We start from the raw sequence: 57,671 nt of genomic DNA on the forward strand, positions 1-57,671 counted from the left end.
CAAGAATCTGATGTAGGCGAGCAGCCGGAGATTGCAGTTACCGATGACAGTATCCAATTATTACTGGATGGCATGACCTGCGCGAGTTGCGTCAGTAAAGTACAAAAAGCTCTCAATAGCGTGCCTGGCGTTGAAAATGCTCGAGTAAACTTAGCTGAGCGCAGTGCGTTGGTCACGGGAACAGCAAAACCTGATGACCTCGTTGAAGCTGTCGTGAAAGCAGGTTATGGCGCTGAAATCATCCAAGATGAAGCCAAACGCCGTGAACGCCAACAAGAAGTTGCTCAAGCCAATATGCGCCGCTTCCGTTGGCAGTCCGCCCTTGCGCTCGCGCTCGGTATCCCCGTGATGATTTGGGGCATGCTGGGCGACAATATGATGTTAAGCGCAGATAACCATAATATCTGGCTAACCATTGGGGTGTTAACGCTACTGGTCATGATTTTTGCGGGTGGGCATTTTTATCGTAGCGCATGGCAAAGTCTCAAAAATGGCAGCGCCACCATGGATACGTTGGTCGCGTTAGGAACTGGTGCAGCTTGGCTTTACTCTATCGTCGTCAATATTTGGCCTGAGCTCTTCCCTGAACAAGCTCGTCACCTTTATTACGAAGCCAGCGCCATGATCATCGGTTTGATTAACCTCGGTCATGCCCTAGAGCAGCGCGCACGCCAACGCTCATCTAAAGCACTGGAACGCTTATTAGATTTGACGCCGCCGACCGCCCGTGTTGTCACTGATCAAGGGGAAGTCGATATGCCCCTTGCAGAAGTAAAACAAGGTATGATTTTACGCTTAACCACAGGCGACCGTGTCCCCGTCGATGGCGAAATCATTGAAGGTGAAGTGTGGCTGGATGAAGCAATGCTCACCGGTGAGCCGATCCCTCAGCAAAAAAGCCGCGGGGATGCCGTGCATGCTGGAACAGTCGTGCAAGATGGAACCGTGTTATTCCGTGCCGCGGCTGTCGGCAGCCAAACCACCTTAGCGCGTATTATCCATCTTGTTCGCCAAGCGCAAAGCAGTAAGCCACAAATAGGCCAATTAGCGGATCGAATTTCTGCCATATTTGTGCCAGTAGTGGTTGCTATTGCCGTTATTTCAGGGGCGATTTGGTATTTTGTGGGGCCTGCGCCGCAAATTACCTATGCGCTGGTCATTACCACCACGGTACTGATTATCGCCTGTCCGTGTGCGCTTGGTCTTGCCACTCCGATGTCGATTATTTCAGGGGTGGGTCGCGCTGCCGAGTTTGGGGTATTAGTCCGTGACGCAGATGCTTTACAACAAGCTAGCGAACTAGACACCATCGTTTTTGATAAGACGGGCACGCTGACCGAAGGCATGCCACAAGTCACCGATATTCACGTATTCAACGACTTTGACGAGTCACAAGCGTTGCAATTTGCCGCTTCTCTTGAAAGTGGCTCTAATCACCCATTGGCTCGTGCAATTGTTAATCGTGCCAAAGGCTTGGACATGATTGCCAATCAACAATTTAGAACCATAGCGGGATTAGGTGTAACCGCGGTTGTTGACGGTAAAACGGTGTTATTAGGTAATCAAAAACTGTTAGCTGAAAATCAGGTTGATACCCGTGAAATCGATGAAACACTCCACCAGCAAGCCTCCCTTGGGGTTACACCGGTATTACTGGCTGTTGATGGTAAAATTGCAGCGCTGTTGTCTATCCGTGATCCGTTACGTGAAGACAGTGTTAGCGCCCTTGCTCGTCTGCATAAACAAGGCTTCCGCTTAGTAATGTTAACTGGGGACAACCCTGTTACCGCCAAGGCTATCGCGAAAGAGGCGGGTATTGATGAAGTTATTGCAGGCGTGATGCCAGATGGTAAATCCGCAGCAATTGAAGCGTTACAATCCAAAGGGCATAAAGTGGCGATGGTCGGTGACGGCATTAATGATGCTCCTGCCTTGGCTCGCGCTGACGTCGGTATCGCGATGGGGGGTGGCAGTGATATTGCCATTGAAACTGCCTCTATTACGTTAATGCGCCAAAGCCTACATGGTGTCGCGGATGCGGTGTCCATCTCTAAGGGGACTCTGCGTAATATGAAACAAAACTTGTTTGGTGCCTTCGTGTATAACTCGTTAGGCATTCCGATTGCCGCAGGGATTTTATACCCTCTTACCGGAACATTACTGAATCCCGTTGTAGCAGGAGCCGCCATGGCGCTCTCGTCTATCACTGTCGTCAGCAATGCCAACCGTTTATTACGCTTTAAACCTGAGAAATAGCCAAACTAAGCCACCGTGATATCATCACGGTGGCTTTCCCTTCTATTTGACTTAACGCAACAAATCGCCCAAATACCTCAGTCACTTAACCATTCCTGTTCTATAATTAAGTGATTTTCATTATTTTCATTATTTTCACTGTTTGAGGGTTCCATGTTAAATATTAATCGCGAAAAACTCACCAACTTAGCCAGTGGTGATATGAAAAAGCAACGTAATATTCTGGCGGTTCTTGCCGTCTTATTGTTGCTAGGGGGTATCGCCTGTTTAGCTAATCCGGTTGCCTCTGGTATTGTCGTCAGTGCCATCGTGGGCGTGTTATTAATCTTAAGTGGCGTTGGTGCTATTGTGAGTATCCTAAGCACCACTATCTACACTGGCTGGTCCCGTCTTTTTGGATTTGTCATCGGGATTATTTACTGCATCGTCGGTTATGCGTTTATCAAAGAGCCTTTGCAAGGCTTGATCGCCATGGCGATGGTGATTGCCGCCTTATTTATTATCGGTGGGGTCATCCGTTTGTATGCAGGTATCCAGCAAATTAAATCTGCGGCTGGCTGGATGCAGATTATTATTGGGATACTGGACTTGTTTATTGCTTACTTATTAATTGGCAATGGTCCGATTACCTCAATTGCACTATTAACTGCATTAATCGGTATCGAATTAATTTTCAGTGCGTTTGGCTTATTCTCTCTATTAAGTTTATTAAAACGTAAAGATTAAACCCTGTAATTAACCTACTCGTAATGAAAAATAGCGCCTTCTCAATAGGCGCTATTTTTTAGATTCAAATCTATTATACGGTGATACTTCACGGCGATGATATTGTGCGGTGTGATTCGCAAATTCCCCCAAGATTGTTTACTCTGTTTCTTTCAGTCGCTGAATAAGGATAAATAAACAATGGGAAAACTACTCGAAAACTTAAAAAGTTGGCTACATCGGGGAGTGGCTCCGAATTATCCTTACCCTGCGGTTGATGTTCGCTTACCTAATAATATAAAGCTGCACATTGTTGGCAGTATCCATATGGGAACAGAAAATATGTTTCCCTTGTCAGCGCTCTTATTAGATAAAATCAATCGTGCTAATGGGCTGATTGTTGAAGCGGATATTACCCAAGCAAACTCACCATTCCCAACATCTACTGAGCTGCTTTCGCCTATTTCACAACGGCTAACTGAGACTGAATTCGCGCTCTTTTTGCAGTATTGCCAAGAAATTCGTCAATCCCCAACACAATTTGACCCTCTTCCTTCATGGCAAGTAGCACTGACAATGCAAGCCACCCAAGCACAAATGCTGGGTTTACGAGGTCATTACGGCATTGATTACCAATTGATTCATAACGCCCAATCTCAACATAAACCCATTATCGAGCTAGAAGGCGTAGATTCCCAAGTTCAATTGCTTCTCAATTTGCCAAACAATGGTTTGCCATTATTACAAGATACCCTGATTCATTGGCGGTCGAATGCGCGTTCACTGCAAACAATGATCAGCTGGTGGTTAGATTTTCAGCCTGAAAATTGCGTTACATTACCCAATACCTTCAGTGAAGGGGTCTATAATGTGCTGATGACCCAACGTAATCAAGAATGGGCGAGCAAACTGAAAACCTTGCCTGCGGGTAATTATGTAGTCGCTGTAGGCGCACTGCATTTGTTTGGGGAACAGAGCTTAATTGATTATTTACGAAACGATATTTGATAAATCCAGTCATTAAAAAAAAGGAATAATTATGACTCCGGCAGTAAAATTACTGGAAAAACAAAAAATTAAATTCACGCTACACCCTTATGATCACGATCCTAATGAGAGTAATTTTGGTGATGAAGCCGTCCAAAAATTAGGCTTAGATGCCAAGCAAGTCTTCAAAACCTTATTAGTCGCGCTTAATGGCGATCAAAAAACCTTAGCCGTGGCTGTCACTCCAGTCTCTGGGCAGCTCGATCTCAAATCTGTCGCCAAGGTATTTAAAGTCAAAAAAGTCGAAATGGCCGACCCGCAAATTGCCCAAAAAACTACGGGGTATTTGCTGGGTGGGATCAGCCCATTAGGTCAGAAAAAACGCCTTCCGACCGTCATTGATAGTCAAGCTAAAGAATTTGCGACGATGTTTATTTCTGGCGGTAAACGCGGTTTGGATTTAGAGCTCTCTCCGAACGATTTGGCAAGTGTACTAAATGCCAACTTTGCGGATATTAAAAAAGAATCGTGAACAATAAAAAGCCCCTATCGAGGGGCTTTTTCATACCGATGAACGATTATTTATTTTTATAAACAATCTCGCCTTTTGGCTCATAATCAGCGGCTTTCAATGGAGAATGTTTCTCAATATAGCCTTTGAGTACTTCCGCATCCACAAAGCCCGTATTGACGTAATTTGGATGGTTATCGATAGCAGGGTAACCATCGCCACCAATAGCGTTGAAGTTTAATGTCGCCATACGGTAAGTTTTGTTCTTATCGATAGGTTTGCCATCAATCTTCACGTCGCTGATTGTACCATCCGCATTCAGGGTCAGGCTCACATTATAGAATTGACCATAAGCCCCTGAATCGGTTTTCATGTTTGCCACGGCTTGTAAGTACGGTAGAACTTCTTCACCTTTAAAGTCCACATACACCAATTCATTGGCAAATGGCTGAACTTTAAGGACATCTTTATACGTGATATCACCACTTTCGATAGAATCACGTACACCGCCACCACTCATAATAGCGAAATCTGCACCAGCTCGTTCCTTTTGAGCGGCCAGTAATAAGTGCCCCATATTAGTTTGCTCAAAGCGCACTTTATTACGGTCACCCATCAGTTTGCCTTCGACAGAACCCACCTTCACGCCTAATTGCTGGTCACCTTTATCTTGATAAGGGGTTAGCAATTTAGTCATTTCAGGGTTATGCGCAATTTCCTGAGTGTAGTAGACGTAATCTGATGAGCCATCGTCTTTCTTCACTTTTTTCTTCAGGTTAATCGGGATCAACTGATAATGTTTTAACGTGAATTTACCGTTTTTGAATTCAAAGTCTGCACGACCAACATATTTGCCCCATTCGTGGGCTTGAACAATCCATGTCCCATTTTGGTTATCTGGCGCACATGGCGTTCCTGGCACGTAATCTTCTTGTTTGTAATTTTTGTTCTCTTGAGACATACAAACAGGATCTTGTGAGTGACCACCCACGATCATATCCAAATAACCCGCAGGTAAACTACGAGCCATTTCAACATCCCCTGGTGCGTTAGAACCGTGGTTGCCATCATCATAGTGTCCCATGTGAGTTGCCGCGATAATGATGTCAGGTTTCTCGGTCGCACGTAATTCCTCTACCACCTTTTTAGCTTCAGCGGCAGGAACACGAAACTCAACATCAGGGAAGTTCGCAGGATTACCAATTTTTGCGGTGTCATCGGTTGTTAAACCTAGCACTGCAATTTTCACACCTTGCTTATCAAATACTTGGTAAGGTTTAAACAGTCGTTTTCCTGTACTGGTTTGATAAATATTGGCAGATAAGAATGGGAAAGTTGCCCATTTTTCTTGCTGTTTTAAGACTTCCAGCGGATTATCAAATTCATGGTTACCCAGCGCCATCGCATCGTAACCCACTAAATTCATGCCTTTAAAGTCAGGCTCTGCATCTTGTAAATCAGACTCTGGCACACCGGTATTAATATCCCCACCAGAGAGCAGCAAGACACTACCACCTTGCTTGGCAACTTCATCACGAATTTCGTCTACCACGGTTTTTTGTGCTGCTAAGCCATACTCACCTTTTTCATTGTGCCAAAAATGGCCATGGTGATCGTTGGTATGCAAGATAGTGATGTTGTAGGTTTTATCTTTTTCCCACGCATTTGCCATCGCTGCGGGTAACAGCGCTAACGAGACAGTTAATGCGCATGCAGATGCCTTAAATGTCAGTTTCATACATTCTCCCTGCTGGTATAGAAATATCTACCTATTAAGTAGTTTGTTATGTGTTAATGAGGTTAGTCTTATAGCATAAAAATGCTTATAAGATCTGAGCGGCTATGCACAAACAGAAAGCTGTTACAAAGAAATGAGATCTTGATCGACTAATATTTTTCGCCAATTTGACAACACGACTCATATTGCCATTTAAATAATTTCTATATTAGTTATATTGGTTACAATTACGCAACAAACTAAAGTGACGATGATGAGCGAGCAAACAGCAGCGAGTGGCGGAAGTAAACCCGCCAATAAAACAGGAAAAACCGTCTTTAGCATTCTGACGGCAATCAGTGTCTCCCACTTACTCAATGACATGATTCAATCGCTGATATTGGCGATTTATCCCTTACTACAATCTGACTTTTCTCTGAGTTTCGCGCAGATTGGGATGATCACCCTCACCTACCAAGTCACGGCCTCACTTTTACAGCCTATTATTGGTTATTACACCGATAAACACCCTCAGCCCTATTCCTTACCGATTGGTATGAGCTTTACGCTGTCAGGGTTGCTACTCTTAGCAATGGCAGAAACCTTCCCAACCATTTTGATAGCCGCCGCGCTAGTTGGTACGGGCTCCTCTGTATTCCACCCTGAATCCTCACGGGTTGCCAGGATGGCATCAGGTGGTCGCCATGGATTAGCCCAATCCTTCTTCCAAGTGGGCGGTAATCTTGGTGCATCATTAGGTCCGCTACTTGCCGCTTTGATTATTGAACCTTACGGTAAAGGCAATATTGGTTGGTTCTCATTCGCTGCCTTGCTTGCCATCATCATTCTCTTGCAAGTCAGCAGTTGGTATAAACAACAGCACCGTGCCGCGAAGAAAAGACCGGTCAGTCAGGGAGACGTAAAAGTCCTTCCTCGCAAAATCGTAATTGGGTCTCTCAGTATTTTGCTGATTCTAATTTTCTCAAAATATTTCTATTTAGCGAGTATCAGCAGCTACTACACGTTCTATTTAATCGATAAGTTTGGTGTTTCTGTACAAAATGCGCAAATTCACTTGTTTGTGTTTTTATTTGCAGTTGCCGCAGGCACCATGATTGGTGGACCGATTGGCGATAAAATCGGGCGTAAGTATGTTATCTGGTTTTCTATCCTTGGCGTTGCCCCGTTTACATTGATTTTGCCTCACGCTTCCTTGTTCTGGACGGGAGTTTTAACCGTGATCATTGGACTGATTTTAGCGTCAGCGTTCTCCGCCATTTTAGTTTATGCCCAAGAACTTATCCCTGGTAAGACTGGCATGGTTTCAGGACTATTCTTTGGACTCGCCTTTGGTATGGGTGGTGTTGGGGCTGCTGTGCTGGGCCAGATAGCGGATATGACTAGCATTGAGCAAGTTTACCAATACTGTGCATTTTTGCCGTTATTAGGCATTTTCACCGTATTGTTACCAAATATAAACAACAAATAGATTTATTATCTTATTTTATCCATACTTATGTTTTTATAAGTATGGATATCCCCTCCCTTATTTACCAAAAGATATGCATAAGAATCACTAAAATAAAAATCTTGTAACGATTTAGCTCTATCAGCTCGATTTTTTTTTAGAAACCTGACACTTTTTTAAAGAAATTTGTGTTCAAAACCGTTAAAATAAAAAAACAGGCAATTTGTATTTCAAAATGGTGATTAACGTCATCAACATTTTGAAAGCCAAAGGCATGTACCCACCTTTTTATTCATAAACAAACCAGAGGAGACTTAATGGAGCATTCAACGCCCTTAATTACAACCATTGTTGGTGGTCTCGCCCTTGCATATTTATTAGGCATGCTCGCACAGCGCTTAAAAATTTCTCCACTTGTCGGTTATCTTGCGGCAGGTGTATTAGCGGGTCCTTTTACCCCCGGTTTTGTTGCAGACACCACCCTCGCCCCTGAACTCGCTGAGATCGGGGTCATTCTTTTGATGTTTGGTGTTGGTCTACATTTCTCACTAAAAGATTTATTAGCCGTAAAAGCTATCGCTATTCCCGGAGCCATCGCACAAATAGCCGTTGCTACGTTGTTAGGTCTTGGCTTGTCGATGTTATTCGGATGGAGCGTATTTACAGGTATTGTCTTCGGTCTCTGTCTTTCAACAGCAAGTACTGTTGTCTTACTACGCGCACTCGAAGAGAGACAACTCATTGAAAGCCAACGTGGGCAAATCGCCATTGGCTGGCTGATCGTTGAAGATTTAGCCATGGTTCTCGCCTTAGTACTTTTACCGGCAGCCGCAGGCATCATGGATAGCAATGAAGCCAGTTTTGGCGAATTAGCGATGAGCCTTGGATGGACGATAGGTAAAGTCGTTGCCTTTATTGTGATTATGATTGTTATCGGGCGAAAAGTTATCCCATGGATATTGTCTCGCACAGCATCCACCGGCTCCCGTGAACTGTTTACGCTGGCTGTTTTAGCACTTGCATTAGGTATCGCCTATGCTGCTGTCGCGATTTTTGACGCCTCCTTCGCGCTAGGTGCCTTCTTCGCAGGTATGGTGCTGAATGAATCAGAGCTTAGCCATCGTGCAGCTCAGGATACTTTACCACTACGAGATGCTTTTGCAGTCCTGTTCTTCGTCTCCGTCGGAATGCTATTCGATCCAGTGGTTCTCCTTGAGCAACCGTTAGGTATCCTCGCTGTTCTCGGTATCATTATCATCGGTAAATCGGCGGCGGCGCTGGTGCTCGTTCGTCTGTTTGGGCACTCACGGCGTACCGCATTAACGATTTCGGTCAGCTTAGCGCAAATTGGTGAGTTTGCCTTTATTCTGGCAGGCATGGGGCTCGCGCTCGGGGTCATGGATAAAGACGCGCAAAACCTAGTGTTAGCTGGTGCGATTGTCTCTATCATGTTAAACCCAGTGTTATTCAGCTTACTGGATAAATATCTGGAAAAAACCGAAACCATCGAAGAGCAACTTCTCGAGGAAACACTGGAAGAAGAAACGCAAATTCCAGTCGATATTTGTGGTCACGCAGTGATTGTAGGCTATGGTCGCGTTGGTGGAATGCTAGCAGATAAACTACGCCGCCGTGAAATTCCTCTGGTTGTGATTGAAGATACCCGCGCACGCTTTGAAGAACTCGCTGAAAATGGCTTCTGTGCAATCTTAGGCAATGGTGCAAGTAAAGACATTCTAAGCCTGGCGCGTATTGAATGTGCAAAATCCCTGTTACTGACCATTCCAAACGGTTATGAAGCCGGTGAAATTGTTGCGACAGCGAAAGAGCTGAACCCTGATCTTACCGTGGTAGTTCGTGCACACTATGATGATGAAGTGAGCTTTATCAAAGAGCGTGGAGCCGACCATATTATTATTGGTGAGCATGAGATTGCGAAATCCATCACCACATTAATGTGCAATGATGTGGCAGAGTTCGGATGTGCGATCCCAGAAGATAATGATGGCAATAATGGTGAAGGTAAAAATTTAGATGAATATCTAAAACCGAGCCACTAAGACCACATTCTATTAGCACTAAAAAAAGCCGTAACTCATCGTTACGGCTTTTTCATTATGAATTCACGACCTGCTCTGCAAATTCCTTGTCAGTCCATACGGGCAAGCCTTTATCTTTGAAGAATTGAATTTCTGCAGCAACACCACCGCTTTTTTCCCATCCCGCTAGCGTCAGAACAATCAAACCATCACAGCGCTTTAAAAACTCCATATCAATCTCTGACCATGCCACTTTTTGCCCTTGAGAAGCTAAGTACTGGTTGATTGGATGAGTCATGGTAATTTGGCTATAAGTTGCAATTCCTTTAAGCGCTAATTCCGCGGCATATTGGGTACAAGTTTGGAAACGCATTTCCACAACATTACTATCAGGATCAGAGTATGGGCACGCAATAAAATAGAGTTTCATTTTAATTCCTAGTGTCGTATGTAACGAATTTTAAGCAAAGTAATCCTATGAAAAATAAATGAATTATTTTCCATAGGGTATAAATTAAATGAGTAATACTTTGATTTTTATGGCTTACAGAATATCTGCAATGATAATTTTGGTTTTCGGGCGTTTTTTATTTTCAGCTAATTTAAACTCTTTGCTGGTTGTAATGAGGTAATCAATATTTTCCCACCCTGCCACAAAGTTAATCGCATGTTTATGGGCTTTTGTTCCATCCGCTAACACCATTAACTTATCGCTGTTTTCCCGCATTTTTTGCGCAATGGCTGCCTCATCAACGTGTTGATCCATTACACCATGCTGAGGATGAAAAGCCCCTGCACCGATAACTGCATAGTCTGCATAAAATTCAGTAATATTTTTTAATGCGATTGCGCCTAAACAGGCATTTTGCGCCGCATTAAATTGCCCACCAATCAAAATTGTTTCGATAGAAGGGTTTTCCTGCAAGGTACTCGCTAACAATGGTGAGTTGGTGATCACGGTAATGTTATCTATCGATTTAATTCGTTGGCTAAACTCAAATGTTGTGGTCCCAAAATCAATAAACAGCGTGTCTCCAGGCTTAATTAACTCTGCGGCTTTTGCTGCTATCGCTTTCTTTTCATCGACAGCAGCTTGAGCTCGTTCGGTAAAATTACGCTCAAATTTTGACTGAATGTTGACAGCCCCACCGTGAACTTTCTTTAATAATTTTTGAGTTTCGAGTTTACTCAGATCACGACGGATAGTTTCTTGCGCGACATTAAAATGCGTTGCAAGCTCCTGCACATACACCTGACCTTGAGTTGATAACATCTCAATAATGGTTTGGTGTCGTACTTTTGAGGAGCGTCCCTCACACATAGTTTAATCCTTCTGACCATTTAACATTTCCAGCACTATACAACAGTGACAGTAATTTCAGTAGCACTCGCTTGGATTTTTGTTAAATCGATATTTTTCAGCAAAATACGACGCGTCGGTAAGCAACGATGGCGTTTTTCGTACAACAATGTGTTTCCTGCCATCACTCGGATTGTACCGGTTATCGCCGTGTTGACTTTGATGTTGAAATCCACTTTTTCAGTCATACATTCGGACATATCGATACATGCAGGCACGGTAAAACGAATCGGCTCAGCAAATTGGATTGGTAATCTTTTTCCTTGAGATACACCCATGTGGTGATGATTCGCTAATAAATCATCCGCAATATATCCGCCCGTAATCACGCCTTCTTGGTAACATTGATCCCCCATATCTGCCGGATGTAGCATGTTACCTGCCGCATAATAACTAGCATCAGAGCAGCGGCTACGCTGGTCTGTCACCGGTTTCCCCGTACTGGCATCAAAATTCAAATGGCTCTTACGAATTAACGTATTTTCCCCCACAAACCCGCCAGTAAAAATCACGGAGTCACAAACAATTTTGCGAATTTCTCCTGCAGTTTCTACCATCACATACTCCACTCGATCTAAACCGCCAATTTCGGTGATTTTACTCTTCAGATACACTGGAGTGCCCATGGCTTTGGCAAACAGTGAAGCGGGTTTAAACGCCAGAATTCGTTCGCCACTCTCAATCATCGCTTTGGCTTTTACGCCTGCATTTTTTAATGTCCATAACGCGGAAAAGCTGACTAACTCACTACCAACAATCACGGGATTCAAACACGGTTTTTGCCCTTTCAAATAGACAAATTGCTGTAATGCGCCAGCAGTCAAAATACCTTGGGGACGCAAACCAGAAACCAATCGAGGATGGCGTGGTGTTTCGCGAACGCCCGTCGCAATTAAAATACGCTTAGCACGCATTTCGACAGCGCCATCCGGTGTTGTCACCGTCAAGACACCATTCGGTTGTAATTGCGTAACCGTACTACGTGTCAGTATGGGGGTATCGCCCAAATTTTTGACAATCCGCTCAGCAAACTGGTTGCCTTTCATTGAGCGCTTAAACGCGAGCAAGCCAAATGTCGGATGCTGGCAATGACGAGGAACGCCCCCCGCATGGGCTTCTCGCTCTAAAATCGCGATATTATGAATACCGCGGCGGCGTAACGTTTGTGCCGCCGCCATACCTGCGGGACCGGAGCCAATGATAATCACATCGTAATTTACACTCATTTCACTGCCTCCACCGCTAATGTATTGTCAAAGCGACCATTAATAATTTCAGCAACCTGACTACTACAATAAAAACCATTACAACGCCCCATCATGACTCGAGTTCGGCGACGAAGAGCCCCTAAACATTCAGGCGGAATATCAGAATCAAACGTCGCTTCAATTTCACGTTGAGTGACCAATTCACAATGGCACACAATCCCGCCATTATTTTTGCATTGATAATCGCGTTCTTCATATTCAGAAAGCATTGGCATTTTAGGCCAAATCAAGTCTGTTGGCGGAGATAGCTCAAATAACGCTTCAAAATTCTCTTGATACAGTTTCCCTAAATGATTAGCAACGCCCAGTGCTGCGGTTAAACCTGTTGAGCGAATTCCACCCGCGCAAATCCACTGTTTTTCGGGATAATCATTAATACGATAATATTTTTCTTCTGTTGCAGGGCGTAAGCCTGCATAGGTCGCTGTCACACTGTAGTTATGTAACGATGGCAACATACGGGAGCCTTGGTCAATTAAATCTTGTAGAACGTCCTGCTTCACCTCAGCCTTCCAACGGTCTTGTTGTTCTTCTGCCGTTGGACCTAACAATAAGTTACCGAAAATCGTTTTCGACAATAAAACACCTTTAGTGATCGCTGTCGGTACAGGCAGAATAATCGCATTGATATCCGCTGCCGCCGCTTTGTCATACACCAAAAATTGACCTTTACGCGGTTTAATTTCAAACGGGGAAGGATGGCAAATAGATTCCACAATATCCCCGTTAATACCAGCACAGTTAATCACTAATCGGGCCGAAAACTCACCTTTTGATGTGGATAATGTCCAAATTCCCGCATTTAACTCACCGGAAGTCACTTCACAGTGAAATTGATATTCTGCGCCATGCTTCACGGCTTGGGTTAAATACGCCAGTGGTGTGCTCCATGGGTCAATAACGGACTCCCCTGGAACTTCAACCGCGGCGAGTGCGCCTTGCGCCAAATGTGGCTCTCGACGATAAAGTTCTTCTTTATCTATCATTCCCACATCCATGACATTATTGGTATGTGCTTGGTCTACAATGCTCGGCAGCTTATTGAGCTGCTCTTCGTTCCAAGCCACAACCAACGCACCTGTTTTGAGTAACGGTAAATTCATTTTTTCTCTAATATCAATGAACTCCCGATACCCATCTTGCATACATTCCAATTCTAATGTCCCTGGTGTGGCATCAAAACCAGTATGTAACAACGCGCTATTTGCTTTACTTGCCCCTGATAAAATATCGCCGCCACGCTCTAATAGCAGCGTTTTAGCTCCCATCAATGTGAATTTTCGGGTCACTGCACAGCCAATGACACCACCGCCAATCACAATGACATCCCACATTTTTTTATTATTAGCATTCATGGCTGAAATCCTTAACATAAAACTTGAACACATAAAACCACATAATTCCCACAATCTCAACAAATAAAACAACACAAATCACAGCAATCTACCAAAAACTTCTCACATTGTTATCTTATTGTGACAGTTATCACATTCACGAAACTTACTGTGAGTTTTTTGTGGATTTTATTTCCGTTTGAACGATAGTAGGCAAAAAAACAAACCAATTTACAACATTTATAACACTGGGAAATTCAGAGATGCTCAATCAACGTTATGCCGCTATCGATCAGGGAACAACGGGAACCCGGGTCGTCGTCTTTGAAGAAGGCGGTCATTATCACTCCCCGATGAGTATTCCGCACAAACAGATCACCTTAAATAGTGGTTGGGTTGAGCATGATCCAGAAGAGATCTTGGTAAATATCATCAAATGTCTGAATAGCTGTGAAGTCGTTGATGCTATTGGTATTTGTCACCAAGGTGAAAGTATTGTTGCGTGGGATGCTCAAACGAAGCGCCCCCTCTATAACGCAATTGTTTGGCAAGATCTCCGTACTGAAAAAACTATCCAGCAACTTAAAAATGCGGGGTTAGAGCCCCTTGTACAATCCAAATCTGGCTTGCCATTAGATCCTTACTTTTCTGCCAGTAAGATGGGATGGATCATGGAGAATGTCGTTGGTGCTAAGTCTCTTGCAGATAAAAATCGCCTACGTATCGGCACCATGGACGCTTTTTTCCTTGATCGTTTATGCGACGTTTTCGTGACAGATTATAACTCCGCATCACGTACGTCTCTGCTCAATATTCATACTTTGGAGTGGGATCCCCAACTGTGTGAGATTTTTGGTGTCCCTATCCACTGTTTACCGCCACTACGCGATAACATCGGTGACTTTGGCGCCGTTAATCTCGATGGTCATCTCACCCCAGTGACCGCCATTATTGTCGATCAATTCGCCGGAACCTTTGGGCATGGCTGCCGCCAAAAAGGGGATGCAAAAATTACCTTTGGAACAGGTGCCTTTTTGCAGACATTGACGGGCAGCGATATTCCACAAACCCACCAAAGTGGATTACTACCAACCTTATGTTGGAAATTTCCAGGAGAAGACCCTGTTTTTGGTTTAGATGGCGGCGTCTATAACGCTGCATCCGCAATCAATTGGGCACGCAAAATCGGTCTATTTGAGGATTTTGATGAGCTGGCTGATTTTCGTGATGAACCCGCCATTAAGCGCGGTTTGGCGTTTGTTCCTGCACTTTCAGGGCTAGGTTGTCCTTATTGGGATCGCAGCGCTGCCGGTCTATGGGCTGGGCTGTCTTTAGATACCGACAAGAAAGACATGATGCAGTCTGTTTTAGAAGGAATTGCCGCGCGTTCTGCCGAAGTTATTTTCGCAATGGAGAAGATATCTCCATTAGGTCAGTCCATTTCAGTCGATGGAGGGTTATCGTCAAATCAGTACTTTAAGCAGTTTTTGGCTAATTTATTGCAAAAAAATATTGAAGCACCAGCAAATCGTGAAGTCACAGCTCTCGGGGCAGCCTTGCTTGCACGTAAAGGTTTGGGAATAAGTCATGAAATGGCGATACGACGTAATACCAGCGTCACACGCCCTGATGGTACCAACATGCAAGGCATAATGGAACAGTATCGCGACATTATTGCCCGTTCTCGCCAGCTAAGAAATTAATTTTCCAACAATAAAAAAGAAAGGAAACCCTACTATGGCCGAATTCGGAAACTACATTATCTACTTAATTATGTGCGGAGCCGTCATCGGTGCCGTCGCATCGATTGTCAGACCTGCCAGTGACCTTGGAAAAGAGTTTGTAAACGGCATTTTTTCTATTGGTCCCGTGTTTCTCGCTCAAGCAGGGATCATGGCTGCCGTCCCGCTACTTTCACAATTAATCTCATACATTTTAGGACCGGTATTCAGTTCCGTCGGCTCTGATGTTTCTATTGCGGCACTGTCAATTATCGCCGTGGATATGGGTGGATATCAGTTAGCCGATGCCTTAACCACGAATCGCGATATGTGGATCACTGCGATGTTGATCGGTTATACCTCTGGCGCAACAATTGTTTACCTGATCCCCGTCGGTTTAACTATGTTAAATCGCAAAGATCACAAATACTTAGCCTTAGGCGCAATGGCTGGATTGATCTCTATTCCATTTGGGGTATTGGCATCATTACTGCTGATCACGCTTAATAATATTCCGGTTCGCGATATTATCTCGACTAACTCCCCAGCAACCCATCAGCTAACCCTCGATTTTCTGACGATGTTGCAGTATTTAATGCCACTATTTGTCTTCTGTTTCTTACTTGCTGCGGGTTTAAAATATCGCCCAATGTTAATGGTTACAGGCTTTTTGATCTTCGGTAAGATCATGGATGCTTTCGTTAAACTCGTTTTAGCTTTCTCGATCGTCGAGCATTTTACCGGTGTGTTTAGTAAAGTATTCGGGGCATGGGGTTTCGATCCGTTGTTTGCAGACCAAAATGAGTTGTTCCGTGCCATCGAAATTGCGGGTTATATTGGGATTATGCTCGCAGGGACTTTCCCTATCTGTTACCTGTTCCAACGCTACTGCAAACCGTTAGTTAGTGCGCTTAGCCGTCGATTAAAACTGAGCGACACGGGTTCACTCGGATTTATTATGGTGATGGCAAATATTATTGCGACCTACCACTTATTCAAAGAGATGCGTGCTAGAGACAAGGTGTTGTGTGTGGCTTTCGGGGTATGCGCACAAGCGACTATTGGCGATCATTTAGCCTTTACCGCAAATTTCCAACCAACATTAGTGTTGCCAATCTTGTTAGGTAAATTAGTGGGTGGTTTCTTAGCGGTATTTATTGCGATTAAAATCTCTGTTCCACAAGCTATGCGCTATGAGCAAGAAGATGAGAAAGCGGTTGAGGCTGTTAAAGCTGAGCACCCTGCGGGGATCGCCAAAGAAGCTTAATAGCTCGCATCTTGATAAAAACAAAAACACCTCATTCGAGGTGTTTTTTTATTTCTACATTACCCATTTATATTTAGCGGTCCCAATAGGACTCTTCTAAGCTATCTTCTTTTTCCGGTAATCCGCGTGTTAAGCGTGGAGAATGCTGGGAAAGGACTTGATAGCTTACACGGTTAGCATACTTACACACCTGCGCCAATGAGGAGTACGTGAGGTATTGACGTTCATGTTTACTGGAGTTAGGAACATTTGAGCGATGGTATGAATTCGCCGTAATATCATGCAGTAATGCCGATAATGCCCCATCGCCAGCCCCATTGGTATTCATGATTTTTTCAGGCCCCCCCATATAAGGCTCTATATGGGAGAAAATACGACGAGGCTGTTGGCAATCCTGCATGCGCATTGCACGGCTAAACTCATACAAATTAAATTCGGCAATCGCCCCTGGTAGTAATGGGTGCTGCGTTTTACGTTTATATTCTTCTTCAGTAAAACCTGCCATATACAATCCAGAAGGTCCCGCAGTACACAGAACAAGGTCAACCCAATCCAGTGCCATATTGGAGGCTAATAATGGATCGCTAAAACCGGTTAGCTCCAAAGCTTCATCTTCGTTCATCGCAACCACAGAAACATGATCCTTAAGAAAATCACGCCAGAATTGTGGGTCTTGAGCGATAACAAACTTAGTTCCCAATGTTAATACCACGGGAACATTGTGTTTTTTCGCATAATGGATTGCCTGCATAGTGGCATCAGGCATGGTTTCCCCCGGCTTACAACGGACTAAGTAAGCGGTTAATACCAGTGCGGAAGCCCCTGCAATAATATCCTCAGGAATACTATCTGGATGCAAACGATTCATGTGCCCAGGGCTGATAGCAAAGGTACGTTCACCATTTTCAGTGATCAGCGTAAAGCAACGTCCAATTGGACCATCTACCCCTTGCAAGTAATTCAAATCCATACGACTTGAGGTATGACAGAGGTAGCGATATGCGTAGCTACCAATCTGAATGTTGTTGCACATGGTGCCCAATAAAACGGAGCGGTCATCCGCTAAAACAGAGTAATTGTGGAGGGTATTGCCGATTGTTCCACCCGCAAATTCATGGGTAATTAGCTTTTGTTCAGTAAGCTCTTTATAGAGTGCTTCTGCCGCATCATCTTCGATGACTAAGGAATGACCTTTACTTAATTGATAACGTTCAATAAATTCATCATCAATTTTCGCTTCAATATCAACGAGTGTTTGGTCGATACCCACAATATACGATTTGCAGTTTTCATCGTCAGACATCATCTCTTTCATGGGTTGCAAAAGAGGATCTCTCAGAGAGACAGGAAAGTAGTGTTTAGATTTGCGTTGACCGGGGAATTTCATATTGGGAACATTAAAAAAGGAACATTCCGGTATTCTATCACGATAAAAGAAAACCAGCACCCTTCGATAAAAAGGCACTGGTTAGATTTTTATTACACTCTTGAGGGATTACTTATGGCGAATATTTTGCTGATTATAGTTACGGTACAGGTCACGACCTAATACGAATGCACAGCTCATGATAAAGCCTAAAATAGCACCTAACGCAACGATAAGCATGGATTTAGGCGAATCTTTCGCAACAGGCAAATCCGGTGTCAGAATAAATCTAACTGGCTCAAAATCTAATTCTTTGGTAGTCAGTGAGTTTAAGTTATCAATATAAACTCTCGCATTTTGCAGTTTCTCACTGATCAGCGCTAAATCACGATTTTTTAACTCAATACCCAGTTTTTCTTCTAAGGCTTCAGAACCTAATGCAATTGGGTAATCAGGATCATCATTGATTGCGACCGAATCCCTCGCAATCGGGCGAGTAATTCCTGCCGCCTTCGCAATGGTAATTGCACGTTTCAAACGTTCAATTTTCACATCATAAGCAATCTGGATTTTTGTGGTGTCTTGCTTCAACGCTTCTACGCTATAAATCAATTGGCGTGAAATCGCATTATCCACTTCAGTTTTCATTCTTTTACGAACGAGTGTCGCGGTGTAACGAATATACCCATCCATTAAATCTTGCGCTTCAACTGCTGTTGGCGCCGTAAATGATAGAACGATATCGCTATCATCACTGTCTTTTTCTTTTCCGTTATATTTCAGTTTAATGGAATCAGAAATAATTCGATTAACCAAACGTTGAACGTCTAATGGATCATTTTTATTATCAAGCTTATCGAGCATCGTTTTGAAATAATCGGTGCTTTTTACAAATGCTTCTTGGTTAACTTTGGAACGGTATTGAATAATAAATTCGTTGTAAATGCGTTGAGAACTAAGGTCAACATCCATTCCCAGCGCACTTAAACGCGCAGAAAATTCATTGACTTCTTTTAGCTCTTCAGAGGTTGGCGGGATAATAATTGCTTCACTCGTCCACTTTTGAGGAAGCATTTTTACGACCCCAATACTCAATGCGGTAACAATGACTGTTGCAATAATAATCAGGAGTTTATTTTTAAACAGAACCGCGATTAGCGCCATGAGATCGATCTCATCATTTTGCTGTAATTTAAATTGCGGGTCTTGCTCTAACTGCTTTTTTAATTCTGAAGACAAATTGGTTTTTTCAGTCATGTTAATTCCGTACAACAAGCTCTAAATTATACTGTCGAATATTGAGGTCGTAATTATAGTCTAAATTTGAGTTTTGGATATAACCATTAGTCATCTTTATGATATTAACGGTTATACAACACTTTTTACGTAATTTTTCAGAATTAACTGAATCATATTGATACTAATATCACTGTCATTCAGAGCAGGAATATAACGGTATTGTTCACCACCACTATGTAAAAAGAACTCTTTGTTCTGTTCACTAATTTCTTCTAACGTTTCTAAACAATCCACTGAAAAACCAGGGCAAACAACCTGAACAGATTTAACGCCCTCTGATGGCAGTTTTTTCATCGTCTGATCAGTGTATGGGCTTAACCATGGCTCGCGCCCAAATCGAGATTGGTAAGTCATAAGAACTCGGTCACTTGGAAATTTCAGCGCTTGCTTTAATAGTTCCGTCGTTTGCTCACACTCTTTGTCATAAATATCCCCAGAATCGCAGTAGCGCTGCGGAATACCGTGAAAAGAGAGAATGAGTCTATCCGGCTCACCATGCTCAGCAAAACTAGCCTCTATGGATTCAGCTAACGCTTGAATATACGCAGGGTGCGTCGCGTAGCTACGAATAAACTGCACAGAAGGAATAGTCCGCATAGGTTTAAAAGCGCGAGTAATAGCTTCATAAACAGCTGCAGTCGTGGTGCAGGAATATTGTGGATACAGAGGTAAAACCACCAATTCCGTCACATCTTGAGCAATCAAACTGTCGATAGCGCTCTTTATTGACGGCGAGCCATAAGTCATTCCCAGTTCAATCGGCGTATTAGGAAAAAATGCAGATAATTTTTCTTTTTGACGCTGTGAATAAACTAATAATGGCGAGCCTTCATCCATCCAAATTGAGCCATAAAGTTTTGCCACTTTGGAAGCGCGAATTGGCAAAATAGCGCCATGTAAAATAGGCTTCCAGATCAATGGGGAAAGATCAATAACGCGGGGATCACTTAAGAATTCTGCTAAATAGCGTTTAACTGCTGATGTTGTTGGGGCATCGGGCGTTCCCAAATTTACCAATAGTATTCCATATTTTTTTTCTAACATTAGAACCACTCCTAATTGATAATTATTCCCAACAATAACAGATTTTGATAACTAATTTTGCCAACTTGTGGCACAAAAAGAAAGGCAGCGTTTTGCGCTGCCTTTTCAATTTAGCTCAGAGAAAATTAACCTAGAATTTTCGCTAACTCTGCGCTCACTTCAGCCACTTTGCGAGTACCATCTAATTTGAAGTACTGAGTGCTGCTCGCTTTCGCTTCGTTTTGATAGTAAGCAATCAATGGTGCAGTCAGTGCATGGTATTCAACTAAACGCTTACGAACTGTATCTTCTTGGTCATCTTTACGAATCGTTAGCTCTTCACCAGTCACATCATCTTTGTTTTCAACTTTAGGTGGGTTGAAAGTCACATGATATACGCGACCTGATGGTGCGTGAACGCGGCGACCAATAATACGTTCAACAATGATGTCATCTGGCACATCGAATTCTAAAACATAATCAACATTGATGCCTGCTTCTTTCATTGCATCCGCTTGAGGAATGGTACGCGGGAACCCATCCAACAAGAAGCCATTGCGACAGTCATCTTGTTTGATGCGCTCTTTAACTAATGCGATAACCAGCTCATCAGTCACTAATTTGCCATTATCCATCAGCTCTTTAGCTTGTAAACCTAACTCGCTCCCTGATTTTACCGCGGCACGTAACATGTCGCCGGTTGAAATCTGAGGGATCCCAAACTTCTCCATAATAAATTGAGCTTGAGTGCCCTTACCAGCGCCCGGAGCGCCAAGCAGAATGATACGCATTGCGTAAACCCCTTGCTATTTAGTTTTTTATAATTTGAAAAGAAAACGCTCTACCATACCATTAGCATGGCACCTGACTCAAGAAGGCACGTAAACGTTTTCCCATTTATCTTTTTTCGCAAAAGAAAAAAACCACGCAAAAAATCGCATTTTTACGTGGTTTATGCTCGAAAACGAAAATAACTCAGCGAATTATTTTAAAAGTAATTCGTTGATTTTTTTGATGAATAAGTTTGGATCTTCCAATGTGCCGCGCTCTGCCAGTAAAGCCTGGTCGAGTAGGACATCAACCCAATCCGCAAACACACTTTCCTGTTCCACTTCAGCGGCTTTTTTCACCAGTGGGTGATTCGGATTCAGTTCAAAGTTATATTTTACTTCAGGCGCAGCTTGACCCGCAGCAGCGAACAGTTTCGCCATTTGGGTGCTCATTTCATCCGCATCCGTAGTTACAATCGCAGGAGTATCCGTTAAGCGATGAGTTAATTTCACCTCTTTCACACGGTCACCCAAGAAGGTTTTCACGCGTTCAACGAACGGCTCTAACTGTTTTTCTGCTTCTTCTTGTTCCGCTTTGTTTTCATCTGCTAACTTGTCTAATGACTCGTCCGCTTTGCTGACAGATTGGAATTGTTTACCATCAAATTCAGAAAGGTAGTTCATCATCCATTCGTCAATGCGGTCAGATAACAGCAGAACTTCAATTCCTTTTTTACGGAACAATTCTAAGTGCGGGCTGCTCTTCGCTGCGGCATAACTATCCGCAGTGATGTAGTAAATCTTATCTTGCCCTTCTACCATGCGGCTCACGTAATCTTCCAATGAGATATTTTGCACGTTGCTGTCGTTATGCGTGGTTGCAAAGCGTAGCAATTTCGCAATCGCTTCGCCGTTCCCCATATCTTCAGCAGGGCCTTCTTTCATCACCAGACCAAATTGCTGCCAGAATGTTTGGTATTTCTCAGCATCATTTTTCGCCAGTTTTTCCAGTGTTTGCAGAACACGTTTTGTCAGTGCGCTGCGTAAGTTACGCGTCAATGCGCTATCTTGCAGAATTTCACGGGAAACGTTCAACGGTAAATCGTTGGAATCCAATACCCCACGAACGAAGCGCAGGTAATTAGGCATAAACTGCTCTGCATCATCCATAATAAAGACACGTTGAACATACAGTTTTAAACCGTGGCGCTGGTCGCGGTTCCACAAATCAAATGGGGCTTGAGATGGAATATACAGCAGACTGGTATATTCCTGTTTCCCTTCCACACGGTTATGTGCCCACGTTAATGGATCTGCGTAGTCGTGGGAGATATGCTTGTAGAACTCAATATATTCTTCGTCTGAGATGTCAGATTTGCTGCGCGTCCACAGTGCTTTCGCTTGGTTGATTTTTTCCCAAGTCACAGTGCCGTCTTCTTCGTTTTTCTCTTCGATTTCAACAGGCAGAGCAATATGGTCAGAATACTTGCTGATAACAGAACGTAAACGCCAGTTATCTAAAAACTCTTTTTCATCATCACGTAAATGCAGGGTAATTTCGGTTCCGCGATCGGCTTTTTCGATATCTGCGATAGTGTATTCACCTTCGCCAGCAGATTCCCAGAACACCCCTTCGCTCGCATCAGCACCCGCTGCACGGCTACGTACGGTGACTTTATCGGCAACGATAAATGCGGAGTAGAAGCCCACACCGAATTGGCCGATCATTTGGCTATCTTTAACTTGGTCGTTGCCTAATGATTCTAAGAATGATTTGGTGCCTGATTTAGCGATAGTACCCAAGTTTTCAATGACTTCTTCACGGCTCATACCGATGCCGTTGTCACTGATAGTTAGAGTACCTTTGTCTTTGTCTGCGCTAATACGCACACGCAGTTCGCCGTCATTTTCATACAGTTCAGGCTTAGATAATGCACGAAAACGCAGTTTATCCGCCGCATCGGATGCGTTGGAAATGAGCTCACGCAGAAAAATTTCTTTGTTTGAGTAAAGAGAGTGGATCATCAACTGTAGCAGTTGTTTGACTTCTGATTGAAACCCACGAGTTTCTTGTCCTTTCATACTCATTAATCGCCTCTATATCATCAATCTAATAGTTAGGTTTTGACTTATCGATGGAAACTAATCTGGGGACAAAAAAATAGAATTCAACCACTAACCACAAATTAGCAGCCAAATTAATATGAACGAAAGTAAATTATGGAAGACTACGAGAGTTTTGGCTTGAGGGTTTTGCTTTTATAAGGTAGGTAGCTACCTACCTTCCTCTAAATAGTTCAAAGTTGTAGGTAGGCGGCAAGCAAGCTTATCCCTAGGAGCATACTGAAGTATGTGACTAGGGTGAGGTTGTGCAGCCAACACCCCTACAATTTGAAATATGACGAGGATAAGAACAATCCCTAGGAGCATACACAAGTATGTGACTAGGGTGAAGTTGTGCAGCCAGCACCCCTACAATTTGAAATATGACGAGGATGCTACAACTTCGAGCGGCCTGACAACGAATGAGAAAGCGTCGTGCTATCAACCATCTCTAACTCCCCGCCGACAGGCACCCCATGCGCAATCCGGCTCGCCGCCACCCCATACTGCGCGCACATCTGCCCAATATAGTTTGCCGTCGCCTCCCCCTCTACTGTCGGGTTGGTCGCCAAAATCACTTCAGTGATGTTTTCCGATGCCAGTCGCTCTTCGAGCCTATCTAGCCCGATATCCATCGGTCCAATGCCATCTAATGGTGACAGATGCCCCATGAGTACGAAATAGCGACCTGAGAATTGACCAGTTTGCTCGATAGCGTAAATATCTGCGGGGCTTTCCACCACGCAAATCAGCCCATTTTGCTGACGGCGCGGGTTATCGCAGATATTGCAGGTGTCTTGCTCAGTAAATGTGCGGCAATCGCGGCAATGTCCGATTTCAGACATTGCCCGAGTCAGCGACTGAGCCAAACGCATTCCGCCACTACGGTCACGTTGCAGAAGATGAAAAGCCATTCGCTGCGCTGACTTAGGTCCCACACCAGGGAGACAGCGCAGCGCTTCCATCAATGATTCAAGAAGCGGACCCGTTTGCATTAGAATGGCATCTTAAAGCCTGGTGGCAGTTGCATACCGCTAGATACGCTAGCCATTTTCTCTTTTTGCGTCTCTTCGATACGACGCGCTGCATCATTGAATGCCGCAGCAATCAAGTCTTCCAGCATATCTTTGTCGTCTTCCAACAGGCTTGGATCGATTTCAACACGACGGCAGTTATGTGAGCCGTTGATAGTCACTTTGACTAAGCCAGCACCTGATTCACCAGTAGCTTCGAGTTGAGCGATTTCTTCCTGAACTTTCTGCATTTTATCTTGCATTTGCTGGGCCTGTTTCATCAGGTTACCCAATCCACCTTTACCAAACATAGTTTTCTCTCACAACTGAGGCTACAGATTCGCAACTGTAGCGTTAAACGGGGCGAATACTCTCTTCGTCCAACTGCGCATCAAACATTGAGCGCAATTTTTGAATTGTTTTATCCGCGATAATAGACTGACGGGCTTGCGCCAGCTTCTCTTCATAAATCGCCTGACGCCATTCCAACGGCGTTTTCACCGCCGTATTATCATCGTGAACAACGTTCAGTTCAACAGGGCGACCATAATGTTGACTCAACGCATCTTGTAATGCCTTTTGAGCATTCGGTTTGTCAAGATGACGTTGAGCTGAGCGCAAGTGCAATACAATTTGCGACTCGTCCAATTCTTCTTTATATGAATTCAAAGCCAATTGTTCAACTAGCTTAGGGATATTTAATTGTGCAATTTCCCCCGACCAGCTATCACGCTCACGACCTTCTTGCATGATTTTTATCGCTAATTCTGGGGTTTTCTCATATTCCAGCGCTTCTTTGATCTCGGTTGGCGTCGTGGCGGTATCTTTTGCCTCGAGCACCTCTTCATTTTGAGGCTTCCACTGATAAGGCTTTGGCTTCGCAGGTTTGGAACTGTGCGAGGCTTTTTCCATCATATTTTGTTGATGTTTGCTGGTCACCGCGGCCAGCCGCTCAAGTGCTGATACCGCCGGCTTAGCCCTATTGGACGTCACCGGATGAGTCTTTTTTGGACTCGGATCCTCACTTTGTGGTGTTTGTAATGCTTGTCTGGCTTTTAATAGCTGCAATGTGGGGCTATTTTCCGGCAAATTATCTGCGCTCACAGACGGTGGTGCTTGACGCGTCATATTCGACTGCGCTGGCTCTGGCTGAAAAACAGGGGCAGATACGCTCGGGGCTAATTTTGGCGGTAGCTCAACCTCGTCAATCACGCTCTTTGGGTGGAAGGCTAATGCTCTTAAGAGCGCCATTTCCACGCCCATCCGTCTTTCTGGCGCATAGGCTAATTCTTTTCTACCCACCAGCAAGGTTTGGTAGAACAGTTGAAGATCCGCAGGGGAAATCAAGCGAGCAGCTTGCCTCAGACGCCCTTCCGTAGAGGATGGATCGGTTTCTTGCTCCGCTGGTAACAGTTGAATCATCGCGATTCTGTGAAGCAAAGAGAGGATCTCAACCAATAGATTTTCCCAGTCCGCTCCTCGGGATGCCGCTTGTTCCACTTGCGACATGACGGCAGCACCCTCCGCACGAATTAACGCTTCAATAATGGCGAGTGGCTGTTCATCATCAAGGGTGCCCAGCATTTGGCTCACGATATCCGCAGTTACCTTCCCCTGCCCCATGGCAATCGCTTGGTCAGTTAAGCTCAGCGCATCCCGTAAACTGCCATCGGCAGCGCGTGCGATCAGTTGGCGGGCTCGAGTATCATGCTCAATATTTTCTGCATTCAAGATAAGCTCAAGCTGTTCGCTAATTTGAGCCACATCCAGCGCTTTCAAATGGAATTGTAAGCAACGGGATAAAATGGTGACTGGCAGCTTTTGAGGATCAGTGGTTGCAAGCAGGAATTTGACGTGTTCAGGCGGCTCTTCCAGTGTTTTAAGCAACGCATTAAAACTGTGGCGCGACAACATGTGAACTTCATCAATGAGATAGACTTTAAAGCGACCACGGGCGGGTGCGTACTGAACGTTATCCAGTAATTCTCGCGTGTCTTCGACTTTTGTCCGTGATGCGGCATCAATCTCAATCAGATCGACAAATCGCCCCTGCTCAATTTCCAAACAGTTCGCGCATTTACCGCAAGGTGTTGCTGTGATCCCTGTTTCGCAGTTCAGCCCTTTGGCAAACAAACGTGCGATCGTGGTTTTCCCGACACCGCGGGTACCCGAGAAGAGATAAGCGTGATGAAGCCGTTGGTGCTCAAGCCCATTAGCAAGCGCAGTCAACACATGCTGCTGACCAACAACATCCGAAAATTTTTGGGGGCGCCACTTACGGGCAAGTACCTGATAGCTCATGGATTCCACTGTTATTCAACATGGGACATTGATAAATATAATAATAGTACCATGCTACCACAGCCTCAACCCATTGGGCGAGACTGCAGTAAAAATAGTAAGAAGAGTGCGGAGCAGATTAGTGACCAGGGAACTCAACAAGACTATAGGAAGTAACACCTTCTTTGGCTAAGCGCTCAACACCGCCTAAATCTGGCAGTCCGATCACGAAAGCTGCATCGACAACTTTTGCACCGAGTTGCTTAATCATTTTAACCGTCGCTTCGACAGTACCACCCGTTGCTAACAGATCATCCACGACTAACACATTATCTTGTGCACTAATGCTGTCTTTGTGAATTTCCAGTGTATCGGTACCGTATTCGAGGTCATACGTCATACTTAATACTTCACGCGGCAATTTGCCTTTTTTACGCACAGGTACAAAACCAACGCCTAAGCGTAATGCAACAGGAGCGCCGAACAGGAAACCACGGGCTTCAGTCCCCACAATTTTGGTCACACCTTTGTTTTGATAATGCTCAACTAGCATATCGATTGTTGCTTGATAAGCCGCAGGGTCATTTAACAGTGTGGTAATATCGCGAAATAGCACACCTTCTTTTGGATAATTAGGGATAGTCGCGATACTTTCTTTAATCAATTGCAGTTGTTGCTCTTTAGCGGTCATAATAAAAACCAATATAGTAAATACGAAAGGGTAGAATCTATGCAAACTACCATAAAAATGCAATAAGAAGCCGTCTTTTTGCGCTAAGTTTTGTTGTTGGATATCAATATTCCGCCACTTTTCACATTTATTGAGAATAAAAAATGAAAACACAGGCTCTTTTGGACGCATTAAAAAAGCAGATTGACGAATTAGCGGTACGTGTTGCTCCCATCAAAGACCATGAATTTTCTCACTCCCGATTTGATATGCAGCTGTTTAGCCATAAATCCACCAAACTGGGGGATTGCCAAAAAGAGCTCAACACGCTTTATCAGCAACTGTGCAATAGTGTTACGCTCAATCATACCCAACAAGTGACCTTTCTGACCGAAAAAATCGTCCATCAGATGCAAGCGATTTCTCGCGAGCTTTCAACACAAGGATTACGTGAAAAAGAAGATTCCTTTCGGACAAAAAAGGAACAAGTTGATTTATATGAACGTTTATCACAACATCAAGATTATGAACGCCGTTTACAGGCGATGGTGAGTGAAAAAGAACTCGACTTAAGTGGGTTAACTGATTCGCACTTACAGCATCAGTGCCAAAAAGAGCTTGCAGCATTAGCAGGACGATTATATCGATGCAGACAAGCCTTGATGCGTATTGAAAAAGCTATCGAGCACCAAGAAAATCAATTTTTTGACTAAGGAAATGCACATGGAGCCCCTAGAGAATGCACCACCAGAAATACAGCTTGCGGTGGATTTAATCTACTTATTAGAGTCCTCTGAGATAAGCCCCGATATCGCTCTGAAAGCATTAGACATAGTGAAACGCGATTACCTTAGCAAACAGGCCGCCGAAGCAGCCTGTCAGAACGGTAATTAACACAGATTATTTTTCATCATCTGGTTTATCTTTGATAATTTTTGTCACTTCCTGCACTTCATCACCCTGATTATTATGCAAATGCACTTCCAATTGATTGAAGGCAATATTGATATCATTTTCACGGCACAACCGGTCAATTTCACGATTGACTTCATCACTGGTCATAGTGCGTTCACCAATTTGGCGAACATAAAAACGCAGCTCGTGATCTAACGTACTCGCCCCAAAACTTAAGAAGTATGCTGCCGGTGCAGGATCTGTCATTACTTTACTGTTCGATGTTGCCGCTTGCAGTAAAACACGCTTCACTTTTTCCAGATCCGAACCATACGCAACCCCTAAAGAAATCGTGATGCGCGTGACCGTATCGGAGAGTGACCAGTTGATCAATCGCTCAGTCACAAATGCCTTGTTTGGAATGATCACCTCTTTGCGATCAAAATCCACAATGGTCGTCGCACGAATACGGATCTTACTGATAGTCCCCGAGTATGTACCAATCGTGACGGTGTCCCCAATCCGAATCGGTCTTTCAAACAGCAAAATTATCCCCGAAACAAAGTTCGCGAAAATTTCCTGTAAACCAAAACCGAGACCAACCGTTAAGGCCGCAGCTAACCATTGCAACTGATTCCACGTCACACCAATCATGCCAAGGGAGGCAATCGCCCCAATGCTGACAATCACATAGGTCAACATCGTCGTAATGGCGTAAGTGGAGCCTTGACGAAGTTTTAGGCGCGATAACACTAAAACTTCCAGTAACCCCGGAAGGTTACGCGTCATTATCCACGCGACCACGACAATCACCACGGCTAAAATCAGGTTAGCCAAGGTCACGTATTTCATGATGCTAGCCCCTTCCGCTGATGTCGCGCTATAGCTCCATAACTGAACGCTATCAAGGAAAGAGAAAATCGTAATAAAGTCGGACCAAATTGCGTAGAACGCAAAGGCGAAGATAATAAACAGCACCATGGTCGTTAAGCGCAATGACTGCTGGCTAATCAGCTCAATCGTCATTGGAGGTTCTTTGATTGGCTCATTTTCAGCTTCTTCTTGCTGTTTTGACTGAGCTCGGCGTTCCAATGCTCGCTTATAAGCCAGCTTTCTCGCCCCCAAACTTAAACCACGCAAACAGACATTATAAGTGATATACCAAAGCACCAGTAAATATAAGCTATCTAACCAACGGCTGGCTAAACGTAGCGTAGTATAGTAATAACCTGCGAACATCAAACCAATTAAAATCAGCGGCGAAAATGTCAGTAAGGTAATTAAAATCGAACGGGTTAAGTGGCTGCCAGTTTCCTTCCAAACCTGTTTACAGAATGGAATCGTGAAAATACATAATAGTAATAAACAGATAGAGACCACTAACTGTCCAATCACATCTTCGGATACCTTTAGAGGGTTAATCATTCCGTAAGTAGAAAAGAAAATCAGTGGTAACAGCGGTACCGATAAACGCACCATTCTACGACGCATACGCTGGGCATTTTCATGGTCAATATTGAAATGTTTTTCTGCGATACCTTGCGGCTTTAACACCCTAAATGTGAGTTCAAACAATGCCCAGAAAATGGCTAACTGCAAGCAATAGGACCAGATAAATTCCCCTTGCAGATTACCCGTCTTTAAGAACCAATAGCCAATTGCGATCACCACAAGAGAAATTGGGATGGTTTGCAATAAGGTTAGCAACAACGCCAACGGCGTATTTAATACGCTGTCGTTTCTGAGGCTGGATAAACGCAGATCAATTTCATGTAAGCGTTGGGTTATCTTGCGGTTAAACCAGATGAAAATCAGTGCTACCAATAATAGAGGAACAGTAACCCACAGTGCGCTAATAAATCCTTTCTTCAAGCTTGAAAATGAAAAATCAAAATCCAGATGAGTCAGTTGGTTCGTTGCGGCTTCAGGGAAGGCTTTTAACCACTCGATATCCATCGGTTTATTGCTGTTCACCCAGAAAATTTGCTGCGCTAAAGTATGTTCGAGAGAACTGACCACACTCAATAATTGGTTTTGATCTAATTGTAAGTTAATAGCTTGGGAAATTTGTCCGCCTAACTGTAGATTCAATTCATCCAGTAATTCACGGCGAACATCCAAAATTTTAACCAATGCCGCTTTATCTTCAGGCGTAAACAGCACTGCATTTTCTTGCTCACCCACTTTGACCGCTTGCTGATGCTCCAAATTATTAATGTAATCAGTAGGCTGGTACAGCGCATCACGCTGCTGGTTAATATCAAATTGTTCCAGACGCAGATCTGCAATGGTCACTGGTAGATTTTTGGTGAGAATATCTGCTGGTAAATCAATTTGTTGCTGAAAAAGAATCCGTGATAGTAATAAACTACCGCGTAATACGTTAATTTGCTCTTTTAGGTTACGTTCCGATTGTGTCGCACGCTCCAGCCACGTTTTCACTCGGATACCGTTTTGCACCATTCTATTGCCATCTTGCGTCACTTCAATCAAGCGGTTACTTAACTTGTTGTTAATTTCAATCTCTTTTTGAAGAATAGGATTTTGTTGTACCGCGTCATCGGTCGACGTGTTTTGCGCTTCACGCACCGTTGATTGAGAGTCATTGAGGCGTGCTTTGCTAATCGCATCTTGAATAATTTGGATACGAGCGTCCAATTGTTCAATATACGCTGCGGTGTAATCACGTTGTTTTTGTAAAACGTCCTGGAGTTGAGTATTCGCTTGTAAAACGCGCTTTTGAAACTCATTTTGTTGCTGAAGAAGGTATTGCTCAAGTTGCAACATGTTAGCTTGTGTGGTGCGCAATTTGCTGGAGTCAGTCAATGTGCTGTTAAGCTCATTGCGAATCTCTTGCAGTCGGCGGGCATTATCCAGCATGCTCGCTTGAGCTCGTTCAGGTTGGGTTTGTAGACCAATCAGTTGACTATTATAAGTAGCAAGATCATTTTGCTCAGCTTGCAGATTATCCAAATACGTCGCCAACATCGTTTCTAATTGTTCGAGGCTGCTATTTTCAATTTGATGTTGAAAATTAATATCTGGATTTTCATTCTGAACTTTTATTTGTAATAAACCCTGAACCGCTTTTCTCGATTCTTCACCTGAGTGATTTATTTTTTTTTGCAGCTCATCCGAACGCTGATCTAATTTTTCCAATTCATCATAGTAAGTTAATGATTTTTCCAGATCAGCAATGATAAGTTTATCTTCCTGCCCCGCACTGCTTTTTTTATTTAATGAATTAAGCTCTGTTTTTATCTCATTTTTACTGGGAAGATTATTAATTGTTGCCGCGGAAATTTGGAAAGAAAAAAAGGTGATGGCAAATACCAAAAATATTCTAACGGAATATAACCACGCTTTTTTATATTGCATCAGTGAGCCCATGATATTTCGTTGTGATCCTACTTTTATACTACATGCCCATTTTTAGCTGCAATTCCTGACGAACCGCAGCTCAGTTTTTAAATTAAACTGTTTTAACATTAAAATGTGAGAACTTTTTCAGCGGCTAGTGTCCATGCAGCTAAATCCACCAGCGTTCCAATTTCAACGCCATCAATCAGTGGTAACTCACTGATACCACGCGCATCGGTGCAGGTTTTGCATAATTTTACTGGAACGTTTTGCGCGGTTAGGATCTCTAACATTTGCTGGAGGTTATATCCTTCTTTCGGCTTTTGTGCCGTAATTCCCGCCGTCACTGCATCAGACATTAAGAAGATTTTTAAGTCCGTTTGTGGATGTTGTTCTTTTAGTGTTATGGCTAGGCGCAAAGAGTTGAACAACATTTCACTTCCGTATGGCGCGCCATTCGCAATGATCAAAATAGATGACATGGTTTTCTCCGATTATTCGCTTGGCGTTGGTTTGATTCGTAGAGAGACGCTATTTTTAAGCGTTTCTAATAGAGTATCAACTAACGTCGTCGTATGTGCGTCTATCATAAAACTCTCTGGCTGTAATAACCAGTTTTCGAGTAAGCCTGACATTAATGATCGGATCATTACCGCACTGCATTCTAAATCTAAGTTGTCAGGAAGTTGTCCAGCCTCAATACAGTCACGTAAATTTCTCACTATTCTATGTTGGCTGGCCATATAATTTTCACGTTTAAAATCAACAACAGAAGCCATTTCACCAACTAATTCACATTTTAAGAAAAAGATTTCCATCAATGCACGATTTTTGGGGATACTAATAAAATCAGTAAGAATATAAATTAACAATTCTCTTAGTATTAAAAGTGGATCATTGGTATATTTCGAACGATAATAATCTTCAGCCTGAGTGATTTGATTATCGCTAAATTCGCAGGCTTGATGAAAGAGATCCACCTTATTCTTAAAGTGCCAGTATATAGCACCTCGGGTCACGCCCGCGGCTTTGGCTATATCGGCTAATGACGTAGCTGTCACTCCTCGTTCAGAAAATGTTTTGATAGCTGCATCGAGTATTTCCTGGCGGGTTTCTTCAGCCTGTTGTTTAGTTTTTCGTGCCATTGTCACCCATTTTTGTAGAAAGCTGATTTACATACATTAGTGTATGTTTGTACTATAGCATAGTGATAAATCATATAATTTGCTTTTTTTCTTAATTTTGTTTTGAACTCATATCGATTAATTGAGGTTAACTTATGCGAAAAAACAGAGGAGTGTTACCTCTGGCTCTGTTGGTCCTTTCAGGCGGCTTAGCGTTATCTGGTTGTAACGAAGAACAGAAAGGTGGCGGTGAACGCCCGGCGCCTGATGTAGGAATTGTTACGCTGAAAGCTGAACCTCTGACCATTAAGACCGAACTTCCAGGCCGTACATCTGCATATCGAGTTGCAGAAGTTCGTCCACAAGTTAGTGGCATCATCTTAAAACGTAACTACAAAGAAGGTAGCGATGTTGAAGCTGGCGTGTCGTTGTATCAAATCGATCCTGCGCCTTTCCAAGCAACCTATAATAGTGCTAAAGCAGAATTAGCCAAAGCGCAAGCAAATGCTAATCTCGCCGCATTAACTGTTAAACGTTATAAGCCACTGCTTGGTACCAACTACATTAGTCAACAAGAATACGACCAAGCGAATTCAACTTATGCACAATCTCTAGCTGCGGTAAAAGCAGCGGAAGCAGCCGTTGAAACCGCACGTATTAATTTGAATTACACGAAAGTGACATCGCCAATTAGTGGACGTACGGGTAAATCCAATGTCACGGAAGGTGCATTAGTTTCTGCGGGTCAAACAACTGAACTAATGCGCGTTCAACAATTAGATCCAATCTACGTGGATGTGACGCAGTCGAGTGAAGATTTCTTACGCTTAAAAAATGAAATCGAACAAGGGGCACTGCAAAAAGAGCCCGGCAAAGCGCCAGTTAGCTTAGTGATTAATGGCGGGCAAGAATACGCACAGAAAGGGCAATTAGAGTTCTCTGATGTCACTGTTGATGAAACCACTGGTTCTATCACTATGCGTGCCGTGTTCCCTAACCCGAATAAAGAACTGATGCCAGGTATGTTTGTTCGCGCCATTCTAGAAGATGGTGTGAAAGAAAATGCGATTTTAGTTCCTCAACAGGGTGTTGCTCGTACTCCACAAGGTGACGCGCAGGTCATGGTTGTTGGCGCAGAAAACAAAGTTGAAGTGCGTAAAGTGAAAGCTGCACAAGCGATTGGCAACAACTGGTTAGTCACTGATGGCGTGAAAGATGGCGACCGTGTCATTGTAATTGGTTTGCAGAAAATCAAACCGGGAATGGTTGTTGTGCCAAAGCAAGCAAACTTAGAAACTCAATCCATTGTAGACACTCAGGCTAAACCTGAAACCGCGTCTAAATAAGGGAGCTATTGATTAATGCCTAAGTTTTTTATAGATAGACCAATTTTTGCATGGGTAATCGCGATTATTACCATGCTTGCAGGTCTGCTGGCAATTATCAAGTTACCTGTCGCTCAGTATCCGACGATTGCACCGCCGGCTGTTTCCATTTCAGCTAACTACCCTGGTGCAGATGCATCAACGGTACAAAATACGGTGACCCAAGTTATCGAACAGAACATGAACGGTATCGATAATTTGGTGTATATGTCGTCAACCAGTGATTCATCAGGTTCAGCAAGCATCACGCTGACTTTTGAAGCAGGTACTGATGGCGATATCGCTCAAGTACAGGTACAGAATAAGCTGCAATTGGCAATGCCACTTTTACCTCAAGAAGTACAGCAACAAGGTATTAGTGTCGATAAGTCCACCAGCTCATTCTTAATGGTTGCAGGCTTTATTTCGAAAAACGGTTCAATGGGGCAATATGACATTGCCGACTACGTAGGTTCAAATATTAAGGACCCACTGAGTCGTGTTAATGGTGTTGGTGAAACCCAGCTGTTTGGTACCCAATATGCAATGCGTATTTGGTTAAAACCAGAGCAACTCGTTAAGTACAACATGGCAACTTCGGATGTCATTAATGCAATTCGTGTACAAAACAACCAAGTTGCCGCCGGTCAGCTAGGGGGAACACCTCCTGTTGCCGGTCAGCGTTTGAACGTATCTATTATTGCTCAAACCCGTTTAAGTAACGTAGAAGAGTTTTCGAACATTTTATTACGTGTGAACCAAGACGGTTCCCAAGTTCGTTTGAAAGATGTCGCTACCGTTCAACTCGGTGCGGAAAACTACAGTACAGTTGCGCGCTTTAACGGTATGCCAGCGGCGGGTATCGGTATTAAACTCGCAACGGGCGCGAACGCATTAGATACAGCAAATAACGTCCGTGCAGCGTTAGCTGATATGGAACCCTTCTTCCCTGAAGGACTTGAAGTTGTTTATCCGTACGATACAACGCCATTCGTTAAAATCTCAATCAACGAAGTAGTTAAAACGCTGGTCGAAGCAATTATGTTGGTTGTTGTCGTTATGTATCTGTTCTTGCAGAACATCCGTGCAACATTGATCCCAACAATTGCAGTACCCGTAGTGCTATTAGGAACCTTTGCTATCTTGTCAGCCTTTGGCTACTCGATAAACACCTTAACCATGTTTGCGATGGTACTCGCCATCGGTCTTCTTGTGGATGACGCCATCGTTGTTGTTGAAAACGTTGAGCGTGTGATGCAAGAAGAAGGTCTGCCACCAAAAGAGGCGACCAAAAAATCCATGGGACAAATTCAAGGTGCACTGGTTGGTATCGCGATGGTGCTGTCCGCAGTATTTATCCCAATGGCCTTCTTTGGTGGGTCAACAGGGGCAATTTACCGTCAGTTCTCAATCACTATCGTGTCATCGATGCTGTTATCTGTATTAGTGGCGATGATTCTGACCCCTGCACTGTGTGCTACTATGTTGAAGCCGATTGAAAAAGGCAGCCATGGTTCCACTAAAGGGTTCTTTGGATGGTTTAACCGCGTATTTGAAAAACAAGCTCACCATTATACAGACAGCGTAAGCCGTATGTTGAATGGCACGGGTCGTTACCTTGTCATCTACGTGATTCTGGTTGTGGGCATGGCATTCATGTTTGTTCGTCTGCCATCCTCATTCTTACCAGCCGAAGACCAAGGGGTATTTTTATCCATGGTGCAATTGCCACCAGGATCAACCCAAGAGCAAACCGAAGTCATCTTAGATGAAGTCAGTGAATACTTCAGAGTAGATGAAGGTAAAAACGTTGAGTCTGTCTTTACCGTTGGTGGCTTTAGCTTTGCGGGTGCAGGGCAGAACATGGGTCTGGCGTTCGTCGTTCTTAAGAACTGGGATGAACGTAAAGGGAAAGAAAACCATGTTGATGCGATTGTTGCTCGAGCAAATGCAGCCTTATCGAAAAAACAAGGTGCCTTCATTTATGCCTTTAACTTACCTGCAATTGTTGAGTTAGGGACATCAAACGGCTTTGACTTTGAGTTGGTCGATAAAGGTGGCTTAGGTCATGAAAAACTGATGGCAGCACGTAATCAGTTACTCGGACTTGCTGCACAGCACCCTGAAATTTTGCAAGGTGTACGACCAAATGGTCAAGATGATACCTCACAGTATCGAATCTATATTGACCAGCAAAAAGCGCAGGCTCAAGGTGTTGCAATCAGTGATATCAACGCAACCCTCAGCTCAGTGTTTGGTGGTTCATACGTTAACGACTTTATCGACCGCGGTCGTGTGAAGAAAGTTTACGTACAAGGTGACGCGGAAAGCCGTATGTTACCATCCGATATCAGCAACCTGTATGTTCGTAATAACCAAGGGAAAATGGTGCCGTTCTCTGCATTCTTAGACGAATCCAAAGACCCATGGAAATTCGGTTCACCGCGTTTAGAGCGTTATAACGGTGTCCCTGCGATGAACATTCAAGGTCAAGCAACAGAAGGTCAAAGTACCGGTGCTGCGATGTTGATGATGGAAAAACTGACCACCGAAAACCTCCCAGCGGGAATTGGTTACGAATGGACAGGAATGTCATACCAAGAGCGTCTGTCTGGTAACCAGGCACCTGCCCTGTATGCGATTTCCTTGATTGTGGTTTTCCTGTGTCTAGCTGCACTGTATGAAAGCTGGTCTGTACCATTCTCAGTCATGTTAGTGGTACCACTTGGGGTTATCGGTGCGTTACTCTTCACTTCAGTACGAGGTTTAGATAACGACGTTTACTTCAAGGTAGGGCTGTTAACCACCATTGGGTTATCGGCGAAGAACGCAATCTTGATTGTTGAATTCGCCAAAGACTTGATGGAGAAAGAAGGTAAAGGATTGATTGAAGCAACATTGGATGCAGTAAAAATGCGTCTAAGACCAATCCTGATGACATCCTTAGCATTTATGTTGGGTGTTATCCCTCTGGTATTTAGTAATGGTGCAGGTTCTGCGGCACAGAACTCCGTCGGTACGGGTGTACTGGGGGGCATGTTCGCAGCAACATCACTGGCTATCTTCTTCGTTCCGGTATTCTTTGTGGTGATCCGTCGCCGCTTTGCAAAGACACCAGAACACGCTGATAACAACCAGCCACCAGCAGCTCATTAATTACGAATGAGTTAAAAAAAGACCCCCAATAGTTATCCAACTATTGGGGGTTTCTTCATTTATCTGGCATCGATTGACATCATCTAGTGTATTAGAGACTGAAGCGTATTGATTGGTATGATGTCTGAACTTGATGTATTCAGCCCTACTTTTTCATTTTGCTGATAACTCACATTATTTGTCAGTGTTATCTGACTGCAACTCTCAGCTAAATATGCCAGATCTTCATTGCATTGTGGTTTCTCTTCAAAATAACTCGATAAATACATAGCACCACGGTGAACCGTAACCTCGTTTGCAAGCTCGCTAAGATTGAAAACTCCATCGTCACAATGAATCATCAAATGCTGGTGAGCTAATGAGTTTGTACCATAAATATTATGTAATACTAATGACGTCTGGTTAATGGAGTCCGTGAGAATTAAATTATCATTAAATCGGTTAATAAATATGGAGCTCCCCTTCACGCTTATCGGCAATACAAGATGGTCTGTTGCTTGATCCTGTGATTGATTCTCGATAATAATGTCTCGATAGTTTTGCCAATCCTCTAATCTCAAGTGATAGGTATCTTTACCTTCCCCACCACTGAGTATCAATGTCTTAGCCTCTTTTAAGTGCGTTGGCGCGAGAATATCATCATTATTTGTTCCTTTGATAATGAATGATGAGCCTAGTGGTTCATTCTTTGATAGCGGATGAAAAATAAGTTGCCCTTCCTTAGAAGACAGCATTAACCCTCCCCCTATTTTCCGTGCATTCTCAAGAGAAACGTCTGGATATAATTCAATCGGTTTTGGTAAATGTTCGGAGGGCTTTAAAGACTGATTGTCATCAAACATATTCGCTAACAGTGCACTCGAAATGGCGGTTTGTTGATATAGTTTTTTGGTTTTTGTATCAAAAATAACCCCACTACCCTCACTCGAATCAAAATCTAAAAAATGTAATGTATCTTCAGATGGTAAGGACTCACTAACAATAACTTTTCCTTTAAAATACCATGCTGGTAAAAATTGCTTGCCATCTTTTCCTTTCAGACCAAACAGTGTGATTGGATTTGGTTCATTAATAAAATCATTTAAATTACGCCAATTAAATGATTCATTTTCAAACCAGGTTTTATTTATCGCAATGATATCCGCGCTACCATTAACATTCAGCTGTTTCACAACGCCATTTTTTTGGATAATTAATATATTTCCATTCCAATTAAAAGCAGTGTCTATTTCACGAATACTTAATCGCTTAGCGGTTGGATTTTTAAGATCAATATCCTTCTGCCCTAACCCTTCTTGGCGGAAAATGGTATCGGACTCTTTGCTATAAAAGAAAAAGACTTCCCCTCCATTGTCATCGAAGAGGCTACCGACCAATATCAGATCGGTTGGTGTTTTCCAATTCCACGTATCGGTAAGTGGATCAAACCTATTAAAGCAAGCTCCAACTATTTTTAATAATGTTGGCTTTGTATTTGCCACCCTAAATTGACCTTCAATTCCTGATAGCATCCATTTATTAGTAAAACTAGCATACGTTAAATCTAATACATGCTCAAAAGGTTCCCCATTAGCGAGCCTATGATTCATATAAGCTAATTCATCAGGGTTAGTAGAAAACCAATATAATGTCTGAGACATCTCAGCCATTATCTTTTGGTCATAATCATCGGGTCTGGCTAAATTAGGTTTAATTAATACCCCATCACTGGTACGTAGCCAATAAATACTCTGGAAGCCTAAATAATTGGTATCTTTTATCATCACGATTGAGGCTAGTTTTGGCGATGGTTTTGTTGAAGAGGCTATTGTGGATAGTGTATTTTTGTTATCCTGACTCAATCTAATATAGTTTTCATTAACTAAATAATCATGATTTAAGAAATCTTTGTGTTTTATAGGCGGAATAATAACATCGAGTTTATTCAGTTTTTCCATTAAACGAAAATCATCAGAAATACTAACTAGCTCTAATTTACTTTTCTCGAAAGAGTAAACCACATTCACTTCACTACTGTTTTTTCTATTTTTCAATTCAACAATGACTGTATTATTTTTTATTGAAAGTCGTTCAATACTTGAATACTCACCCAACAAATCATAAAAATTAAACTTAGCATAAATATCGCCATTATTAATATTGGTTGACCATATAATATTTTCACTTTGAGAATAAAAATATGCGACACCTTTAATCGTCGTGATTAAAATTGCAGATTGATTTTCTTTATACGATGAATTGGTATATAACATACACCTAGCAGTAACATCATAGAATGCTCTGCCAACATTTTTTTCATTAACTGAATAATTATTAACAATAACATATTTTTTATTTAATTCATTTTTATTCGCCAAATCATGAAAGAAATATTCAATAGAGCCCATATTTGGGCCCCAGTGTTTTCCATTTATGCTAACAAGATCTATTTTTTTATTATGGAAGTTAACTTCTCTAATTTCATGCTCACTATTCATAATTAGAATTTTACTAGACGCTGCCGTCTCATCAATATAAACGACGGTATTACCAATTTGGATATTATCATCATTAACTTTAATTACTTGACCTTTCTGACCATCAATACTACTGGTATCGATAATCCAAGTGGATTGCTCAGTGGCTAATAAAGATTGCTTTAACTTTAAAGAAGAACCATGATTTATCGAAATCTGATATTCTGCACCAGCGCCTATCAGGCTATGTTCTATATAGCCATGCCAAGCTTCAGGAAGAGTAGGAACAATTAAATGCTTATTAGTTGAATCTAAAATAATCGAAACTGGAGTAAAAACATATTCAGCCTTAAGGTTTGACATCACATATTCTAGACCACAATAAAAATAATCAAAATAAAACTGGTAATTCTCTTCCATTTTTCTAAGAACTGAAAAACCATAATCACCACGAGTTGTACCACCAATAAGAGATGTATATTCGTAACGCAAATAACATTGAGGAATGACGGGTAGTACAATAATATTTGATTTATCCGAATCAAATGTCACTTTATCTTGTAAGACACCCACTGCTTCTCGAATATTAATCGCTTCATTTTTATTTATATCTGCTCGTGGACTTGATTGAAAATCACTTAAAGTACTATGTTTGAAAACCCATGTTCTTTTTTCACCACGATAAATATACTCGCTACCAAGCTTAAAGCTTGCATCTAAAAAATTAACTTCTTTAATCACAATACCTTCTGTTGGCATTAATAATTTTTTTTCTTCATCATAATGAATAGCCGCATTCTGATAATGCTCTTTGTAACGACCAAAAATAACACCAACCCCTATCGCTTCTTGTGCATGGCGCTCATTAATTTTGATTAATTCAGTAATGCCAATTCCAAGACCTGTTAAAGGTACTGCTAATGGCATAGCAACGCCAGCAACAGTTTCAGCCCCCAATAGCGACGCCCCATATCCCACAATACTTGTTGTTAACGCAGCTGAATCAAACGCCAGCTGAGTGCCAATAACCGTTCTCTGTAGTTCATTCTCTGCATTCGCGAGTTCATAGATATCAAACCCGACCATAGCGCCTTGAAAAATCGCACCAACCCCTTCATTTGCAGTGCGTAAAATCGATGATGAGAAACTATTCATCTCAGTTTTGATAACATCAGATCCCTCTTTCCAAAGCACATTCACCAGTCGAGTGACTCGTGATATATCATTCACTGCCCCATGAACCATCATGGTATAACTCACATAGGCATGAATTTTCAATGCGGTATCTAGGTTAGAAGGATTACTTGAAGCAACTGATTGGCGATTACGATTTGCAGCCCATTCAATCAGTGCCTTAATACCTATCGCCGAATTTAGACCATCAACATGCTCAGTTTCAGTCCCTCTTCCTAAGGTATCCTCATGCTGTAGCGCTAAATCCTTAAACGTATAGTGTTGGCTAAAAGAGTCGATTGATTCACTAAAGTATTCTTTAAATTCAAAAAATGTTTTGTCATCTGTTTCAATCCAACGAGAAGATTCCTCATTGCCTTTATGAACGAACTGAATTTGATATCGTCCATTCTCTAATCGCTTTGTACTTGCAAAAACAGGTAGCCAATATTCATTTAACTGATACTTTTGAATCATCTTATCCAGTGATAATTCTAAACGGCTGCCCCATTGCTCTGCATTTAAAATACTCAAAGATGATTTTATTTGCCTATCTTTTGCTAATACGTTTTGGCTTTCGATGAAAGCTCTTGTTTTTTGGCGCCGTGGAATAACCTCAGATAACTCAGTTGAAGATACTAAATCTTCGACTCTTATCCCTGCACCAACATCTACATTCGCCATTTGCTCAATATCAATAGAAATGAGATCAAATATAGGTTTAGATTTCTCCGTTAGCGCATCATATTTAAATGCCATTTTCTCTTTCACTAAAAAATCATCTAAACACTTGGAAAATTTCTTGGGATTATCAAATATATACAATCCAAAATTAGGATCATAAAAACAGTAACGTACCTCACCATTATCAACTTTTTTTCCTATTAACATTGAATGGCTTTGAGTATTTAAGGCATACATCTGAGTTCCACTAGATTCAATGAGTTGCTTTTTTATCGACTTTAAATTCAGTAGACCAATTGAAGAAGATGCTCCTACCGCTTCCGTATTAAAATGTAAATTTTGCAGTGATGACCTCAATATAATTGAGCTTTTTTCTTCCGGAGATGCCGCAGCAATAAACAACTTATTGAAAAGCTCGTTGGCACCGCTAACACCATCATATTGAGCCAATGCAACTGACATCGCTCTCACTAATGGATAACAACGACCGCCCTCATAGTCGCCCATTAATGGTAAATAAAAGTCTTGAGGAGCAAGGTGTTGATAAATGCTTCCCCCATTCTGAAATAGGGTATTCATTTTTAACGTATGGTTTAAAATGTTTTCTATGTGTTCCGACTGATCCTTAATCCGAATATATTGAGATAGTGCACCACGCTCTTTAGCACTTAATCCTCCATGAATATAAAGCTCACGCATTTTTGATGCCGACATTCCTTCATCAAAACCTGCGATACTTAATTCTTTGTAATGCTTAACACCTTGATTAAAATCACCATGTTCATTCCATATATCCTTGTTTAATAGAACTGTATACCTTTCTCTATTGACTACAGATTTTGATTGAATACCTGATTTAATACTCGATTCATCTAATTTAAGAACCGCAGAAATTCCATGATTTTTTTTAATTTGTAACCATAACCAACTACGCTCAACAGATGCACTTTCAGATAAAATCACATCATATTTTTGTTTATAATATTCTTTTAAGTGTTTATTTAACTCAATTGTTTCTTTTAATTCGCCAATTCTAATTCTATCTTCTTCTGAGGGTAGCACTTTATTTAATTTATTTATTTTATCTTGTAATTCAATAAGCTCATCTCGCGCATTTTTTATTTTTATATCTATTTTTACCCTCTCAACGCTGAGGTATTGTTTTATTTTATTTCGTAATTCTATCCAAGAAAGAATCGCTTGATGATCTAATGAAAAATCGCCCCCCGTATAAATACCTTGTCTGAAATTTTCAGTGTCAATATTAATCTCCCTCGCAAGATTAAATAATTCTTTATGGATATGACTACGGTATTGATTAAATTGTTCTAAACGTGATTGATAAAATGTATCATCCGGATATAGCAAGATAACGGATTCATCTTGTATTCGTCGTTGTGGAGTAGGAATGCCATTCATCACCTCATATTGTTGGCGCTGTAAAATTAATTCCCATTGGTCTTTGTGAAACCTCATGTAAACCATAGCAAGACCTTCATCAGTACCTGCAACTTGGTAATCTTGAAAATCAAATGCCATAACCACATTGTCATAGAGCACTGAACTATTTACTCTTCCATCATGGTACACTCGATATGTTGTAGCATTATGTTTTGTAACAATAACTGAGCATCCCGTTAAAGAACCCGTAAAAAGAAAACTGTTTTCAGCTGCTTGTATAGGGATATCAATATAACCCGGGTTTGCACTTAATTGATTACCGCCGTTGTAACTTAGAAAGTAGGCATCAACCGTTAACTCTGGGTCAAGATTTGAAGTATTGGATATAGGATTAATGGCATAAGTATTAGGTGATTTTTTAACAAATTTAACTAAGCCATGTGAGGGTAATTTCCCATCATTAGTCATTTCGTCAGCGCTAATAGTATTGGCATGAGAAAACACTATCGTATTTTCCTTAAATAGCTTGATATCAGGACTTGCTGGCTTCTCTTTAGTTGATGTGCTCCACCATAAAGGGGATTTTAACTTCAAATCACGGAATGCTTGAGATATCACTCTAAGGTTAATGCTCTTTTTGTTAAACGAATTAAACGAATTAAACGAATTAAACGAATTAAACGAATTAAACGAATTAAACGAATTAAACGAATTAAACGATGAATAATAAAAATCATTTTTCATTTCTATAACTCCATTTATTTAAAAATAAAATCCCGAATAGTTTAAATGTCACTTCAAATATGATTGTTTCACATCAAATTTAAATTAATAACAAAAAAATTATATATTATTAAATTTTTTAATAGTTCCATCTCAATTTTTGATAGCTTCAAAATAAAAAAATAGCGTTATAGTCATTCTCGTTAAGGACATTTAATAGCAAGGAACTTATAATAGATGACTCACTCAATAATGCTAACTACACCTTTTTTGCTCAGTGGAAATTTTCTTTCAACATCTGCTATTGAGCATGATTTTTTCTTGAGTAATGAAAATAATGATCAACGGAATTTGATCATCAAAATAGCCAAGATGATGTTGGCTCAAATCACTAAAATGGAGGATACTTCACAAGGACAACGAGTCATCAAACTAGCTAATACAATCACGGCTAGTCAATCCTCATCATTCTCACCTTTTCAATTAGCAACGCGTATCTCGTTTGCTAATCGCTTCAATCAACAAAATGCCCCTTATATCACATCTTCTATACACATTAACTTAGAACCATCAAGAAACTCCTCTAATCCCCCTCATGACGGTATTTTGAGCTCTGGTTGTTATACAAAAATCGAGATTTTTCATCAGCAAGTCTTTCTTTTAATAGTAGACAAGGACGTCGTGATTTTTGGTAAAACCTGCACTCTTGAAAGCCATCAAAAATTATGCAAAGTATGTTTTATTTGCCCGCTGGATACAATTGATATTAAAGGACTTATTCAAATTATGAATTTCTCACTACGTAATATGGGTGAGAACTCACTGACAAAACAGGAGCCTTTCAGCTAGAGAAGAACCAAAAAAGTGATTGTCTCATTGACAACACTAGAAATAAAAAAACGGCCTCATTCTCTGAGGCCGTTACTATTTTTAATTTATTTTTCTTAACGTTGTTATATCCAAAAAAACCAAGCAAATAAAGAGATAACAATAATACATGCCACGTTGAGTACAGCACCCACTCGAACCATCTCAATTTGGCGAATATAGCCAGAACCAAATACAATCGCATTCGGAGGTGTCGCGACAGGCAACATAAAGGCACAAGAAGCACCAATACCAATAATCATCGTTAATGCCATTACTGGCATACCTAATGCTTCAGCGACCGTCGCAAAAATTGGTACTAGCAGTGCGGCACTTGCTGTATTACTGGTAAATTCAGTCAGAACAATAATAAACGTTGTAACCGCAAGAATAATCACAAACCAATGGCTTTGCCCGAATGTCATTTGCATCCAATCCGCCATGATTTTACTAGCGCCTGATGAGCTTAAAATTGCACTCAGCGTTAAACCACCGCCAAATAACATTAATACGCCCCACTCAGTGTTTTTCTGGATCTGTGACCAGCTAGCTACTCCGGTGATCCCAATTAACACCGCCGCGCTCAGCGCGATGATAGTATCTAAATCTTTAACGCCGCCAAGCGCATCACTAATGAACGTACTGGTGATCCAACATACAACCGCTAACAAGAAAATACTCATCGCAGTAATACGTTTTCCATTCCATTCCACTTTTTCTAATTCAATTTCAAAACGGTGTTTTAAGTTAGGACGTAACATCATGTACATCAGGACAAACATCATTGGCAGTAAAACCACCATGATTGGGATGCCATATTTCATCCATGATAAGAAATCCAAACCTAGCGCGGAAGCTGCAATTGCGTTAGGCGGGCTACCAACAATTGTCCCTAAACCTCCGATACTCGCACTGTAAGCTACCCCTAATAACACGAAGACAAATGTATTACGTTCGTGTCGAACATCAAGGTTAGACAAGATCCCTAAAACTAACGGTAACATCATTGCGGCAGTTGCTGTATTACTGATCCACATAGATAAACCTGCAGTAACACCAAACAACAAAATGACAGCAACAGATAAACGCCCACGTGCAGCCATTAATAATCGGTTAGCGATCAGGCGATCAAGACCTTGAATATGCAGCGCGGTTGCTAACGCAAATCCACCGAAAAATAAGAAAATGATTGGGTTCGCGAAGGCTTTTAGCGCATCTCCCGTCCCCATCAAACCAAGCCCTACCGCCAACAATGGGATACAAAGTGCGGTAATTGTGACGTGAATCGCCTCAGTTAACCAAAGCACACCGACGAAAACCATTAAAGCCAGTCCAGCATTTGCTTTGTCATCAAAAGGCAAATATTTCAACAGCAAAATCAGCAGTACAATATCAACAGCCAAAATTATCCAACCACGCTTGTTAGAAGGGGTTGGAGGAACTGCTGGTGTCAAAGATTCAGAAGCATCCATGTTTACTCCATAGCTCGGAAGCAATTTAAGTTTTCAAGTAATTTTTGTTAATCTTTTTTTACAGGAAGTAAAATATAGAGTTAATTGAATGAGATGGAAATGTAGATAACCTAAAACTGCGATCTGCGCCCCGCAATTTACTTGTTTTAAAGCTAAAAACTTAAAAATCTCACTAGTCATTCACAAAAATAGCAATTTAATTACCTAAAATAAGATATAGGTAAGCATACTGACTGCTTTCACTCCTATAAATTATTCGCTATGAAAATATATAACAATTTGATAGTTCAGATAAATCATCCAATATTCATTTTGTGAGCTGTAAGCCAGCTCACTGTGTAATTGCAGCTAGCTTACATTTTTCTTGATTTACCCTTAAGAAAGATGACTTAGCAAGACATTATGGGTATTCACATTAGGTAAAAATGGAGAGTCCATTCCCGGCATGACCAATCCATCTTTTTTCGCAAATCCCGCTACGTGCTCAGACAGCAATGATGAGTGAACATCGTGTTCAATATGCTGATAATTGTTAAGTTCTATGTGAGTTTCAGCTAGATCAATCGCCAAATTCAATGAGTGATTCTGAATAAATTGTTCCAATGATACGTCTTGCGTTTGATCGACAAAACGTAACTGTAAATGCTGATGAGCTTGTTTTTGATCACCAAAAACTTTCCTAAAGACTAGCGTGGTATTTTGCTTCATATCGGTGATAAATAGATCGTCATTATGTTGGCTCACGACCAACTCATCATTCTCTGAAACGGGTAGAATTAGCATATCCATCAGTGAATCAAGCGCATTATTATCGATAATAATGGAGTGATAATGCCCCCACACTGCTTTCGAAATAGTATAAGTATCCTGCCCATTCCCTGCACTCAACACAATATTTTTCACAGACTGAATAACAACGGGAGATAACTTATCATTTTGATCACTCCCACGAATAATCAATGAAGAACCGAGGTGACTACTTGTCGTGTTGTCTTTATTCTGTAAAAGATCGACAAATAAAATTTCGCCACTTTTAGCAAACATCAGTACTCCATCACCAACCATTTTCACATTCGAAAATTGCAAATCCGGGTAAACATCGACAACGTTTGGTAATGCTGACTCATCAAGAAGCTCTCGTCCTTGTCCAAATGCGGAAGATAATTGATTCTCCGTCGCAAACTGTTGGCGATACAGTTTTTGAGTTGTCGGATCAAAAATTAATGCCCCCGAATTATCCGCATCTAATCCTAAAAGCTGGATATTATTTTCTAATGATAATTCATGAGCAATAATCACTTTCCCATTCAAAGACCAGGCTGGAATTGTTTTTTCGGCGCTTCCTTTATTAAGTCCAACCAAGGTTATTGTTTTGCAGCAATAGTAATCTCCTAATTCTCTCCACCAATTTGCACGTTCTTTGAACCAATTCTCAGTTAATGCAGATGGATGGTAATTTCCTTTATCATCAATTTGACAAATAACACCATCAATATTAGATATAAATAAATTACCTTGCCAAAAGGCAGCATTTTGCATGCCATACGGGGTATTTAAAAACCATGCAGTTGGCTTCGTGACATTTAAAATGTCCTGCCCAGGACCTTCTTGACGGTACAGTTCTTTATTTTTATGACTGTAAAAATAAAAAATTTCTGTTCCTTTTTCATCAAATAGGCTTCCCATTAATGCTAAATCAGGTGGGATAGCCCAATGGCTCTGATGTAACCGGATATTGGTCGGGGTTTCTCCATAACCAAGAGAGGGGGATAAATTGGGCTTAATGAGTAGGCTGTCAGCCACTCTTAACCAATAACGATGCAGAGCTTGATTGCTATCTACACCTGAAATAGCCACCACTGACCCTAAATCTGCTTCAATCTGTACAGGTTGTTCACCATTTGTTTTGTAAGTGCTACTTAACATATAGTTTCGTAGGAACGCTTGAGGCGATATTGCTGAAAACTGGGTAGGTGTTTGAGCTAAGCGCTCTAATAACGTTGAATCTGCGTCTAAGCTAATTAATTTAATTATATTTTGTTCGATTTGAAAATTAACGACCTCATTGGTATCAGTATATCTACATGAAAAATAAATATGCCCATAACCTTTCCACAATTGTAAGATTTCAAATGGTCGATTATTTGGATTTTCAAATTGATATTCAGAACTGATAGTGCCAGTCGCAATGTCCACCGCCCATATTTGCTTTTGTGTTGGCAAGTAGAAATACGCAACATCGCCTACCACTGAACTTAAAATAGCGTATTGCTTATTAGCATCCAGAGTATCGATAAAAATATATCGCTGATTGCTTACATCATAGAATGCTCGTCCCACATCCTTGCCGTTGTACTGGTGATTAGCGATAACAATGAACTGCCCATGTTTTTTATGCTGCTCTGTATAATGATTTAAATGTTGTGCTAGATCTTTTGCATCGCCTTGCCATAATTTTTCATCTTCGCTTAGAATCGTTGACTGAGCCGATGACAAATCAATTCTCTGCACTTCTTTATGTTTATTCACGACGATGATTTGACCTTGCACACTGTCAACATCAACGTCTATTTGAATATCACCGACAGTGAATTGATTATTTTGTATTTTGACTGTGCTGTTTTCCAGTTGGCTAGCATCTATAATCCACTTCGAATTTTGATTATTTTTTGTATCGTCCGTTAATTTGATACGAATACCGCTGTTTAAGCTGAGCTTATACGTTCCACCATTGCCTTTTATTTTATATTCAATTTTTCCATGCCACTCCCTCGCTAATTGGGGAACAATCAATGCGCGATTTTTTTCATCCAAAATAATCTCAATCGGCGTATCAACATATTCATGGAAAATCTGTGTAATCGTATTTTCGCTGGGGAAGATATAGAAATCATAATCAAAATTATCCTCCTGTTCTAATCGCCGAATGACATCAAAACCACTATCGTGGCGCAATGTACAACCAGGCCATAAATTATAACTGTATTTAATATAAGACTTAGGAATAACAGGCAACATAAGTGTATCAGTATCAAAAAAATCCAATTTATGTATCGCTAATGGATAACCAATACCTTGGCGAATATTAATAGCTTGGGCTCGATTTTTAACCATTGTAGGGTTGTTTCCTGCCCAAAAAATATAATTACGGCGGCCACCACCCGATGAACGCTCACTCGTGCGATATATATACTGGCTATCAAATTGAATTTGATTATGTTTAAGATCAAGAGTGCTAAATATCGCACCAAATTTTGGAATCAGTATCTTTTGGTCTGGAATATAATTAAATCCATTTCCTTTATAAGCCTCATCGAGCGCGTAAAAATAGCGTCCAACTGCTTTTGCATCCTCTCCAATGATGGCAAAATTGCGAGCTAAACCAATAAATCCTATTCCAAGCCCCGCTACAAGAACACTGGCACCACCTAATGCGGTTGCCGCCCCCGCATACCCTGCGGCGCCTAACCCTATTCCACCTGAGACTGCGGCGAAACTCATAGAGTCAAAAGCGAGTTGAGTACCAAATATAATGCGTTCAGAGTCACTTTCCGCATTTGATAACTCATAAATATCAAACCCCACGAGTGCGCCACTAAAAATTACCGCCAACCCTTCATTCGCTGTTTTTGCCATTGATGAAAAGAAACTGTTCATCTCCGTAGCGGTGATTTCACGTCCAGTTTTTAAACCGATTTTAATAATTTGATTGATTTTCGCCATATCATTGGCGATTCCATACGCCATCATTGAATAATTCATATAAGTATGAATTTTTAGCGCTAACAACAAATTCGGGGAGTTTTTTTTCTCGGATGCCTCATTACGATTTTTATTTTCTACCCACTGAATAATCGATTGAATAGCTATACCCACATTCAAACCATCAACTGAGGCAGCATCAGCCTCATTAAGTTGCGCTTTTATTTTATTTTCTTCAAAACGATAATATCTGTTGAATAACTCCATTTGCTCGATCGAGTATTGGTGAAACTCAATAAATGTTTTGTCCGTAGTCTCAACCCAGCGAGTAAGATCGGGATTTTCAATATGAATAAATTTAATTCGATACAGGTTATCTGATGCTTGCTCTGCACTTGAAAATAGTGGAATCCATTTTCCATTAAAATGTTTTTCTGCTGAGAGTTTTAATGTGGCATCATTGACTCTCTCCCCCCATTGCTGAGCATCCAATATCGTCAATGAAGCTTTCAATCTTGTATCTTCAATAATTTCTTTTTGTTTAAAAAGCAATTGTTCAACTTTTTTTCCTCTTTCGCTTAAATCAGATAATTTTTCATCAATACTTAAATCATTAACTGATAGATAGTTGCCAATAGGCACCTTTGCCATTTCATCCGTATTAATAAAGACCAATTCAAATGCAGGTTTATTCTCAACTTCATAGGCTGAATAGTAATCAGCCATTTTCTTTTCCGTAAAAAATTTATTTAAAGATGAAAATAATCGCTTACTATTTTTAAATGAGAAAAGACCAAAATTAGGATCATAAAAATAATAAGTACTTTGCTCTCCACTTACAGTTTTACCTACTAACATTGAATGGCTTTTACTATTGATGGCAAACATCATGGTTTCAGACTTTAACCCCAATAGAGTTTGGATCTTTTTCAGATCCATAATCCCATGGGAAAATGAAGCCTCTACCGCTTCAACATTAGAATGTAGTCTTTTCAGAGAATCTTGCAATAATAGGGAATCACGGCTATCAGGCGCTGCTGCTGCAATATATAGCTTATCAATGAGTTTATCCGCACCTAGGTGTCCTTCTCGCGCTAATCCCACGGACATACCTCTTACCAATGGGTAGCAGCGCCCGCCAGATTCACTTCTCACTAATGATAAGTAGAAGTCTTGAGGAATTAATCGATTCGTTTTACTACCAGCTTCAGAGAAGAATTCACTAATTTTTCCGGTTTGAGTTAATACATGACTAATATACTCTTCATACGTGGTTTCTTGAATGACACGATACAAAGCACCTCGTTCTCTCGCCGTATACTCGTTTGTGACATACATTTTTTTCAATAACTGTGAAGGCACTGTGTCATTCACATCCAGTATGCTAATTTCTTTATACTGTTTAATTCCCTCACTAAATTCATTTTTAAACCGTATATTTCGCGTTAATTTGTGCAGGTAAATTAAATTCTCATACCGTTCATTAATTGTTAAATGATAAGCATAAGGTGAATTTATTCCCATATTCGGATCAAACTCTTTAATCTTAACTACTGCACTCATGCCTTGATTCGCTTTAATACGTTGCCATAACCAACTGTATTCCACTTCACGTAAATGGTAAAAAAGCTCGCCATATTGTCTATTTTGCATTGAAATAATGGTTTTATTCATTTCAATGGCATTTTCTATTTTCTTTTTGCGCGTTATGTCCGTAACGCCAATTAAGCTTTCCTCTAATATCTGCCGATTTTTTTTAAGCGCCTGAATTTGAATATCTAATTTTTGTTGTAATTGACTACCAATATCTAGCCATGTTTTTAATGATGAATGACTTTCCAGTAACTCTGAAGGCTGTGTTTCTGAATACTGGGATTCTGCTAGAAATACAGTTTCACTCGGGATATCACCAATTTTCACATTAACCTTTTTTGCCAGCATTTTTAATTCACGATGAACGCTATCCCTAGCATTTTCAAAACGCTGTGTTCTATCTGATAGATTGTAATCTCCCGCTTTTTGGACTTTAACGATGTTGTCCTCTGCACTTAGAGATATCCGATTACGTTGTGGCTGAACAATTAATTTCCATTCATCGCCATTAAAATGCATGAATGCATTAGCTTTGCTAATGTTTTTCTCGGAGAGAATATAATTCCTTGCATCAACAGCCATCACTACATCGTCATAAAGTAATGAGGCGTCAGCGCGATTATCTCGATAAATCCGATAGTGTTCGCTGTCTAATACAGTCACCACAATCGATTCACCACGCAATAGTCCTGTAAATAGAAAATCTTTTTCGGGATGATCCTTAGGAATATCGATATATTCCACATATTTACTTTCTTTATTTCTCGCCTTTGAGTCTAAAAGATAGCAATCTATTATGTAACGCTGATGTTGTTCATCAGTTGAATCCACATATTCAACTTGATAACCTTTACCAAAATTTTTATTAAATAAAATTTAACCTTCCGCTGGTATTTGCAAAATAGAATTAAGTACTTTGGTATTAATATTGTAGTTACGGGCGAACTCAATTGGGTCTTGCTTAAACTTTTCAATATCAGGGCTAAAATGATTGCCTGAATTTGTGCCACTGCCTGTAATTGAAATATCAAAATAGGTTTCTTTGACTGATTGAGAAAGTAAAGCTGGCTGTTCTGCATCGTAACCATGAACCCTTAATACCTTAGTCAGGCTCAGCTCCAAGGGTTTATCTGAAATCAATGAAGATACAATCCCTTTAGCGATCATTTCTGCTCTTGACTCACCATGACTACTCGATTGTCCTTCAAGGGTTTCAGAATAAGAAAAACCTTTATCAACGCGGTACATTCCCATAGGAACATGCTCAATCATCGCATCAGCAGGCAATAGCGTTTTTAGCTGCTGGCTAATTTCTGTAGCACTTTGTAAACTTGCTTCAGAGAAATAAATCACAGCTTGATCCGTTATTCGCCCTAATTTTTTAGGTCCCATGATCTTCGCTTGCATCACTTTTTTATTCGGATCATTTTCGTAGAGTTGCATTAATGCTTTAGCTAAATCTGCGAAATATTCTTTTTTCACATTGACTGTTAATCGAGACATTAACATTGATCGGCTATTATACCGCTCACGATAATTCTTCGGTAAAATTCGATATGCAGAACCATCTAATAATTCATCATCCGTGAGGGATGAAAATTTATTATCATTTTTCCCTTGAACTTTAACTTCAATATTTTTATTTTCTGAACGATATTTTTTAAAATCCGCTAAAAATTTTTTCTGCTCAATAATATTCAGACCTTCAATACCAACAGGAGTAGTACGGCTGTAATTCATATATATAATATCGGTAATTTTTTCTTCTAATGCCACTTTTTGATTCGTTAGCGATTCATTCCATTCACCATGACGTTTATACCCAGATTTAATATCACTAACTTTATTCATCAAATCCGCATCTTTTTTTATATGCGTATACACTTGTTTTGCCGCGGTAAATAATGACTCATGACTATCCTTGCCCATAATAATATCCTTATTTAATTTTCATGTTAATTATCTAAATAATCAATTTAGACTGGCGTTATATTAGTAGCATAAAAAATAAGAAGGGCTTGGTGGAGTTATTCCGCATTATTTATAGGATTTAAATACTTTGGAAGGTATTTATTTTAAATAAAAAAAGGGACGATTTCTCGTCCCTTTTTTCAATTTAATCTAAGCGAATATCAATTACGCTTGACCTTTAACTTCTTTCAGACCGTTGAATGGCGCGCTGTTACCCAGAGCTTCTTCAATACGGATCAGTTGGTTGTATTTAGCAACACGGTCAGAACGGCTCATAGAACCTGTTTTAATTTGACCGGCTGCAGTACCCACTGCTAAATCAGCAATCGTTGCATCTTCAGTTTCGCCTGAACGGTGAGAGATAACCGCTGTATAGCCAGCATCTTTCGCCATTTTAATCGCAGCTAACGTTTCAGTCAGAGAACCGATTTGGTTGAATTTGATCAGGATTGAGTTAGCGATGCCTTTCTCGATACCTTCTTTTAAGATCTTAGTGTTAGTTACAAATAAATCGTCACCAACTAATTGGATTTTGTCGCCAAGAACTTTAGTTTGGTATGCGAAACCATCCCAGTCAGATTCGTTTAAACCATCTTCGATAGAAACGATTGGGTATTGTTTGGTCAGCTCTTCTAAGTAATGAGTAAACTCTTGTGAAGTGAAGGTTTTACCTTCGCCTTTCAGCTCATAGTTGCCAGTTTCTTTGTTGTAGAACTCGGAAGCTGCACAGTCCATCGCCAGAGTCACATCTTTACCCAGAACGTAGCCCGCTTGCTCAACCGCTTCTTTGATAGCAGCCAGTGCAGCAGCGTTAGATTCTAAGTTAGGTGCATAACCACCTTCATCACCAACAGCCGTGTTCATACCTTTAGATTTCAGTACTTTTGCTAAGTGATGGAAAATTTCAGAACCCATACGTACCGCTTCTTTCAGAGTCGGCGCGCCAACTGGTTGAATCATGAATTCTTGGATATCAACGTTGTTATCTGCGTGCTCACCACCATTGATGATGTTCATCATTGGCAGAGGCATAGAGTATTGACCGTGAGTACCATTCAGATCAGAAATATGCTCATACAGAGGCATACCTTTTGCCGCAGCAGCCGCTTTCGCGTTTGCTAAAGATACTGCCAGAATTGCGTTTGCACCGAATTTAGATTTGTTTTCAGTACCATCTAAGTCAATCATGATTTTATCGATATTAGCTTGATCTTTAGCATCTTTACCGATAACTGCTTGAGCGATTGGACCGTTAACAGCGGCAACAGCTTTCAGAACACCTTTACCCAGAAAACGTGATTTATCACCATCACGCAATTCCAGAGCTTCACGAGAACCTGTAGATGCACCTGATGGAGCTGCGGCTAAACCAACAAAACCACCTTCTAAATGTACTTCAGCTTCAACAGTTGGGTTACCACGAGAATCAATGATTTCACGACCGATCACTTTAACAATTTTGGACATTAGGTTTTCCTCAGTACAAGTTAAATTTCGGGAAGTTGGCGAAAATTGCCGACTTCCCCGTATCTTATTTCAACTCACCTTTCTGGTACTTACCAGCGGCTTTAACAAAACCTGCAAACAATGGATGACCATCTCTTGGGGTCGAAGTGAATTCTGGGTGGAACTGGCAAGCCACAAACCATGGGTGGTTTGGATTTTCAATGATTTCAACCAGTTTATTATCCACAGAACGACCTGCAATGTTCAGACCCGCATCTTCGATACGTTTCAACAGCAGATTGTTCACTTCGTAACGGTGACGGTGACGCTCAACAATCGTTTCTGCGCCGTACATACCGCGCACTAAGCTTCCATCGGTTAAATGACATTGCTGACCACCAACACGCATTGTACCGCCAAGGTCGCTCTCTTCAGAACGCACTTCAACGTTGCCATCTTCGTCACGCCATTCAGTAATCAGCGCAACAACTGGGAATTTGCAATCTGCATCAAATTCAGTGGAGTTCGCGTCTTTCATATTCGCAACATTACGTGCGAACTCAATCAGCGCCACTTGCATTCCCAGACAAATACCTAAATAAGGGATTTTATTCTCACGCGCATATTGTGCCGTCAGAATTTTGCCTTCAATACCACGAGAACCGAACCCGCCTGGTACTAAAATCGCATCCAGACCTTTGAGCAGCTCAACCCCACGGGTTTCAATATCTTGAGAGTCAATTAACTTAATATTGACCGTTAAACGATTTTTCAAACCTGCATGTTTCAGTGCTTCGATAACTGACTTATATGCATCTGGTAATTCAACATATTTACCCACCATACCAATAGTGACTTCACCTGCTGGATTGGCTTCTTCGTAAATAACTTGTTCCCACTCAGATAAATCAGCTTCTTTGCATTCAAGACGGAAACGGTTACAGATGTATTCATCTAAACCTTGCGCCTTCAGCATGCCAGGGATTTTATAGATTGAATCTGCGTCTTTCAGAGAGATAACCGCTTTTTCTGGAACATTACAGAATAGGGCAATCTTCGCACGCTCATTCGCAGGAATCACGCGATCGGAACGGCAGATCAGTACATCTGGTTGAATACCAATCGACAGTAATTCTTTCACTGAATGCTGTGTTGGTTTCGTTTTCACTTCGCCCGCAGCCGCTAAGTATGGCACTAATGTTAAGTGCATATACAGCGTGTGTTCACGACCCACTTCAGCAGCCATTTGACGAATTGCTTCAAGGAATGGCAGAGACTCGATATCACCGACAGTACCGCCGATTTCGACTAATACAACATCATGACCTTCACCACCACGGATGATGCGATCTTTGATTTCATTAGTGATATGAGGAATAACTTGGATGGTCGCGCCTAAGTAGTCGCCACGACGCTCTTTGCGCAGGACTTCAGAATAAACACGTCCAGTCGTAAAGTTGTTGCGACGTGTCATTTTGGTACGAATAAAACGCTCATAATGACCTAAATCCAAGTCAGTTTCAGCGCCGTCTTCTGTAACGAAAACTTCCCCGTGTTGGGTTGGGCTCATTGTACCTGGATCTACGTTAATGTAGGGATCCAATTTCATAATGGTTACATTGAGTCCACGGGCTTCGAGTATAGCCGCCAAGGAGGCTGCGGCAATGCCTTTACCCAGAGAGGATACGACCCCGCCGGTCACAAAAATATAATTAGTTTTCATGCTGAACCTGAACGTTTAGGTTTAAAAGATGATGGATATAACAGGACGGGAAAACAGTATACCCGAACCTTAAATCTCCTACAAATGTTCTAAGCGCAATAAGGCTAGTTTTCATTAATACCTTAAATAAATCAGCAAGTTAAAAATAAAAATATTTATCGTTTGATAAATAGTCACTTTCTAGAGTGCTATTCAACTGTTTTGCAAGGTTAACACATTTTTACCTAAAAGCTAAATCCTTTCAGCTCAATCTATCACTGAAAAAACATCATTTCGCAGATTGTTTGATTTTGAATAACTATTTCAATCCGTGATTATCATCAAAGGCGAACCCTACTCATCTAATTTGATAGAAACCCATAAGGCTTCCATCTCTTCAAGTGTAGCAGTTTCTGTTGATTTACCAGTTTTTGCTAATCTTCTTTCGATTTCACGAAAACGGCGTTCAAACTTATTGCAGGCTTTTTGCAACGCGAGCTCAGGCTTATGCCCTAAATGACGAGATAAATTCACCGTGGCAAACAGCAAATCGCCAATTTCTTCTTCAAGATGCTGTTCATCCACGACAACCTGAGTCGCTTCCTCCATCACCTCGGCGAGCTCTTCCGTCACTTTGTCAGCGACAGGTCCAAGGGTATCCCAATCAAAGCCCACTGAAGCGCAACGTTTTTGAATTTTATAGGCTTTCATTAATGCGGGAAGCGCGTTAGGAATATCATCTAAAACAGAATATTGGTCTTTCTCAGCACGTTCTTTGGCTTTACGTTGTTCCCAACCTGCAATCGCTTCTTGGCTACTGAGAGCGTTATTTTCGTCAAAAATATGTGGGTGGCGACGTTCAAGTTTGTCGCTAACGGCTTGGCAAATATCATCAAAATCAAATAGATTTTGCTCTTGCGCCATTTGTGCGTAGAACACAACTTGAAAGAGGAGATCCCCCAACTCGCCTTTTAAGTCGGTAAAATCTTCTCGTTCAATGGCGTCTAGAACTTCATAGGTTTCTTCTAGGGTATAAGGGGCAATGGTCTTAAACGTTTGCTGCGTATCCCACGGACAGCCATTTTGCGGGTCACGCAAACGCGCCATAATAGAGAGTAACCGTTCAATTTGTTTATTGCCCTGCTGCATATTTAACCCTTATCAAAAAATAATTACATGGTGATTTAATGAGGGTTATACCTTAACCAAATTAAATTGAATACGCTAAATCTTTCAAGCTTTTGTTATAGCAGCCGTCAAAAAGTATTTTCAAAATAGTTTGGATAAGCAGCTAGGCGGTAAGTGAGCACAGCCAACAACGCTGCACGCCAAAATATGAAGAAAATGCATTTTCAAAATAGTTCGAGTTGTAGGTAGGCGGCAATTGAACTAATCCCTAGGAGCATACATAAGTATGTGACTAGGG

Annotated in this window: 37 protein-coding genes (1 of these 37 cut by a window edge); 13 read left to right on the forward strand and 24 right to left on the reverse strand. The window is 41.4% G+C overall.

Going from position 1 to position 57,671, the window contains the following annotated elements:
- From copA to ybaK, 4 genes are all read left to right on the forward strand, one after another.
- On the forward strand, window positions 1-2,256 hold the 3' portion of the coding sequence (gene copA, locus PR766_RS09955) for a copper-exporting P-type ATPase CopA (protein ID WP_036961642.1). It extends 483 nt beyond the left edge of the window; the window shows 2,256 of its 2,739 coding nt (coding positions 484-2,739); the start codon falls outside the window, past its left edge; the stop codon is at window positions 2,254-2,256.
- A 153-nt stretch (window positions 2,257-2,409) separates the two neighbouring features.
- Window positions 2,410-2,982, forward strand: coding sequence for an HdeD family acid-resistance protein (locus PR766_RS09960; RefSeq protein ID WP_006659273.1), 573 nt, complete (start codon window positions 2,410-2,412; stop codon window positions 2,980-2,982).
- A 180-nt stretch (window positions 2,983-3,162) separates the two neighbouring features.
- On the forward strand, window positions 3,163-3,969 hold the full coding sequence (locus PR766_RS09965; protein ID WP_006659274.1) for a TraB/GumN family protein: 807 nt from the start codon (window positions 3,163-3,165) through the stop codon (window positions 3,967-3,969).
- Between the two features lie 31 nt (window positions 3,970-4,000).
- Window positions 4,001-4,480, forward strand: a complete 480-nt coding sequence (ybaK, locus tag PR766_RS09970) for a Cys-tRNA(Pro)/Cys-tRNA(Cys) deacylase YbaK (RefSeq protein ID WP_036978646.1) — start codon at window positions 4,001-4,003, stop codon at window positions 4,478-4,480.
- 46 nt (window positions 4,481-4,526) lie between these two features.
- On the opposite strand, the gene ushA is transcribed toward ybaK, so the two are convergent.
- A complete protein-coding gene (gene ushA, locus PR766_RS09975; protein ID WP_006659276.1) occupies window positions 4,527-6,197 on the reverse strand; it encodes a bifunctional UDP-sugar hydrolase/5'-nucleotidase UshA in 1,671 nt (556 codons plus the stop codon).
- A 253-nt stretch (window positions 6,198-6,450) separates the two neighbouring features.
- Here ushA and PR766_RS09980 point away from each other — a divergent pair, with 253 nt between their 5' ends.
- Complete coding sequence (locus tag PR766_RS09980) at window positions 6,451-7,665, forward strand: MFS transporter (RefSeq protein ID WP_006661085.1); 1,215 nt, start codon at window positions 6,451-6,453, stop codon at window positions 7,663-7,665.
- A 296-nt stretch (window positions 7,666-7,961) separates the two neighbouring features.
- Window positions 7,962-9,704 (forward strand): YbaL family putative K(+) efflux transporter, encoded by a 1,743-nt coding sequence (gene ybaL, locus PR766_RS09985; protein ID WP_036961631.1) that lies wholly within the window; start codon window positions 7,962-7,964, stop codon window positions 9,702-9,704.
- A gap of 55 nt (window positions 9,705-9,759) precedes the next feature.
- Here ybaL and PR766_RS09990 read toward each other — a convergent pair whose 3' ends face one another.
- The 4 genes from PR766_RS09990 to PR766_RS10005 all read right to left on the reverse strand — a co-directional run bounded on the left by PR766_RS09990 (window position 9,760) and on the right by PR766_RS10005 (window position 13,666).
- Window positions 9,760-10,113 (reverse strand): DUF1937 family protein, encoded by a 354-nt coding sequence (locus tag PR766_RS09990; RefSeq protein ID WP_154636217.1) that lies wholly within the window; start codon window positions 10,111-10,113, stop codon window positions 9,760-9,762.
- 114 nt (window positions 10,114-10,227) lie between these two features.
- Window positions 10,228-11,004: a DeoR/GlpR family DNA-binding transcription regulator gene (locus tag PR766_RS09995; protein WP_006661083.1), complete on the reverse strand. Its 777-nt coding sequence runs from the start codon at window positions 11,002-11,004 to the stop codon at window positions 10,228-10,230.
- 35 nt (window positions 11,005-11,039) lie between these two features.
- On the reverse strand, window positions 11,040-12,269 hold the full coding sequence (locus PR766_RS10000; RefSeq protein ID WP_154636216.1) for an NAD(P)/FAD-dependent oxidoreductase: 1,230 nt from the start codon (window positions 12,267-12,269) through the stop codon (window positions 11,040-11,042).
- Window positions 12,266-13,666: an NAD(P)/FAD-dependent oxidoreductase gene (locus tag PR766_RS10005; RefSeq protein ID WP_006661081.1), complete on the reverse strand. Its 1,401-nt coding sequence runs from the start codon at window positions 13,664-13,666 to the stop codon at window positions 12,266-12,268. The genes PR766_RS10000 and PR766_RS10005 overlap by 4 nt, the downstream gene beginning before the upstream one ends.
- Window positions 13,667-13,908: 242 nt before the next feature.
- Here PR766_RS10005 and PR766_RS10010 point away from each other — a divergent pair, with 242 nt between their 5' ends.
- Entirely contained in the window at window positions 13,909-15,348 is a 1,440-nt protein-coding gene (locus PR766_RS10010; RefSeq protein WP_154631062.1) for an FGGY family carbohydrate kinase, read from the forward strand.
- 34 nt (window positions 15,349-15,382) lie between these two features.
- Window positions 15,383-16,633 carry an ethanolamine utilization protein EutH gene (eutH, locus tag PR766_RS10015; RefSeq protein ID WP_036952538.1) on the forward strand — a complete coding sequence of 417 codons (1,251 nt, stop codon included), beginning with the start codon at window positions 15,383-15,385 and terminating at the stop codon, window positions 16,631-16,633.
- 73 nt (window positions 16,634-16,706) lie between these two features.
- Here eutH and PR766_RS10020 read toward each other — a convergent pair whose 3' ends face one another.
- The 9 genes from PR766_RS10020 to apt all read right to left on the reverse strand — a co-directional run bounded on the left by PR766_RS10020 (window position 16,707) and on the right by apt (window position 27,178).
- Window positions 16,707-18,020 (reverse strand): inosine/guanosine kinase, encoded by a 1,314-nt coding sequence (locus PR766_RS10020; RefSeq protein ID WP_006659285.1) that lies wholly within the window; start codon window positions 18,018-18,020, stop codon window positions 16,707-16,709.
- 108 nt (window positions 18,021-18,128) lie between these two features.
- Entirely contained in the window at window positions 18,129-19,256 is a 1,128-nt protein-coding gene (gene wzz(fepE) / locus PR766_RS10025) for an LPS O-antigen length regulator Wzz(fepE) (RefSeq protein WP_154636215.1), read from the reverse strand.
- 111 nt (window positions 19,257-19,367) lie between these two features.
- Window positions 19,368-20,342, reverse strand: coding sequence for a ferrochelatase (gene hemH, locus PR766_RS10030; protein WP_006661077.1), 975 nt, complete (start codon window positions 20,340-20,342; stop codon window positions 19,368-19,370).
- Between the two features lie 125 nt (window positions 20,343-20,467).
- Window positions 20,468-21,112, reverse strand: coding sequence for an adenylate kinase (gene adk, locus PR766_RS10035; RefSeq protein WP_006659288.1), 645 nt, complete (start codon window positions 21,110-21,112; stop codon window positions 20,468-20,470).
- A gap of 192 nt (window positions 21,113-21,304) precedes the next feature.
- Entirely contained in the window at window positions 21,305-23,179 is a 1,875-nt protein-coding gene (htpG, locus tag PR766_RS10040) for a molecular chaperone HtpG (protein WP_154636214.1), read from the reverse strand.
- 410 nt (window positions 23,180-23,589) lie between these two features.
- Window positions 23,590-24,189, reverse strand: coding sequence for a recombination mediator RecR (gene recR, locus PR766_RS10045; RefSeq protein ID WP_154636213.1), 600 nt, complete (start codon window positions 24,187-24,189; stop codon window positions 23,590-23,592).
- The gene (locus tag PR766_RS10050; protein WP_006659291.1) at window positions 24,189-24,518 is read right to left on the reverse strand and encodes a YbaB/EbfC family nucleoid-associated protein; all 330 of its coding nucleotides are present in this window, start codon (window positions 24,516-24,518) and stop codon (window positions 24,189-24,191) included. The genes recR and PR766_RS10050 overlap by 1 nt, the downstream gene beginning before the upstream one ends.
- A 43-nt stretch (window positions 24,519-24,561) precedes the next feature.
- On the reverse strand, window positions 24,562-26,508 hold the full coding sequence (dnaX, locus tag PR766_RS10055) for a DNA polymerase III subunit gamma/tau (protein WP_036961613.1): 1,947 nt from the start codon (window positions 26,506-26,508) through the stop codon (window positions 24,562-24,564).
- A gap of 118 nt (window positions 26,509-26,626) precedes the next feature.
- Entirely contained in the window at window positions 26,627-27,178 is a 552-nt protein-coding gene (gene apt, locus PR766_RS10060) for an adenine phosphoribosyltransferase (protein WP_006659293.1), read from the reverse strand.
- A 143-nt stretch (window positions 27,179-27,321) separates the two neighbouring features.
- Here apt and priC point away from each other — a divergent pair, with 143 nt between their 5' ends.
- A complete protein-coding gene (gene priC, locus PR766_RS10065) occupies window positions 27,322-27,870 on the forward strand; it encodes a primosomal replication protein PriC (protein ID WP_006661073.1) in 549 nt (182 codons plus the stop codon).
- A gap of 10 nt (window positions 27,871-27,880) precedes the next feature.
- Complete coding sequence (rsmS, locus tag PR766_RS10070) at window positions 27,881-28,051, forward strand: pleiotropic regulatory protein RsmS (RefSeq protein ID WP_036975264.1); 171 nt, start codon at window positions 27,881-27,883, stop codon at window positions 28,049-28,051.
- Window positions 28,052-28,057: 6 nt separating this feature from the next.
- Here the strand turns inward: rsmS and mscK are convergent, their stop codons facing one another.
- From mscK to acrR, 3 genes are all read right to left on the reverse strand, one after another.
- Window positions 28,058-31,441 (reverse strand): mechanosensitive channel MscK, encoded by a 3,384-nt coding sequence (mscK, locus tag PR766_RS10075; protein WP_154636212.1) that lies wholly within the window; start codon window positions 31,439-31,441, stop codon window positions 28,058-28,060.
- Window positions 31,442-31,539: 98 nt separating this feature from the next.
- Window positions 31,540-31,893 (reverse strand): DsrE/DsrF/TusD sulfur relay family protein, encoded by a 354-nt coding sequence (locus PR766_RS10080; protein ID WP_006659297.1) that lies wholly within the window; start codon window positions 31,891-31,893, stop codon window positions 31,540-31,542.
- A 12-nt stretch (window positions 31,894-31,905) separates the two neighbouring features.
- Window positions 31,906-32,556: a multidrug efflux transporter transcriptional repressor AcrR gene (gene acrR, locus PR766_RS10085; protein WP_006659298.1), complete on the reverse strand. Its 651-nt coding sequence runs from the start codon at window positions 32,554-32,556 to the stop codon at window positions 31,906-31,908.
- A 134-nt stretch (window positions 32,557-32,690) separates the two neighbouring features.
- Here acrR and PR766_RS10090 point away from each other — a divergent pair, with 134 nt between their 5' ends.
- Window positions 32,691-33,881, forward strand: a complete 1,191-nt coding sequence (locus PR766_RS10090) for an efflux RND transporter periplasmic adaptor subunit (RefSeq protein WP_006659299.1) — start codon at window positions 32,691-32,693, stop codon at window positions 33,879-33,881.
- Window positions 33,882-33,896: 15 nt separating this feature from the next.
- The gene (locus PR766_RS10095; protein ID WP_006661069.1) at window positions 33,897-37,055 is read left to right on the forward strand and encodes an efflux RND transporter permease subunit; all 3,159 of its coding nucleotides are present in this window, start codon (window positions 33,897-33,899) and stop codon (window positions 37,053-37,055) included.
- A gap of 83 nt (window positions 37,056-37,138) precedes the next feature.
- Here the strand turns inward: PR766_RS10095 and PR766_RS10100 are convergent, their stop codons facing one another.
- On the reverse strand, window positions 37,139-43,513 hold the full coding sequence (locus tag PR766_RS10100) for a TcdA/TcdB pore-forming domain-containing protein (RefSeq protein ID WP_272518477.1): 6,375 nt from the start codon (window positions 43,511-43,513) through the stop codon (window positions 37,139-37,141).
- A 216-nt stretch (window positions 43,514-43,729) separates the two neighbouring features.
- Between PR766_RS10100 and PR766_RS10105 the strand changes: the two genes are divergently transcribed.
- Window positions 43,730-44,341: a hypothetical protein gene (locus PR766_RS10105; protein WP_006661067.1), complete on the forward strand. Its 612-nt coding sequence runs from the start codon at window positions 43,730-43,732 to the stop codon at window positions 44,339-44,341.
- 104 nt (window positions 44,342-44,445) lie between these two features.
- On the opposite strand, the gene PR766_RS10110 is transcribed toward PR766_RS10105, so the two are convergent.
- From PR766_RS10110 to mazG, 6 genes are all read right to left on the reverse strand, one after another.
- Window positions 44,446-45,831, reverse strand: coding sequence for a DASS family sodium-coupled anion symporter (locus tag PR766_RS10110; protein WP_006659303.1), 1,386 nt, complete (start codon window positions 45,829-45,831; stop codon window positions 44,446-44,448).
- A gap of 375 nt (window positions 45,832-46,206) precedes the next feature.
- Window positions 46,207-51,870 carry a TcdA/TcdB pore-forming domain-containing protein gene (locus PR766_RS10115; protein WP_230086789.1) on the reverse strand — a complete coding sequence of 1,888 codons (5,664 nt, stop codon included), beginning with the start codon at window positions 51,868-51,870 and terminating at the stop codon, window positions 46,207-46,209.
- Between the two features lie 132 nt (window positions 51,871-52,002).
- Window positions 52,003-53,055 carry a T3SS effector HopA1 family protein gene (locus tag PR766_RS10120; RefSeq protein WP_230086788.1) on the reverse strand — a complete coding sequence of 351 codons (1,053 nt, stop codon included), beginning with the start codon at window positions 53,053-53,055 and terminating at the stop codon, window positions 52,003-52,005.
- Window positions 53,056-53,262: 207 nt separating this feature from the next.
- Window positions 53,263-54,564, reverse strand: a complete 1,302-nt coding sequence (eno, locus tag PR766_RS10125; RefSeq protein WP_006659306.1) for a phosphopyruvate hydratase — start codon at window positions 54,562-54,564, stop codon at window positions 53,263-53,265.
- 64 nt (window positions 54,565-54,628) lie between these two features.
- Entirely contained in the window at window positions 54,629-56,266 is a 1,638-nt protein-coding gene (gene pyrG, locus PR766_RS10130; protein WP_006659307.1) for a glutamine hydrolyzing CTP synthase, read from the reverse strand.
- A gap of 333 nt (window positions 56,267-56,599) precedes the next feature.
- Window positions 56,600-57,394: a nucleoside triphosphate pyrophosphohydrolase gene (mazG, locus tag PR766_RS10135; RefSeq protein WP_006661065.1), complete on the reverse strand. Its 795-nt coding sequence runs from the start codon at window positions 57,392-57,394 to the stop codon at window positions 56,600-56,602.
- Window positions 57,395-57,671 lie beyond the last annotated feature (277 nt).

It is taken from the genome of Providencia sp. PROV208 (assembly GCF_028479465.1).
GTDB classification, from domain to species: domain Bacteria; phylum Pseudomonadota; class Gammaproteobacteria; order Enterobacterales; family Enterobacteriaceae; genus Providencia; species Providencia alcalifaciens.

Bases quoted from the DNA above. Each gene is read 5' to 3' on its own strand.
- pyrG (WP_006659307.1), bottom strand. From the start codon at position 56,266: ATGAAAACTAATTATATTTTTGTGACCGGCGGGGTCGTATCCTCTCTG.
- PR766_RS10110 (WP_006659303.1), bottom strand. From the start codon at position 45,831: ATGGATGCTTCTGAATCTTTGACACCAGCAGTTCCTCCAACCCCTTCT.
- PR766_RS10005 (WP_006661081.1), bottom strand. From the start codon at position 13,666: ATGAATGCTAATAATAAAAAAATGTGGGATGTCATTGTGATTGGCGGT.
- acrR (WP_006659298.1), bottom strand. From the start codon at position 32,556: ATGGCACGAAAAACTAAACAACAGGCTGAAGAAACCCGCCAGGAAATA.
- PR766_RS10105 (WP_006661067.1), top strand. From the start codon at position 43,730: ATGACTCACTCAATAATGCTAACTACACCTTTTTTGCTCAGTGGAAAT.
- PR766_RS10020 (WP_006659285.1), bottom strand. From the start codon at position 18,020: ATGAAATTCCCCGGTCAACGCAAATCTAAACACTACTTTCCTGTCTCT.
- PR766_RS09990 (WP_154636217.1), bottom strand. From the start codon at position 10,113: ATGAAACTCTATTTTATTGCGTGCCCATACTCTGATCCTGATAGTAAT.
- apt (WP_006659293.1), bottom strand. From the start codon at position 27,178: ATGACCGCTAAAGAGCAACAACTGCAATTGATTAAAGAAAGTATCGCG.
- eutH (WP_036952538.1), top strand. From the start codon at position 15,383: ATGGCCGAATTCGGAAACTACATTATCTACTTAATTATGTGCGGAGCC.
- PR766_RS10100 (WP_272518477.1), bottom strand. From the start codon at position 43,513: ATGAAAAATGATTTTTATTATTCATCGTTTAATTCGTTTAATTCGTTT.
- PR766_RS10050 (WP_006659291.1), bottom strand. From the start codon at position 24,518: ATGTTTGGTAAAGGTGGATTGGGTAACCTGATGAAACAGGCCCAGCAA.
- PR766_RS09965 (WP_006659274.1), top strand. From the start codon at position 3,163: ATGGGAAAACTACTCGAAAACTTAAAAAGTTGGCTACATCGGGGAGTG.
- mscK (WP_154636212.1), bottom strand. From the start codon at position 31,441: ATGGGCTCACTGATGCAATATAAAAAAGCGTGGTTATATTCCGTTAGA.
- adk (WP_006659288.1), bottom strand. From the start codon at position 21,112: ATGCGTATCATTCTGCTTGGCGCTCCGGGCGCTGGTAAGGGCACTCAA.
- dnaX (WP_036961613.1), bottom strand. From the start codon at position 26,508: ATGAGCTATCAGGTACTTGCCCGTAAGTGGCGCCCCCAAAAATTTTCG.
- PR766_RS09980 (WP_006661085.1), top strand. From the start codon at position 6,451: ATGAGCGAGCAAACAGCAGCGAGTGGCGGAAGTAAACCCGCCAATAAA.
- PR766_RS10095 (WP_006661069.1), top strand. From the start codon at position 33,897: ATGCCTAAGTTTTTTATAGATAGACCAATTTTTGCATGGGTAATCGCG.
- PR766_RS09995 (WP_006661083.1), bottom strand. From the start codon at position 11,004: ATGTGTGAGGGACGCTCCTCAAAAGTACGACACCAAACCATTATTGAG.
- PR766_RS10080 (WP_006659297.1), bottom strand. From the start codon at position 31,893: ATGTCATCTATTTTGATCATTGCGAATGGCGCGCCATACGGAAGTGAA.
- eno (WP_006659306.1), bottom strand. From the start codon at position 54,564: ATGTCCAAAATTGTTAAAGTGATCGGTCGTGAAATCATTGATTCTCGT.
- PR766_RS10010 (WP_154631062.1), top strand. From the start codon at position 13,909: ATGCTCAATCAACGTTATGCCGCTATCGATCAGGGAACAACGGGAACC.
- hemH (WP_006661077.1), bottom strand. From the start codon at position 20,342: ATGTTAGAAAAAAAATATGGAATACTATTGGTAAATTTGGGAACGCCC.
- PR766_RS10090 (WP_006659299.1), top strand. From the start codon at position 32,691: ATGCGAAAAAACAGAGGAGTGTTACCTCTGGCTCTGTTGGTCCTTTCA.
- PR766_RS10120 (WP_230086788.1), bottom strand. From the start codon at position 53,055: ATGGGCAAGGATAGTCATGAGTCATTATTTACCGCGGCAAAACAAGTG.
- htpG (WP_154636214.1), bottom strand. From the start codon at position 23,179: ATGAGTATGAAAGGACAAGAAACTCGTGGGTTTCAATCAGAAGTCAAA.
- priC (WP_006661073.1), top strand. From the start codon at position 27,322: ATGAAAACACAGGCTCTTTTGGACGCATTAAAAAAGCAGATTGACGAA.
- ybaK (WP_036978646.1), top strand. From the start codon at position 4,001: ATGACTCCGGCAGTAAAATTACTGGAAAAACAAAAAATTAAATTCACG.
- PR766_RS10000 (WP_154636216.1), bottom strand. From the start codon at position 12,269: ATGAGTGTAAATTACGATGTGATTATCATTGGCTCCGGTCCCGCAGGT.
- ushA (WP_006659276.1), bottom strand. From the start codon at position 6,197: ATGAAACTGACATTTAAGGCATCTGCATGCGCATTAACTGTCTCGTTA.
- recR (WP_154636213.1), bottom strand. From the start codon at position 24,189: ATGCAAACGGGTCCGCTTCTTGAATCATTGATGGAAGCGCTGCGCTGT.
- rsmS (WP_036975264.1), top strand. From the start codon at position 27,881: ATGGAGCCCCTAGAGAATGCACCACCAGAAATACAGCTTGCGGTGGAT.
- ybaL (WP_036961631.1), top strand. From the start codon at position 7,962: ATGGAGCATTCAACGCCCTTAATTACAACCATTGTTGGTGGTCTCGCC.
- mazG (WP_006661065.1), bottom strand. From the start codon at position 57,394: ATGCAGCAGGGCAATAAACAAATTGAACGGTTACTCTCTATTATGGCG.
- PR766_RS09960 (WP_006659273.1), top strand. From the start codon at position 2,410: ATGTTAAATATTAATCGCGAAAAACTCACCAACTTAGCCAGTGGTGAT.